The organism is Brotomerdimonas butyrica (assembly GCF_025567305.1).
In the GTDB taxonomy this organism is placed as follows: domain Bacteria; phylum Bacillota; class Clostridia; order Peptostreptococcales; family Anaerovoracaceae; genus Lentihominibacter; species Lentihominibacter butyricus.
The window spans coordinates 57672-115342 of record NZ_JAOQJP010000006.1; the positions used below are offsets into that span (position 1 = coordinate 57672).

The following is a 57671-nucleotide window of genomic DNA, read 5'->3' on the forward strand; positions in this document are numbered from 1 at the left end:
CCGATGCTGCCAGTCCTATAATTATGCTATTGGAAAGTCCCTTGATACTTCTCCAGAACATGTCGCGCCCCATGAAATCCGTACCGAACGGATGCGCCAGCGAAGGCGCCAGGAACTTGTCTTCATAATGCACCCCGTAAAGAGCCGGATCCATCAGCAGTCCTGCGATCAGCACCGCCAGCAGATATACCGCCGCCAGAGTGATATATATGATCATTTTTTTCTTAGTATTCAGTTTCGGCTGCCGGAGTCTCGGCGCTGCCGCTGTCATCTGCATATTATTCTGCACACTATGCATGGTAGCCTCCCTCCTTCAGTCTCGGATCCACTATCCCGTAAAGAATATTTGCTATAAAATTACCTGCAAACACGAATATCGCACTGAATACTGCAAGTGCTATCAGAAGCGGCACATCGGCATTGAGTGCCGCAGCCGTGACTGCACTGCCGATCCCGGGGTATGAAAACACTGTCTCTGCCAGAGCTATACCTCCGAAAAGCTCGCTAAACGATGCAAACTGCAGCGTTATCGCAGGCATCGCGATATTCCTCAGCGCATGTCTCATGATCAGCTCTTTCATCGACTCCCCCCGTGCCTTTGCAAAGAGGATATAGTCACTGTGCATGATCTCTATGAGCTTCTGTCTCGTGTAAAGCGTTATCTTGCTGGTTCCCAGGATGCTCAGGGTCACAGCCGGCAGTATCATGTGATAGATCCTGTCCCATATCGTCACGTCTGCCGCCAGCTTGTCGACCGGCGCCGCCTGCCCGATCGGAAACCAGCCCAGTATTATCGAAAACACAGTCAGCATCAGCAGTCCGAACCAGAACACCGGTGCAGACTGCAGTATCAGACAAAATGCTTTGACACACCGGTCGAATACACTGCTCTTTTTCACTGCTGCCAGGATCCCGGCTGCAAACCCGATGATTCCTGACAGCGCCCATGCCATCAGTATCAAAGCAAGTGAATATTTGAATCTGTCCGCGATCACCTTCGATACCGGCATGTTGTATGTTATAGATGTGCCTAGATCACCGTGAAGCGCATGATCAGCCCATGTCAGGAATCTTTCGACAGGAGGATCATTGAGCCCCCAGTATTCGGCTACTTCCTGCTTCGCTTCTTCTGACAGCGTAGATTCCGCGCCTACATACGCCTTGAGAGGATCTATCGGCGAGAATGCTATAAGCATGAATGCCAGGATACTGACAGCTATCATAAGTGTCAGCATCCTGGCTGTTGTAGAACAGATATATTTTATCCGGTTCATTTTTTTTCCTTTCTCCATCAGCTGATATACTGCTGCAAGGCTGCCTCATTCATGATGATACAGCCCTGCCTTTACCGCAGTATAGCAGTAATTTATCTCTTCAGTGTCCAGTCATTCATATTGTTTATGATCGGTGCTCCATGTCCATGCGGATGTGGTATCTGTGTGTCGACCGAAATATCAAGATCGTCGCTCACGAAATAACTATGTTCTATATTTACGATGTAAAGGTATGCATAGTCATCAGCAGCTGCACTCTGAACTTCTTTCCAGGCTGCTGTTGCATCAGCTTTGTTATTTGCGTTCAGCGCAGTATTTATCAGCTTATCTACTTCACTGTCTGAATATCTTACAGTATTTGATGTTCCGTTTCCTGTGAAAGCATCTGTATAGAACAGGTTTTTAAGAACTATAGGGTCAAACTGTCCCCAGCCCCATACGACTCCGCATGATGCCGCTGAAGTTGTAAGCTCGTCCCATGTCTGCTGATCTACGTCTATCTTTATGCCAAGCGCTTCCGCTTCTTCTGCTACCGCTGTTGCCAGCTGATATCTTGTGGTATCTCCACTCGGCGCCAGCACTGTAAATTCGCATTTCTTTCCATTTTTTTCGTATATGCCGTCTTTGCCTTTGCTCCATCCTGCAGCTTCCATGATCTGCGCAGCCTTTTCCGTCTGTCCGTCTTCATATGATGGAGGGTTTCCCCACTCGAGGTTCGTCGTAAAACCTTCCGCAGGTTTTCCTATACCGTTCAGTGCGTTGTCTATTATCTTCTGTCGGTCGATGCCTATGGAAAGTGCCTCTCTTACGGCTTTGTCTGCAGTGACGTCATTGCCGGCTTTTATCTTCTGTCCGTCTTTCGTCGTATATTCAGTTTCTGATGTGACCGGCAGACTTATCTGTCTTACATCCATCGTCTCCAGATTCTCTATATGCATGCCTTTTACATCTTCATCGGCATAGCTCGGATTTACCATAACTACATCGAGCTCGCCGGATTTTGCATTTGCGATCGCTGTGTCTTCTTCCATGTTGAGCATCGTTACTCTCGGTATCGATGGTACTCCGCCGTAATAATCGTCGTTCGCATCGACTATTATCTTCTGTGCGGTATCGTACTGCACGATTTTCCACGGTCCTGTACCTACCGGCTCTGTATCGAATGTCTCGCTGTCATAGCTGTCTGACGGTACTATCCCCAGGCATACAGTCTGATCGAGGAATGATGAATACGGCTCACTAAGCGTGAATACTACCGTGTGATCGTCCGCGGCCTCTACTGAAGCCATCCTGCTGAGATCTACATTTTCATTATTGCCCTGGTTTTTCTTTACTTCATTATATGTAAATACCACGTCCTCTGCTGTAAAATCAGATCCATCGTGGAAAGTCACGCCTTCACGGAGCTTGAAAGTATATGTGAGTGCATCATCGCTCACTTCCCATTCAGTCGCCAGATCTCCGGTGTATGTTGATTCCGGCGTAACCTTCGTAAGGGCATTGTTTGTGAACGGATATCCATATGACATCGCTCCCTTTACAGGGTCAAGACTGCTGTCGAATATCGTTCCTCCGATGTATACTGAGATACCGTCATCCGATGATCCTGAAGAACTGCCGCATCCCGCGAATATCTCGAGTGCGCCGACAGTCATCACTGCTGCAGCCAGCAAGCATGCTGCTCTTTTCAATAACCTTTTTTTCATAATCATACTTCTCCTTCTTCCTTCATCTGAGAACATCCCGCGGCACTGTATATCCGCATATTTACCGCGAAAAAAATCCAGGTCGGTATATGCGGCTGTTTCTTTTAGCTCGTATGCCTTCCTGGACAAATATTCTCTGATATTTAGTTTGTAGTCTATGACATTCTGATTTTGATTTTCATTCAGTCAGTCAGCCAAATGCCAATAGATAATATCATATGACATTTACTGTACTCGTATTATTGCCTTTTCGTAAACTTTTAGATCTGATATTTTCTGTAATGTCTGATCCTGCACCCTTCTGAGTACTTATGATACTTCATGTATCGTTTTGATTCTATCATCTGCACCGCATCACTGTCAATCTGTTTTGATTTACTATCATGCTATGTTTAACTTACTTTTACGAGTATCGGGATCATTTTAGATCTTTTTTTCATATGCTTTTCTCATTATCATGCGTTTTCAGGATTTTTGCCTACATGTGCTCTTTCTGCGCCACGATGATCGCTTCTTCAGCGCTGTCGAATATGTATTCCTCGCCGATCAGATCGATCAGTCCGCCCTTTCGCATTTCCTCGAGGACCTTAGGCTGCACACTCGTCAGATATACTTCGGTACCGTGTCCCTCGAGCTCCTTTACAAGATCGATCATTCCCTGTATACCTGAAAGGTCTATGACCGGAACTCCTCTCATCGACAGGATCAGCCCCTCTGTCACTCCCTCCTGCTCCTGCAGCTTTTTCGTGAGCTTGTCGACTACCGCAAAGAATATCGCACCTGTAAGGTATGCGACTCTGACCTTGCCTGATATCCTCGGCAGATGGATGCCCGCTTCCTCAAGTCTCTCCGAATCTATCTCGCTGATGTTGATTTCTATATCCGTAAGCTTTATCAGGATCAGTATCACTGAAACTGCAACGCCTATTACGATCGCCTGCGTGAGGTCGAGCACTACTGTAGCGGCCATCGTAACGAGGAACTTGATCATTCCTGATTTGAACTTGTGGCTGAATATGAACTTTATGTTAGTCCAGTCGTTCATCCTCCATGCGGTCACGATCAGAACTCCGGCCAGTGCTGAAAGCGGGATAACTGACATGACCGGCGCCAGCACGAACATGGAAAGCAGCAGTATTCCGGCATGTATAACGCCTGTGAGTCTCGTCTCGCATCCTGCCTTTATCGCAACGCTCGTTCTTGCTATCGCAGCCGTCGCAGGCACGCCTCCAAAGAACGGTATCACTATATTGCCTATTCCCTGTGCGATCAGTTCTCTGTCAGCATTGAGCTCTTCCTTCTTCATTTTTCCTGCAGATGCACCGCAGAGCAGACTCTCTATCATACCCAGCGCAGCTATCGAAAGCGCGGGAACGAACAGATCCCAGAACTTTGCAAAATCTATCCCTGAGATCGACAGTCTCTCATCCAGGAACAGTGACTTGGGTATGTCCCCTACCATCGCCACATCCAGCTTGAGAAAATAATTTGCTATCAGTACGATTATGAGCGCCGCCAGCGATGACGGCATTTTGTCATTGAGTTTTTTCGGCCAGATCACCATTATGATGATCACTGCCAGTCCGATGCACATAGTCGGTATATCGGGATGAAAACCCTGTGTGAAATAAGATATGAATTTCGTGATCGCCAGACTTCCGTGCGACGTCACGCCGAAGAAATTATCGAGCTGTCCAAGTGCGATGATGATCGCGATGCCCGATGTGAACCCGGTTATTACCGATGACGGTATGTAATATATCATCCTTCCGAGCTTCAGTATCCCGGCTAATATAAGTATGATCCCGGCAAAAAAACATGCTGTCAGTATTCCCTGCATCCCGTATTTCGCTGCGAGCGTTACCAGTATCGCGGTCATTGCCCCTGTCGGTCCGGATATCTGAAACGACGCTCCCGAAAAGATGCTGATGATGATGCCTCCTATGATGGCCGTTACCAGACCTGCGGCTGCGGTCGCCCCCGAGCTGACACCAAACGCCAGTGCAAGCGGCAGTGCAACGGCTGCAACGGTGATGCCTGCCATCAGGTCCTTCGAAAATCGTTTGCCGTTATAGCCCTTAAACTCATTTCTGATATCGGTCACATAGTCTTTTAATAAATTCATGATTCCTCCATTTGTATTTTGTAACACTCTCTATATCCATTATATGACATATATATTATTATTCAAGGGTCTAAAGTATTACTAGTTTGCTGAGTTTAGCATTCTAACTATTCTTATCAGGAAAGTATCATGTATCTATTTGGGCTGTTCTATGACTTGTTTTAAGCTGTTTTAGGTTATTTTAAGTTTTCTTCATGCAAAGATCTGCAGTTCTGCGGATCTCGAAGACCGTCAGTCTGCCGCCGCAGCGGCATCTGTAGGCTTTCGGTTTCTTTACGACAGCGCTGCAGCGCTGTCTGGGATATTCCCTGCCGCATTTCCTGCATCTGATGATGTATTTTATTGCGCCGGTTGAAGAGCTGCCCTGCCTGCCGACAAATCCCCACACATCAACAGTATCCGACCGATCAGCGCTCCCCGACCCGCCGGCAGTTCCTTCGCTTCCGGAATATTCTCCGCTTCTGCCCTCATCAGCGATCCCCATTTCCTCATTAGATGAAGTGCGCTTTATATTATATCCATATGCTGAATTCATCATAGCGGCATATTCTTTCCACATATTGCCATGATTATAACAGCCTTTGCAGGTATGGAGTATCTCATGAGCCAGAACTCCCCTTATTTTCTCAGGATCACAGCCCAGTATGAACTCACTTACCTCTATATGATATACTCCATTCTTCAGCCTGCAGCATCCGTATCTCTTTTTCGGACGAGAGTTTATCTCAACCTGTTCACATATATCAGCAGGCACAGGAATATTTATATCCTGTGCCTGCTTTATCACTTCTTTAAGATTTCTATTTAATTCTGTCTGATCCATATCGTTTATGATTTTATTCCGATCTGATCTGCTGCCATTCGCATACCGATAACTGCATCCGCACTCATATCTGCTATGTTTCATACGTTCCATATCTTTCATATTTTACATATGTTTCACATGAAACAATCTCTTCTAACTGAGTGTCTTCAACAGTTCTATCAGTCTTTCAAGATCTTCTCTGCTGTAAAATTCTATCTCTATTTTGCCTTTTTTGCCCTTCTGATTGAGGTTTACTTTTGTTCCCAGAACTTCTTTCAGGTCTTCCTCAACACGAATGACATCTGCATTCTTTGACTTTACACGCGGCTTTGGTTTCGCAGAATCCTTGTTCTGCTTTGCCAGCTTCTCTATCTCTCTGACGGAAAGTCCCTGCTTTACTGCAATATCTGCGAGCGCTATCTGATGCGCTTCATCCGCTATAGCAGCAAGTGCTCTCGCATGCCCCGACGAAAGATCACCGTTTATCACATACTGCTTCACCTTGTCTGCTATCTTCAGAAGCCTCAGGCTGTTCGCTATATACGGCCTGCTCTTGCCAAGGCTCTTTGACACCTGCTCCTGAGTGAGACCATAAGTCTCCATCATCTGGCTTATACCCTCTGCCTCTTCTATCGGATTGAGATCCTCACGCTGCATGTTTTCGATGATAGCCAGAAGCATGTTTTCCTCATCAGTAAGCTCTCTGATGATGCACGGCAGCTCCTTTATGCCTATCAGTCTGGCAGCTCTCCATCTTCTCTCACCTGCCACTATCTCATAGCCTTTGCTTACCTTTCTCAGTACGACAGGCTGTATGAGACCGTGCTCTTCTATCGAAGATGCCAGTTCCTGCAGCTTCTCTTCATCAAATATCTTTCTCGGCTGGGTTGAATTCGGTTTGATATCATTTATATCTATATACGCTATACCGCCTGATGATACTTCTTTGTCTTCGACCTTTGCTTCTGCTTCCTCTGCCTTAACCTGATTCTCTTCTTCCTTTTTATCTGTTTTAGCTCTCAAGGTCACTTCTGCATCGCCGAAAAGTGCATCAAGGCCCTTTCCCAGACCTCGCTGTTTTTTCGGTGCCGCCATCTATTCTTCCTCCTCGCCGCTCAAAAATTCGTCTGCAAATTCCATATATGCTATCGCACCTGATGATTTAGGATCATACTGTATTACAGGCATACCATAGCTCGGCGCTTCTGCCAGCCTTACGTTTCTAGGTATCACTGTAGTATATACCTTTTCTCTGAAGTATTTCTTGACCTCTTCAACCACCTGCACCGAAAGATTCGTACGTCCGTCAAACATGCTCAGGATAACTCCCTGGATCTCGAGCTCAGGATTCATATTCCTCTTTACGATATCGATAGTGCTCATCAGCTGACTGACTCCTTCGAGTGCATAGAATTCGCACTGGATCGGTATCAGCACTGAATCGACTGCTGTAAGCGAATTTATCGTCAGTATTCCGAGCGAAGGCGGACAGTCTATAAATATGTAATCATATTTAGGCTTCAATATATCTATTGCCCTTTTCAGTCTCTTTTCGCGACCTGCCAGCTCTATAAGCTCGACTTCAGCGCCCGCCAGCTGCACACTTGCAGGCATTATGTCGAGATTTTCGATCCCTGTCGGCAGTATAGCCTCCTCAGGATGGTATTTATCTTCGATAAGAATCTCATGGGTAGTGATTTCAAGGTCTTTTTTTGAAATTCCCACTCCACTTGTCGTATTTCCCTGCGGATCTATGTCCAGTATGAGAACACGTTTTCCCTTTATAGCCAGGCATGCTGCCAGATTTATATTGGTAGTAGTCTTTCCGACTCCTCCTTTTTGATTAAATATAGCTATAGCTTTACCCAATTTATTCCTCCTTGATACATTCTGTATATCTGCTTTACATATTATATAACATAGATTTTGTTTTTACTATAACTTTTGAATTTCTTCACACAAAAAAAATGTTTCACGTGAAACATCTTTTGTTTAGAAAAATCTGCACGCTGCACTTATCGATACAGCGACAGATTTTCCAAAGTTGCGTAAATATTATTGATCAATATTTACAATATAACATAAAGGAGGTATTATCCGACCATTCCCTGTATTTCTTTTGGTATCATTATCGTTATCCGCAGGTCGTTTCCCATGTCTTCCTGCACGAATGTCGCGCCCTTTTCATTAAGCTCCATATCATTGAATGCCCTTTTCAGCGTATTGATGTAAAGCTTGTAGCTGATGTGACATATCTTGTTTCGCTCGCGCTCCTGGCTTTCCTGCTGCGCTATGTAATCATCTACCAGTTTTTCAGTCTGTTTGACATTGAACCCGTGCTTCAGCACCTTTCCTATCACCACTCTCCTCATCTGATCATCTTCGATCTTGAGCAAAGCTCGGGCGTGCCGTTCCGTCAGCTTGTTTTCAACGAGTATATCCTGTATATCCTTCGGCAGCGACAGCAGCCGTATCTTATTAGATATAGTAGACTGGTTTTTGCCGAGTTTTTCGGAAAGCGCAAGCTGGCTCATCCCATATTTTTCCATGATATTCCTGTACGCTTTCGCTTCTTCTATGTATCCCAGATTTTCACGCTGTATGTTCTCGACAAGTGCTATGAGGCTGACCTCTTCATCGCTTGCATCCTTTATAACAGCCGGTACTCTGTCAAGTCCGGCCATCATTGCCGCTCTCAGCCTTCGTTCCCCTGCTATCAGCAGATAATCTCCGTTGACTTCTCTCTTTAATATCAAAGGCTGCAGAACTCCGAATTCCTTTATCGAATCCCTCAGTTCTATCAGCTGTTCTTCAGCAAAATTCTTTCGAGGCTGCTCCGAATTCGCTTTTATGAGTTCAACCGGTACTTCCATCGTCTTTTTTATAAACATATCTCTGCCCCCCTCCTGTAACTATGGTAACAGCTTGTCCGGGCAGGTAAAAGCGTTTTCGTAAAACAAAAAGAGCCGATATATGCTATTTGATCGGCTCTTTTGACGGAGTACCCGCTTTTCGCGGAAATTTCGACATCGTATTTTTTTCTTTTGAAATAACTATTATCCTGTGATCAAAATCAAGCCCGTCTGCAGACGGCGACTCTATGCGATCGACTCGGCCGCCCAGCAGCCTGACTGCATTCTCTGCTTCTGCCAGCTCTCTGTCACAGTCAGGGCCCTTGTATGCCATGAAGCATCCCCCGACCTTTACGAAAGGAAGACAGTATTCCGACAGAGTACTCATGTTGGCCACTGCCCTGGAAACACACAGATCGAACGATTCACGCATATCTTTCCTCCTCGCAAGCTCCTCTGCCCTTCCGTGAACAGCCCTGACATTCGCTATCCCGAGCTTTGCACAAAGATCATTTATTATCCTGATGCGCTTGTTCAGCGAATCGATGAGCACGAACTCCTTCTCCGGAAAAACGATCGCCAGCGGCACACCCGGAAATCCGCCGCCGGTCCCCACATCTATGACAGACTGCGCACTCCGAAACTCATGGTAACCCGCACACAAAAGCGAATCTGCATAATGCTTCCTGATAAATTCCGTCCTGTCAGTTATAGCCGTCAGGTTTATATGCTGATTCAGCTCCAGTATCCCGTCCATATATCCCTCGAGCCTCTGCACGCGCTGTGCGATCCCGGTCTCGTCAATACCGGTGATCAGTGTGTCGAATATGTCTCTGATTTCATTAATGCTCATTTTTACCGTTTTTCCTTCTCATCTTTTCCATGTAAATAAGCAGCACATTTATATCTGCTGGCGACACTCCGGATATCCTGGATGCCTGCCCCACCGACAGCGGCCTGAAGTCGTTCAGCTTCTGGCGCGCTTCGATCCTCAGTCCGTCTATCTGATCATAGTCTATATCCGCAGGCAGCTTCTTGTTTTCAAGTCGCTTGAACTTCTCGATACGCTGCTGCTGCTTCTGGATGTAACCCTCATACTTTATCTGCACTTCCATCATGTTTTTCTGGTGACTGGAAAGCACAGGCCTTTCGTCATCTATCACAGCAGTTTCATCATACTTTATCTCAGGTCTTCGCAAAAGCTCAAACAGCGACACGGCACTCTTCAGCGGAGTGCTTCCCTTGCTCTCGAGAAAATCGTTCGCATCCTCCGGCTTGACTGTCTTTTTTCTGAGTCGCTCAGTCTCCTGCTCGACGATTTCTTTTTTATGTAAAAACTTATCATATCTGTCTTTTTTTACTAATCCAACCCCGTATCCGCGGTCTGTCAAACGCAAATCTGCGTTGTCTTGCCTCAGAACCAGCCTATATTCCGCTCTGCTGGTCATAATTCTGTAAGGTTCATTAGTACCTTTAGTCACGAGATCGTCGATGAGAACGCCAATATAAGCCTCGCTTCTGTCGAGCACGAACGGATTTTTTTCCTTTATTTTACAAGCAGCGTTGATTCCCGCCATCAGCCCCTGTGCAGCAGCCTCCTCATAGCCGGAGCTTCCGTTGAACTGTCCTGCACAGAACAGATTTTCGATATGCTTATTCTCAAGCGAGACCTTCAGATCGAGCGGATCTATGCAGTCATACTCGATAGCATACGCAGGTCTGACGATTTCCAGATTCTCAAGTCCCGGTATCGTTTTGTAAAACTGCAGCTGTACATCTTCCGGAAGACTCGATGACATTCCCTGGATATACATTTCTTCAGTATACAGACCTTCAGGCTCGATGAAAAGCTGGTGCCTTTCCTTGTCAGAAAATCTGTTTACCTTGTCTTCTATCGAAGGGCAGTATCTTGGACCGACTCCCTCTATCTGTCCGCCGAACAGCGCCGACCTGTGAAAATTGGCTCTGATCACATCGTGCGTCTGCTGATTCGTGTACGTGAGCCAGCAGTTGACCTGATCCTTCTGCAGATCGTCATTCATGAATGAAAACGGCACTATCTTCTCATCGCCGTACTGCGGCGTCATCTTGTCGAAGTCCAGACTCTTTGCAAGAGCTCTGGCAGGCGTGCCCGTCTTGAATCTTCTCATCGGCAGCCCATATTCTCTGAGCCTTGCAGCCAGCTCCATCGATGGTGCCAGACCATTAGGCCCGCTGTTATATGCACTGTCTCCTATGAATATCTTTCCGGCAAGGAAAGTTCCCGTAGCGAGGATGACAGCTTTCGCCCTGTAGCACGAACCTGTTTTCAGCACGACTCCGCACGCCTTTCCATCCTCGACGATCAGATCGATGACCTCACCCTGCTTGAGATGAAGGTTTTCTTCCTTCTCTATAGTCTTCTTCATCTCGATATGATACTCGTTCTTATCTGCCTGAGCCCTCAGCGAATGCACCGCCGGACCCTTTGCAGTATTGAGCATCCTGCTCTGTATGAAAGTCTTATCGATATTTATTCCCATCTCGCCGCCGAGCGCGTCGATCTCCCTCACCAGGTGACCCTTGCCCGTGCCGCCTATCGACGGATTGCACGCCATCATAGCAACAGCCTCCAGGTTTATGGAAAGCATCAGCGTTTTCTGCCCCATCCTGGCAGCAGCAAGCCCGGCTTCACAGCCTGCATGGCCTGCGCCGACAACGATCACATCATAAGTTCCCATCAAAAATTTTTCCATTATCTAATATATGCCTCCATATTTTTATAATAAAACCTGCACTACTTTCCAAGACAGAACCTGGCAAAAACTTCATTGATTATATCGTCCGATACGGTTTCGCCTGTTATTTCACCGAGCAGATCATATGCATTCCTGACATCCACTTCTATAAAGTCGAGTGCTTCTCTCGCAAGCGTCATCTCCATGGCGTCGCGAAGAGAATCTCTGCTCTGCTTCAGCAGCTCTATATGTCTCACGTTGTTTACCATAGTGCTGTCATGCTGCGACAGCTCTCCGCCGTAAACGAGTTCTTCTATATGATTCTCTATTTCCTCTATACCTTCATTGTTTATGAGCGATGTCTCTATTATCACCGGATCATTGACAAGCTCTCTGACGTCATCGTTCGTGAAGCCTCTCTCTAGATCGTTTTTATTTATCAAAACTACTGAATCCCTGCCGTCAAGATATGAAGCGATCTCTCTGTCTTCATCAGAAATAGCGCTGCTGCCGTCCATTATGAATATTATAAAGTCAGCTTCATTGAATGCCGCCTTCGAACGCTCGATACCCAGTCTCTCCACTTCATCCGACGTCTCTCTGATACCTGCGGTGTCTACAAGGTATACTGGTATGTTCCTGATGCTTATCGCTTCTTCGATAGTGTCTCTTGTAGTTCCGGGTATCTCTGTAACTATCGCACGTGTTTCTCTGAGAAGAGAATTCATCAGAGAGGACTTGCCAACGTTCGGTTTTCCTACGATAGCTACTCTTATTCCCTCTCTTATCATGCGTCCGGTATCGGCTGTAGACAGCAGTTTTTCAATCATTTCGCCTATAAGCAATATATTTTCTTCTATCTTGTCATAGGTCAGCTCTTCGATATCCTCATCCGGATAATCTATGTTGACAGTTATATCGACCAGCAGATCCAGCAGCTTCTGACGTATCTCAGTAACTCTGAGTGAAAGCGCTCCCTCAAGCTGCGACATAGCTACATCGAAACTCCTGTCGGTTTTTGCTTTTATGATATCGATGACGGCTTCGGCCTGTGAAAGATCCAGGCGTCCGTTCAAAAAAGCGCGCTTTGTGAATTCCCCGGGCTCCGCGAGGCGTGCACCTTTGCGAAGAACAAGCGCAAGCGTTTTCCTGAGCGAGACCATGCTCCCGTGGCAGTTTATCTCTACAACGTCCTCCGCTGTATATGTCTTCGGACCCTTCATGTAAACAGCGAGAACCTCATCGATGATCTGCTCGTTTTCTCTGTCTACTATCCGTCCGTAAGTCATACGGCGGTTGACGATCTGAGAAGTCTCGCCTGCAAATTCAAAAACTTCTTCGAGGATGCTCAGCGCCTTTTCACCGCTTATCCTTATTATGCCTATTCCGCCTTCTCCGTACGCAGTCGCTACTGCAGCAATAGTATCTTCCATCATTTTCTCCGTAAAATCACAAGAGTCCGCAAAAAAATTGCGGACTCTCTTTTAGTTATTTTTTAAGCTCTATTACAACTCTTCTGTATGGCTCTTCACCTTCGCTCCTTGTGCTGACGTCAGGATTCTGCTGTAAAGTAGCATGAATTATCTTTCTTTCATAAGGATTCATAGGTTCCAGTCTGACATATTTTTTTGTCTTTACTACTTTTGCTGCCAGTCTGTTTGCTAACTGTTCAAGAGTCTTCTGCCTTTTTGCTCTGTAATTTTCAGCATCTATAACGACCTTGATATATTTATCTCTGTCCTTGTTAATAACAAGACTCGTGAGATACTGTATAGAATCAAGTGTCTGACCTCTCTTGCCTATGATAGTGCCTGAATCCTTACCATCCATTTCGATATAGACAACATCGTCTCCTGCCTTGACGCTGAATCCCAGATTGAGCCCCATCTTCTCGGTTATATCCTTGAGAAAATCAAGTGCTTCATGTTCTTCAACATCCTGGAGCTTGCTCTTGTCTACTACCTCTATATTCAAGCTGCTTTCAGCGAGATCTCTCTTGTGTTCTCCTGATTTCTTTTCGTTTCTGTTTTTATTTTTTCTGTTTCTTTTATTGTTATCCTTAGTATGAGGCTTGTCTTTAAACTTTTCTTTAGGTTTCTGTTCCGCAGCACTTTCAGAAACAGATTTCGCAGCGTTTATCGCTGCTTCATCATATATATCATCCGCTGCTTCCTTTTCCTCTGTTTTTTTCTTCTCAACTCTTACTTTTGCAAGCTTTGAGCCGATACCGAAAAAGCCCTTTGAAGGCTGTTCCAAAACCGTAACCTCAACTTCGTCTCTGGAGCACTTAAGATCCATAAGGGCGAGCTTGACCGCTTCTTCAACGTCCACACCCCATTTTTCCGAATAATCCATATTAAAAATATCCTCCAAATAAAAGCCGGTCCCGCCGATCGTATTCAACGGCAGACTTTTTCAAACTCCGGAAATATTTTTTTCCGGGTGATACGATATTCATACTTTAAAGTATCGATATCTATTTTTTCTTTTTTACTTCCGATTGCTTTTTTAATTTCTTTCTCAGCGAAGCCATATGGATATTGAAGAATATCTGAATGATCTGGCTCACTGCCCAGTAAAGAGCTAAACCGGACGGGAATGATCTTGCCATCCATAAAATCATTATAGGGAAAATATACTTCATCATCTTCATCATGCCGTTCATCTGATTTGCAGCTCCGGTTGCGCCGGTATCTGTAAGCGCCTGGTTCATGGTGAATGAAATGAATGTTGCTACACCCGCGATTATAGGAAGTATCCATGGATCCGGCTGACTGAGGTCTTCGATCCACAGAAACGATTCATGAAAAGCGAAAATCATGCTGCTTACGTCTCCTATATATCTCATAGGATTTCTGAGCAGTGCAAAGAGACCCATGATGATCGGCATCTGGATAAGCATAGGAAGACATCCGCCCATAGGGTTGAATTTTTCTTCCTTATACAATTCCGCCATCTTCATGTTCAGAGTTTCTTTGTCATTAGCATATTTTCTCTGTAACGCCTGTAATTTAGGCTGCACCTCTGCCATCATAACAGTAGACTTCGTCTGCTTTATGTACAAAGGATACAGACATAATTTAACGATTACAGTAAACAGAATAATCGTAATACCGTAGTAACCGATAAGATTATACAATAATCCCAGCAACCACCCTAAAGGCTTTGCTATTACTCCCAATATTGTATACATTAATTATTTCCTCCTATTTTAAAGGATCATAACCGCCGGGATTAAAAGGATGACATCTCAGCAGCCTTTTGATCCCCAGGAACGAGCCCTTAAAAAATCCGTACTTTTCCAATGCCTGTATAAAATAAGTCGAACAAGTAGGATAGAATCTGCATGTTGGCGGAAAAAGAGGAGATATGAATTTCTGATATCCTTTTATGATCAAAATCAATACCTTCTTCATCTTTTTGCCTCTTGTTTCTTATATAACTTTGCTCTAGATAAAGCATTGATCATAGATTTCCCGACCTCGCCGGCCTTGCGGCCGCTGATGGTTTTTCGTGCGATAAATATAAGATCATGACCGGATCTTATATCATCTCTGAGAAATCTGTAATTTTCCTTCATGAGTCTTCTTGCTCTGTTTCTTTCAACGCTGTTCCCTACTTTTTTGCTTGCTAAAAATGCTGTTCTGTTATAGCCGAGACTGTTTTTCTTATAAAAAAGCACAACATATCTCTCGCCTACAGATCTGCCCTTTTTATATATGGAAGTAAAATCATCTTTTCTTCTCAGTATATCCCTTTTTAGCATAACATTACCAGGTTTTACCTAATATGACATTTATCATGTCATAACAAAAAGACCACGCTTGCGGTCTCTATGCTGATAAAACTTTTCTTCCTCTTTGTCTTCTTCTCTTTAAAACATTTCTACCGTTCTTTGTTCTCATTCTTTTTCTGAAGCCGTGTTCTTTTTTTCTCTGCCTTTTCTTAGGCTGATATGTCATTTTCATTTGTTGTATCCTCCCTTTGGAACTGTGATTTATGATGCATAGATCTAAATTTCAACCTATGCGATATGCTTTACTATTATACTCCGCGTCATCTGCTCTGTCAATTGATTTTAAAAGGAAGATAGCCCGCTCAAAAGCCTGAACTGCCAAAAAACGTGCCGGTTTTACATGGCTGTCCAATATGTAGTTACCCCTGTGTAAACTTTGCACAACTTTATCCACAGGTAGTGGATAACTTTCGCGATCTTTATTTTTTCAACAAATTTTATCAACCTATTGCTTGTGGATAACTTTTTTTGATATTATATATCCATCGCTTATGGAGAGGATCTACTTATGAAAAAAAAACCTGATGAAAAAACTTGGAGAGATATACTTGCAGAAATAAACAGCAATGTTACCGATGTAAGTTACAGGACATGGTTCAAGCCCCTTGTACCTCTCGAAATAGATGAAGACGCTAAGGTTTTTCACGTGGCAGCATCAGAAAGCTTTGTTGTCGAAGTGCTCAACAACCGCTATATTTCAATATTTGAGCAGGCTGTCGAGAGCGTGATGAACGAGAGATACAGGGTAGTTATAAAAGAAAAATCTGAAGAAGAGATCGAAAGCATCGTGAACGGCACGGCGGGAAGCAAGCCGCAGCCGCCAAAAAATCAGGCTGCAGAAGAAGAATTCAGAGAAGAATATTTCTTAAACCCCAGATACAAATTCGATAATTTCGTAGTCGGATCGAACAACAACTATGCGCATGCTATAGCCCTTTCGGTCGCAGAATCACCGGCATCGGCGTACAACCCCCTTTTCCTCTACGGAGGCTCAGGGCTTGGAAAGACTCACCTCATGCACGCCATAGGACACTACATACTCGAAAACAATCCGTCATCAAAGGTGCTTTACGTATCGTCTGAAATGTTTACTTCAGAGCTCGTAAAAGCTATCCAGGATAAAAAGAACTACAACAGCAAAATGAGGTTCTTCAAAAACAAATACAGGAACGTCGACGTGCTGCTGATAGACGATATACAGTTCATCGAGGGCAAGGAAAGCACTCAGGTGGAGTTTTTCCATACATTCAATGCCCTTTATGAATGTGACAAGCAGATAGTCATATCGAGTGACCGCCACCCGAGCAAGCTCACCGACCTCGACGAAAGACTGCGTTCGCGATTCCAGTGGAACGTCATCGCTGACATACAGCCGCCTGACTTCGAAACAAGAGTAGCTATACTCAGGAACAAGGCTCAGCTTGAAAACATAGATCTCAATGACGACGATATACTTGAAGTCATCGACCTGATAGCTGAAAAAGTCAAGTACAACATAAGAGAGCTCGAGAGCGCTCTCACCAGGATAATCAGCTATTCCAAGATATTCAGCGAACCGATAACCGTAAAATTTGCAAAGAAAAACCTCAGCGACATATTTTCGAACAGCGATCTCGATATATCGTGCGAATCGATAAAGAAATCAGTCTGCAAGAAATACAATATAAAGGTCGCAGATATAGAATCAGCCAAGAGAAAGCGTGAATTCTCACATCCCAGACAGGTAGCAATGTACCTCTGCAGGGAACTCACGGACTCCTCGCTGCCTAAGATAGGAAACTGTTTCGGCGGCCGCGATCACACTACAGTGCTTCACGCATATGAAAAGATTTCAGAGCAGCTGAAAACGGACAGCCTTCTTAATGAAGAGATACGCCGCATAAAAGACGACCTGTGATCTTGCATATGACTTATCAACATGCGATGTTGACAAAAAAAACAAGTTATCCACAGTTTTTAAAGAACAAAAAAACAAGCGTTCGCAAGGACTTCAAAAGTTATCAACAATATCAACAGGCCCTACTACTACAACTACTATAAATATATATAATAAATAATAAATGATTTTTTGAATCGGAGGATATTTATGAAATTCACCTGCAACCAGCAAACATTGGCAAAAGCCCTGAACACAGTTTCAAAAGCTGTATCAAACAGAACTACTCTTCCAATACTTAAAGGAATACTCATACAGGCAGATCAGGAAGGCACTCTGACGCTGACAGCTTCTGATCTCGAGATAAGCATACAGAAAACAGTGTCAGCTTCAGTGCAGGAAGCAGGATCATCTGTTGTCATATCGAAACTGTTCGGAGATATCATAAGAAAGCTGCCCAACGAGGAGATATTTATCGAATCAGACAGCGACAACCTGATATCGATAAAGACAAGCACATCTGAATTTTCTGTAGTGAGCTTCCCTGTGGAAGAATTTCCTAAGATAGGAGAAAAAGAAGAAATAAAGGAAAGTCTGACATTCAGCAGAGATATCTTCAGGGATATGGTGAGAAAAACATCATTTGCAGCATCTGTGGATGAATCAAAAGGCATACTTGTCGGCATACTTACCGAGATAGGTACAGAAAAGGTCAGCATGGTCGCTCTTGACGGATTCAGACTCGCTCTCGCAAACGAAGCGATGACAAGTGAACGTGAAAATAAATTTATCATATCAGCTAAGATCATGAATGAGATAAGCAAGATCATCACAGAAGATGAGAGCGATGACGATATCAGCATACTGCTGGGTGAGAAAAAAGCGACATTCATCATAGGAAGCACAGAGATCGTGCTGCGTCTGATGGAAGGCGAATTCATAAAATATAACGACATAATTCCTAAGGACAACACGATAACAGTCATTACAGGGAAGTCGATGCTGCTCGAGAGTATCGAGAGAGCATCGCTGCTGGCAAAGGAAGGCAAGAATAATCTTATAAAGATGACGATAAACAACAATCTTCTCACGATCACATCGAGATCAGAGGAAGGAAATGTAAAGGAAGAGATCATCATGGAAAAGACAGGCGATGATCTTGAGATCGGGTTCAACTCAAAATTCGTGATAGATGTCCTGAAGGCCATAGATGACGAGGAGATATCGATGAACTTCAAGACGGGAACATCACCATGCGTCGTAAGACCTGTACAGGGAGATGCCTACGAATACCTGATACTGCCGGTAAGAATACCTAAGATGTAGTATGTTTGTAAAGAGGATAGAGCTGAAAGACTTCAGAAACTACAAGGATCTGGACGTTTCATTCAATAAAAACGTAAATATTTTCATCGGCAACAATGCGCAGGGGAAGACGAACCTGCTGGAGAGCATCTATCTCAATTCGATGGCGAGATCGTTCAAGACCTCGAAGGACAAGGAGCTTATCAGATTCGGGAGCGATTTCTGCAGGATGCGGACGACTGCATTTTTTGACGATGACGAACATACCACGGAGATAGTCATAACTAAAGACGGCAAGAAAGGCATAAAGCTCGACGGCGTCAGGATAAAAAAGACATCTGAGCTGCTTGAGCGTATCTTCATAATAATATTTTCTCCGGAAGATATGAAGATCGTAAAGGATGAACCTGAAAAAAGAAGGAAATTTATAGACAGGGAGCTTTGCCAGATAAAACCCGGATACTACAGCGATCTGAGCAATTACAAGAGAGTGCTCAGACAGCGCAATGTGTATCTCAAGGAAAGTGCGATCGACATATCGATACTGGATATCTGGGATCACGAGCTCGCAAGGTACGGCGCGAAAGTGATATCGAGGCGTGATGAATTCATACTCAAAATAAACGACATAAGTAAGGAAATACACGGCAGCATATCAGGCGGTAAAGAGACATTGAATGTGAAATACGAGGCAAATGTAGAAAAGTCAGCGGATCCGGCGGACACCGAGAGTGTTTTTTATGAGAAACTGCTGAAGACGCGTGATGATGATATCAGGAACAGGACGACAGGTATAGGACCTCACAAGGACGATCTGAAAATATCTGCAGACGGTGTAGATCTGAGAAAATTCGGATCGCAGGGACAGCAGCGTACTGCGGCGCTTTCACTGAAGCTTTCGGAAATAAAGCTCATAGAAGATGAGATGGGAGAAAAACCGATACTGCTGCTCGATGATGTACTGTCCGAACTCGATAACGACAGGCAGACATATCTGATAAATTCACTCGGCGGCAATCAGCTTTTCATAACGACTACTGATATATCGGGAAAGGTGGCAAAGTCGCTTCCGGAGGGAAAGATATTCAAAATAAATTCAGGTGAAGTAGAAATAGAAATATAGAAGCTATAAAAGTCTGGTTATAAATGGAAAATTCAAAAGTACCACTCCACTGTAATCAGGCTTTTATATATTGAAAAACGCTGATTTGAGCGTTTTTTTAAGGTTGTGTGAAGATTTAGGTCTAAAATGCTTTTAAAATTGTCAAAGATAAAGAATCATGATATAATGGAATAAGTATTTTTATTGTAAAAAAGGAGATCAGGGAATGGCGAAAGACGAAAATATCCAGCAGTATGGCGCTGAGCAGATACAAGTTCTTGAAGGCCTTGAAGCTGTAAGAAAAAGGCCCGGTATGTATATAGGAAGTACGGGGCCGCGAGGACTCCATCATCTCGTATACGAAATAGTGGACAACAGTATCGACGAAGCTCTTGCCGGATTCTGCAGCACTATAAATGTCACCATACACAAGGACAATTCCATTACCGTTGAAGACGACGGACGAGGTATGCCTGTAGACAATCATCCTAAGCTCGGTATACCGGCCGTGGAAGTCATCCATACGGTGCTCCATGCTGGTGGAAAATTCGGAGGCGGAGGATACAAGGTTTCCGGAGGACTTCACGGTGTAGGTGCATCCGTTGTGAATGCTCTTTCCACAAAGATGGAAGTAGAGATAAAGAGAAACGGCAAGATCTACAAGCAGACATATGCAAAGGGCAAGACGACAAGTCCGCTCACAGAGATAGGCAATGCAAGGAAAACAGGATCGAAGACCACTTTCTGGCCGGACCCTGAGATTTTTGATGAGACGGAATATGATTTCGAGGTGCTCGAAAGAAGGCTCAGAGAGATGGCCTTCCTCAACAAGGGTATCAAGATAACGCTCAAGGATGAGAGAGCAGGCAAGGAAAAGAATGAAGAATTCCATTATGAGGGCGGACTCAAGGAATTCGTAAAGCACCTCAATATGAACAAGGAGCCTCTGCATCCTGATGTCATCTATTTTGAAGTGGCTGACAAGGAGAGAGAAGTGGAAGTTGCTATGCAGTACACTGACAGATACAATGAGATGCTTCTTTCATATGCAAATAATATCAACACTACAGAGGGCGGATTCCACATGGTGGGGTTCAAGACTGCCTTGACCAGAATAATAAACGACTATGCCAAGAGGACGAAGATACTCAAGGAAAACGATGATTCGCTGTCAGGCGAAGACGTCAGAGAAGGTCTCACTGCTATCGTTTCTGTAAAGCTCACAGAGCCGCAGTTCGAAGGACAGACCAAGACAAAGCTCGGCAACAGCGAGATGCGCGGATTCGTTGAAACTGCTACGGCAGAGAACGTGATGGCTTTCCTCGAGGAAAACCCTACACAGGCAAAGATCATAATAGACAAGTGTCTGAGAGCTTCAAGAGCCAGAGAGGCTGCAAGAAAAGCCAGAGAGCTGACGAGAAGAAAGAGCGTTCTCGACGGTATCTCGATGCCGGGAAAACTCGCGGACTGTTCGGAGAAAAATCCTGCGCTTTCAGAGATATTCCTTGTCGAGGGCGATTCCGCAGGCGGAAGCGCTAAGCAGGGAAGAGACAGGCTCAGACAGGCGGTGCTGCCGCTCAGAGGTAAGATCCTCAATGTCGAAAAGGCAAGACTCGATAAGATACTGAACTCAGATGAGATAAAGAACATGATCACAGCATTCGGATGCAATATCGGACCTGATTTTGATGAATCGAAGCTGAGATATCACAAGATAATCATCATGACAGATGCCGACGTTGACGGCGCGCATATCAGGACGCTCCTGCTGACGTTCTTCTACAGATACATGACGCCTCTTATCGAAAAGGGCTATGTTTATGCTGCACAGCCGCCGCTTTTCCAGGTAAAGAAGGGCAAGGAAGTGTACTACACCTATTCGGAAAGAGAGCAGGAAAAGCTGATGAAGGAGCTCGCGGACAAGCCGGGCAAGGCCGACATACAGCGTTATAAAGGTCTCGGAGAGATGGACTTCCATCAGCTCTGGGAAACTACCATGGATTACAACAACAGGACTCTGATCCAGATAACTGTTGAGGATGCCACTGCTGCGGATGAGATATTCACTACGCTCATGGGCGATAAAGTGCAGCCTAGAAGACATTTCATAGAACAGAATGCGGCACTCGCGACACTGGATATTTAGAGGGGAGGAGTTTTTAAGTAAATGGCGAATTTATTAGAAGATCAGAAAATGATCCAGCACGAGATACATGACGAGATGAAAAACTCCTATATAGATTACGCGATGAGCGTTATCGTAGGACGTGCTCTTCCTGACGTTCGTGACGGACTGAAGCCTGTTCACAGGAGAATACTATACGGAATGAGCGGTCTGGGCATAACACCTGACAAGCCGTTCAAGAAATCGGCGCGTATCGTCGGTGAAGTAATGGGTAAATATCACCCTCACGGTGACAGTTCGATATACGATGCGATGGTAAGGCTCGCTCAGGACTTCTCGACAAGATACCTTCTGGTAGACGGACACGGAAACTTCGGTTCAGTCGACGGAGACGGCGCTGCGGCAATGCGTTATACAGAAGCAAGGATGTCTCCGTTCTCGCTGGAAATGATCCGCGATATAGACAAAGACACTGTAGACTTCATGCCAAACTTCGATGAGGAGGAAAAGGAGCCGGTAGTACTGCCTTCAAGATTCCCGAACCTTCTCGTAAACGGAAGCAACGGTATCGCCGTAGGTATGGCTACATCCATACCGCCTCACAATCTCGGCGAAGTCATCGATGCTACCGTGAAGATGATAGATGATGAAGACTGTACTGTAGACGATCTCGTGGAGATCATAAAGGGACCTGACTTCCCTACGGGAGCTCAGATACTCGGAAAAAAAGGCGCAAGAGAGGCTTACAGGACAGGACAGGGCAAGGTCACGGTAAGAGCTGTTGCTAACATAGAAGAGACAGACAGAGGACGCTCGCAGATAATAATCAGCGAGATACCTTTCCAGGTGAACAAGGCAAGACTTCTTGAGAAGATAGGTGAGCTTGTAAAGGACAAGAGGATCGACGGCATCTCGGCTATAAGAGACGAGTCGAACAGAAACGGTATGCGTATAGTCATCGAGCTGAAGAAGGATGCAAACCCTAGGATCACGCTCAACAGACTTTACAAGCATACACAGCTGCAGGACAACTACAGCATGATAATGATAGCGCTCGTTGACGGACAGCCCAGACTTCTGAACCTTTACGATATCATCAGTGAATATCTGAAGCACCAGAAGGAAGTAGTGACGAGAAGGACACGCTTCGATCTCAACAAGGCTGAAGCCAGAGCCCACATACTGGAAGGTCTGCGTATCGCTCTCGACAACATAGACGAGATAATAAAGATCATCAGATCCAGCTACAATGATGCCAGACAGAAGCTGATGGACCGCTTCGGTCTTTCAGAAATACAGGCACAGGCGATACTCGACATGAGACTTGCCAGACTGCAGGGACTGGAACGAGAGAAGATCGAAAATGAATATGAAGAACTCCGCAAGAAGATCGAATACTACAACATGCTCCTGGCAGATGAAAAGATGCTGATGGGAGTTGTAAAGGAAGAGCTTCTCGAAATCAAGGAAAAGTACGGCGACGAGAGAAGGACTAAGATAGTCGCTGATATGAGCGATATGGACGACGAGGATCTTATAGAGGAGAAACAGGTTGCGATCACTCTGACTCACCTGGGATACCTCAAGAGGATACCGGCTGACACATACAAGACTCAGAAGAGAGGCGGCAAGGGCATCACAGGACTCACTACGAGAGAAAACGACTTCGTAAGCGACCTGATAATGACATCGACGCACGACAACCTGATGTTCTTTACAAATACAGGAAAGGTGCATAGAATAAAGGCATACGAGATACCTGAAGCTACGAGAACAGCCAAGGGAACACCTGCGATAAACTTCCTCAATCTGATGCAGAGAGAAAGGATCACCGCAGTGATACCGTTCAGAGACTTCCGCGACGACAAGTATCTGATGGCAGTTACAAAGAACGGTACGATAAAGAAGACAGCTATCTCGCAGTTCGATACCAACAGAAAGACCGGTCTTATAGCCATAAATCTGAAGGACGGCGACGAACTTGTTGCTATCAAGCAGACGAGCGGAAGCGACAACGTGATCATAATCACAAAGAACGGCAAGTGCATATGCTTCTCAGAGGATGATGTGCGTCCTATGGGAAGAATCGCAGGCGGCGTGAGAGCTATCAAGCTTGAGGATGATGACGAAGTCGTATCGATGGAACTCGTACAGCCTCACGAAGAGCTTCTCGTGGTGACGAGCAACGGATTCGGCAAGAGGACGCCTGTAAAGGATTACAAGATCCAGGCAAGAGGCGGCAAGGGGCTGCTGACATACGACAAGAGCAAGTTCAAGAAGACAGGAAGACTGATAGGCGCCATGGTCGTTGACGAAGATGACGAGATACTTCTCATCAATTCAGAAGGAACTATCATAAGGATAAAGGCTAACGAAGTATCGAAGCTCGGCAGAGCTACACAGGGCGTCAAGATAATGCGTACCGACGACGAGTCGAACATCATATCGATGGCAAAGGTGATCCGTGAGGAGGAGCATGAGCGTGATATGGAGCTCGCACTCAAAAAGAAAGCCGAAAAGAAAAGTAATGACGATGAGCCAGAACAGACTAAAATGAAACTGTAAAATAGATTTAAATTTTAAGGAGAGATTATGAAACGTGTTTTTTCCGGCGTACAGCCTACAGGAAATATCCATCTGGGAAATTATCTCGGAGCGCTGAAGCAGTTCGTAGAGCTTCAGGATGACAATGAGTGCATCTACTGCATAGTTGACCTGCATTCGATAACGGTTCCGCAGGATCCTAAGGAACTGAGAAAGCATATACTCGACGTGGCGGCTCTGTACCTTTCAATAGGTGTGGATCCGAAAAAATCGACTGTTTTCGTTCAGTCGGATGTAAGCGGACATTCAGAGCTTTCATGGATACTTACATGCAGCTCATACACAGGTGAGCTTTCGAGAATGACACAGTTCAAGGATAAGAGCAGAGGCAAGGAATCAGCACCTGCAGGACTTTTCACATATCCTATCCTTATGGCGGCAGACATACTGCTCTATGACACTGATATCGTTCCTGTCGGCAACGATCAGAAACAGCACATAGAGATATGCAGAGATATAGCTATAAGAGTAAATAACAGATTCAAGGATACATTCGTGATACCTGACGGAAGATTCCTGAAGGAAGGCGCACGTATCATGGCTCTCGACGATCCGACAAAGAAGATGAGCAAAAGCGCTGAGAACATCCACAGCAGGATCTCACTTCTCGACGAAGACAGCAAGATCAAAAAATCGATCATGCGTGCGACTACAGACTCAGACGGCGAGATCAGATTCGATCCTGAGAACAAGCCTGGAGTGAGCAACCTGCTCAATATCTACAGTGCGCTTTCAGGAAAGAGCATAGATGATATCGTTGCAGACTTTGCAGGATGCGGATACGGTGACTTCAAGAAAGAGCTGGTCGAGATCACAAAGGAGGCGCTCGTGCCTATCAAGCAGAATTTCAATGAGATCAGAGAAACAGAAGAACTCAAGCAGATACTGCGTGACGGTGCAGACAGAGCTAACACTATCGCAGAGAAGACGATGAAGAGAGTCAAGGCTAATTTCGGACTCGGATTCTAAGTATTACAGAGCTGCATAGGAGCAGACTCATTCTCTGAAGAATTTTATATGAGCTATATCCATAGGCTCAAGACTGGTTATATGCTGATAATTTTTCATACCGGGAACGATCCTGAAAGACGTTTCCGGTATTGTCATATTTTCTATGCATCGATAGTCTTCCTGATCTATATCAGGCATGAAATCGAGCTGCTGCCAGTAGGAAATACATGAATGTCTTGCAGAGAGTATTTTCTGAGTAAGCTTGTGCTTTTTTGAAACATTATTGAAATCAAATATCATATCAGAATGCAGCACAGGACTGTTATTGTACACTATTATGCTGTAATTTTCACTGCTGTGTGTCACTATATAGCCGGGACCGCAGTACGCAATATCTTCAAAGAGCTCAAACCAGAACATGTACAGGTAGTAAAGCGGTTTTTTCATACCATTCACAGTAAAAAGTCCGTTTTTATTTTCTTCTGTATCTATGATCTGAAAATTTTCAAGTGAAAGATCCTTTTTTCCGACTACTGTATCAAGCAGATCGATGCAGTGTTCATGAGGTGCGTATTTATTATATAAATTTGCCGGTGTTATATTTTTATTTACAGCTTCACGGAGCTCAGGAACATTCGTAAAGAGGCGTTCTGATATTTCATTTATGAATGATCCGGAATGAATACATTTGCTGCTGTTTCTGTCATTCAGCTTCAGTGACAGATTAATAGATATGTGAGTTTTTTTAGTATCGGGAATGTTGGATATCTCTATTTTTGACAGTTCTTTTTCTATAAGCGGCATTGCATCATTCAGCGAAAGATGAGTGCAATCAGGATCTTTTTCAAGTATTGTTTCGCTTTTGAATTCATTACGGTATTTTTTAGGATGCATACCGAACCATTTTATGAAAGCGTCTATGTAATAATTATAATTTGAAAATCCTGTGTCAAGTGCTATTTTTGATATAGCTTTATCAGTTGCCAGTATTTCATATTCAGACATCTCCACTCTTGCCATATTGATGAAATCACGGAAGCTTTTCCCGACAAAACGCTGAAAAAGGTGAGAAAGATAATATGTATTGATATTCTCTTCAGCAGCTATTGCAGCAAGACTTATTTTGCTGCTGTAATTTTCATAGATATAGCATATAATACGGCTTATTCTGTCTGTCTGAAAAGAATCATGCGAAATACGGTATTCATTTAGATTGTCTTCTCCTATTCTGAAGTTGCGAAAATCTTTGTAAAGTGTTTTAAATATTTCTGCAGCACAGTCATTTATATTATTATAGTTATTTTGATTTTTTTCATCACGCATCAGTTTTACAGCAAGAGAAAATATCTGTTTTCTGAGCGTTGCCTGGTGCGTGTAAAATATATCTGCGTTTATTGAACGCACAGAAAAGATCTGTGAGCCAAGGTTTGGGAATTTTTCTGAAAAATGATCAAGGTCAAAACTGAGAACGAGCATCTTACATTGTCCGTTAAGGCTCTGGAAACCATGTATATCGTAAGAGTGGATAAAGTGTATATGATTTTCTTTAAGATGATAGTATGCATATGCAAATTTCATTCTGGCTTCTCCGGAAAGGACGTAGCATATCTGGATGTCATTTGTATGCATATGCCATGGGTAATTTCCGAATTCTATTATATCTGCACGTACAGGCATGTTATCTGTATAATCTATGTTCTTTTTCATATAATTCACCATACTTTTGTTATAAACGGTATCAAAAATATAAAAAACTTTCTTTCTTGCTATCTATTGATATTATAACATCAGCAAATAAAAATAAAAATATCAAAATATTTAAATTTTCTAAAAAATATCAACAAGAAAAAGATAGTAAACAGGGGCCTATAAAAATATACTAGATAAACCGGAAAAGTTTATGAAAGGAAGGTGTCTGTTATGGATACTCGTAAAGATGGTGTAACGGCTTTAAAAAAACATAATGTCGGTATCATAAGCCTGACGGCTATAATGTACTGTGCATGTGCGGCAGGTGCTTTCGGCGTTGAAGAAATGGTGTCAGCCAGTGGTCCGGGCATGACTATACTCATGCTTCTGGTGTTCCCTCTCATATGGTCAGTACCGTTTTGCCTTGCTGTTGCAGAACTTGGTGCTGTGATGCCTGAGGAAGGCGGCGCATATGTATGGGTAAAAAAATCACTTGGTGAATTCTGGGGATTCATAAGTGCATTTCTGCTCGCGATTTCATTTTATGTGGCAAATGCAGTATATATAGTACTTTCGATAGGATATCTTTCATATTTTGTTGAGCTTACTGTTTTCCAGGCTTTCTGTCTGAAAATAATACTGGTTGCGGTTTTTACGATCATAAATCTGTTTGGGATACAGGAAGTAGGAAAACTGAGTACATTCCTTACGATAGTAGTTATAGCTGCATTCACACTTGTTACTATAGTGGGATTTGCTAACTGGAACCAGAATCCTGTAGAGCCTTTTATGCCTCAGGATTCGGGCATAGTGGAAAGTATAGGCGGATGTGCTGCTATATGCATATGGATGTATTTCGGGTATATAAGTCTTCCTAATATAGCCGGAGAAGTCGAAAATCCGCAGCTCATACCTAAAGCAGTCATAATCTCTCTGCCTCTGGTCACTATAACATACGTCCTTCCTACTATAGCAGGACTGGCATCAGTTGGACAATGGGAAAGCTGGACTACAGACGGCAGCAGCGGAGTAGGGTTTTCAACGGTGCTGACTGATTATATAGGGCCTTTTATGGGACTGGTATTCTGCCTTGTTGCGATAGCTTCACAGCTTGCTATTTTTAACAGCCAGCTTGCGACAGGGTCGAGGGGCTTCTTTGTTCTCGCAGATGACAACCTCTGTCCGAAATTCCTGCGAAAAGTTTCAAAGAAAAAAGGTGTGCCGTATGTAAGTGTGCTGCTTTATACGGCAGTGACTCTGGTACTTATGGAATTTGAATTTACGGCACTTGTGCTCCTGGAAGTAACGTTCGGACTGGTTACATATATACTGGTATGTATCGCGCTCGTAAAGATGAGAAAGCTGTATCCTGTGGAGAAGCGTGCCGGAATGTTCGTGATACCCGGAGGGAAAGCAGGGCTTTACTATTGTGCACTGCTGCCCATAATAGTTTGCGCTGTAGTGCTGCTCATCAACGGCACAGATTATTTTACAGGCGGGATACTGATGATACCTGCAGCTGCAGTGTTTTACATAATATTCAAATGGATATACGGAGGGCTGTACAAGACTGATCCGGATATGTATCCGGTAAACAGAAAAACAAGGCTTGCAAAAGGCGATACCGGCAGGCTTGGAGCGTTCTGCCTGATAGTCGGTATTTATTCGCTTATAAGTGTTCCGTTTCTTAACTGGTATGAAGGAGACTGGGGGCATGAATATTATCTTGAAACATACGGAAGCGGTATGCTGAGTGATTTTGAAGGCATGCTGAACATACTTCTGTGGTACGGGGCAGCAATGGCAGTTTTAGGAATAGTGCTGCTGATATTATGGAGAAAGTTCGATCCTTCTGATAAAATCAAAGAGCTGTATGTGAAGTAAAAAATCAGATCGCATATTCAAATTCTGATGTTTATTTTTCTGAAAGCCTGTCAATATAGACAGAAAGCATTTCTTTCGTTTTTTCTTTCAGGTCATAGCTTCCATCGTGAAGGGCCCAGTCAAAGATCACGCCGCGAGCTATCAGAAAAAGGTCATTTGCAGTATCTCCGGGACTCTTGCTGACAGAGCAGAGTCCTTCTTTTTGTGCATCACTTATGGCATTTTTCAGGATCGTATGCATCGCACGATCTTCCGAAATGAACAGGGTATTTTCAGGGATATACATTTTCTGTGTCAGCTGCACTCCGTTTTTCTCTGCCATTTCAGCGTAATCCCGGAAAAAAGCATGTATTTTTTCATCAAAAGGCAGCTCGCTGATCTGCACTGCGAGTTCATTTTCATAACGGGCGTCTGCCGAGCGGTAAAGATCCATGAACAGATCCAGTTTTGATTTATAGTAATGATAAAAAGTTCCCACGGATATACCGGCAGCTTTTGCTATCTGGCTGACATTGATACCGTCGAGACCGTGCTTCTGTATCAGCTTGATGCCTACTTTGTATATTTTGTTTTTGGTAGCCTGTGCCTGTTTATCGCGGCTGGTCATTTGCTTTTTCATAAAAGTATTCCTTTCTTCAGATATTTTAACTGAGATAAATTTATATTGCAATGAACAATTTCATATGATAGAATCAATTCATCGAATAGGTTCAACTAATTGATCTGGTGATACGAGGAGGTGTCGTATGAGTTTTAAATATGAAAAGTTATATACGCCTGTGATGATCGGCAAGTGCAGGATAAAAAACCGTTTTGCCATGGCGCCGATGGGACCTTTAGGCCTTGCGGATGCGGAAGGCGGTTTTAATCAGCGCGGTATAGACTACTATACGGAACGTGCCAGGGGCGGAACAGGTCTTATAATAACAGGAGTGTCATTTGTTGATAATGAGATAGAAGAACACGGCATGCCTAACTGTCCATGTCCTACTTACAATCCTGTACAGTTTGTGAGAACAGGCAGGGAAATGACTGAGCGTATCCACGCATACGGTGCAAAGGTATTCCTCCAGATGTCAGGAGGTTTCGGAAGGGTGACTATCCCGACGAATCTGGGAGAATTCCCGCCGGTAGCACCGTCGCCGATACCGCACCGATGGCTTGACAAGACATGCAGAGAACTCACGAAAGAGGAGATACGAACAATAGTAGAACAGTTTGGGAAAGGTGCATTCAATGCAAAGCGTGCAGGTTTTGACGGGGTGCAGATACACGCAGTGCATGAAGGATATCTCATAGATCAGTTTGCCATATCACTTTTCAATCACAGAACAGACGAATATGGCGGAAGCCTCGAAAACAGACTGCGATTTGCACGTGAAATAGTACAGGAAATAAAAAGAACATGCGGTGAGGATTTTCCTGTTACACTGAGATACAGCCCGAAAAGCTTTATAAAAGATTTTCGTGAAGGTGCTCTGCCGGGCGAGGAATTCGTGGAAAAGGGCAGAGATATAGAAGAAGGGATAGAGGCGGCAAAGCTTCTTGTTGAATATGGATATGACGCTCTTGATACCGATGTAGGTTCTTATGACTCATGGTGGTGGAGTCATCCGCCTATGTACCAGAAAAAAGGGCTTTACAGACCTTTTGCCGAACTGATGAAAAAAACAGTCGATGTTCCTGTGATATGTGCAGGAAGAATGGATGATCCGGATATGGCTCTGGAAGCTCTTGAAAACGGTGAAACTGATATGATAAGTCTTGGCAGACCGCTCCTGGCAGATCCTGATTATGTGAACAAGCTCAGAAGCGGCAGGGTATCGGAGATCAGGCCGTGCATTTCATGTCATGAAGGCTGTATGGGGCGTATCCAGGAATATTCTATGCTGAACTGTGCTGTCAACCCGCAGGCATGCAGAGAACGTGCAAATGCACTGAATCCTGTCAGGATACCTAAAAAAGTCATGATAATAGGCGGCGGCGTTGCAGGATGTGAAGCTGCAAGAGTGCTGGCGCTTCGCGGTCATATGCCGTCACTTTACGAAAAGGGAAGCAGGCTGGGCGGAAATCTGCTGCCTGGAGGTGCACCGGATTTCAAGGAAGATGATATCGCTCTGGCGGACTGGTTCACTACGATGCTGGAAAAGCTCAGAGTTCCTGTATATCTCAATACTGAGGCAAGCGCAGATGATATCAGAAAATCGGGAGCAGATGCTGTGATCCTGGCTACAGGTTCTGTTCCTAAAGTATTCTCGCTTGGCGCGGATGAACATGTATATACAGCAGCGCAGGTGCTTATGAAAGAAAAAGATGCCGGAGATACGGCAGTTGTAATAGGCGGAGGGCTTGTAGGCTGTGAGACTGCATTATGGCTGGCACAGCAGGGAAAAAATGTAAAGATCGTTGAAGCTCTGGACAGCATACTGGCAGTGAACGGACCACTGTGCCATGCCAACAGTGAGATGCTTGAAAAGCTGATACCTTTTAACGGTATAGAGGTGATAACATCAGCAAAGGCTTCCGGATATGACGGCAGAGTGCTTACTGTGAGCACGGCAGAAGGAGAGAAGAAACTTGAATGTGATTCAGTGATATTATCAGTGGGATACAGCGAAAACAACAGCCTGTATCACGAGATCGAGTTTGATATCCCTGAGCTGTATGTTCTCGGAGATGCGAAAAAGGTATCGAACATAATGTATGGTATATGGGATGCATTTGAAGTGGCAAATCATATATGATTTGTGATTTTATAAAAAACAGGACAGTCCTCATAAAATCGAGGCTGTCCTGTTTTTTTATTATTCAGGAAATATCGTTTTCGATATTTCCTGAATATCAACAAAAGTTTCATATGAAAATATGTGGCGAAGCCGCTTTTGTTAAAATTTACGCACGTTTATACATGAATGAAATGTTATTTTGTATATTCATTGCTGTATATCTCGGTGCCTGCCGCATCCTTATATATGACTTTTACAGTCACGCCTGTTATGCCCGAACCTTCTTCAAGGTCTGAAGCTACACCTGTGAATGTCGATTCCATGCTGTTCATTGCGCTTTCCATCTCAGGCTTCATAGCTGCGATAGTGTCTTCATCGAAAGTCTGATCGTATGTGTAAGTGAATGTTACCACATTTCCCTTGACGTCTACGTTCATTCCGTCGCTTGACAGTGAGTCGATAGTTTCCTGAGCCTCAGAGTCGCTGTTGATGTACTCCTCGAGAGTTTCAGGGCTGCTGCCGCATCCTGCGAATAACATAGCCATTGCCATGATCAGTGAGAGGATGATTCCTGAAGTGATGATTTTTTTAGTTGCTTTCATTTTTGCCTCCTTTAATGAGATGATAAATTATTTTATATGAACAGCCTTTCAGCTGTCATTGACCATCAGCCATCAGATTTCAGCTGATTCCTGAAGCTTCTGCAGTTCCTTTACGCCGTCGACTATGATCTTCTCGACGCGGTCGTTGAGCTCCTTTTCTTCTTCTCTGCTCAGACCTTTCGTTTCAATAGGCTCATGAACGATTATGTCGATCCTTGCACCTTTGAGATAGCCTTCTTCCTCGAACATCTTGTAGCTGCCGTTCAGCGAGATCGGCACGATAGGGACTCCCGGCTTCGTAGCCAGCTTGAGAGAGCCTTTATGGAATCTGCCGGGTACAGGTCCCTTGCTCCTTGTTCCCTCAGGAAAGATCACGAGCGAAAATCCCTGCCTGATATATTCGATGCCTTCGCTTATCGCCTTGAGCGAAGCACGCGGATCATCACGCTTTATAAAGACGCTGCGTATCTTTCTTATCCATTTGCCGTAAAACGGTATTTTAGCGAGATCCTCTTTTGCGACGAATGCGAACTGGAAATTCCTGAACGCTGCGCAGTATGCGAATATATCAGCATATCCCTGGTGGTTTCCGACGAGTACAACAGGCCCGTGCTCCGGAAGATTTTCGATGTTGTGCACATTGACTGTGCTCCCGAACATTTCCATGACTTTAGGACCCCAGTATGAAGTCGATTTGAGTATATATTCTCTTTCTTTCTCAAAGTCGCCGGCTTCGCGCGCAGCATCGATCTCCCTTTTATTGGGCTTGAGATATTTGAGACAGTGCAGGAGCTTGTAGGCTCCCGGTATATTTGCAAAAATTTTCATTTGGACCCCCTGTATATTATATATTTGAGCCGCCGGGCACACATGTAACTATAATACCATAACGAGAGGTATTATGGTACAATGAACATGAAATCATACAAAAATCGGATAACAAATTGATTTGATATAAAAAACAGGGAGATGTGAGAAATGAACAGTGATATCGGTAAAAACGGATTTGTGATAAGAGCGTGCGTATTCACCGTGAGCATCGCGGTGTTTTTCATGATGCTATTTCTTGTGCAGTCGGGAAAAGCCGCGGCGTTCGACGATGCTGTCAGATTCTTTTTTTATGACATGAGAAGCGGTGCATTGACGTCTGCAGCAAAAGTGATGACTTATCTGGGAAACTGGCAGTCTGTAACGGCGCTGTGCATCATACTGCTGATAATAAAGCCGACGAGGATCAGATACGGGATCCCTGTTTCGGCAGGTGCGATCTCTGTAACGGTGATCAACAAGATAATAAAAAATCTGGTCCAGCGAGACAGGCCGGATCAGATTTATCATCTCATAAAGCAGGGCGGATATTCATTCCCGAGCGGTCATTCGATAACGAGCATGTTTGTGTTCGGCATTCTGATATATCTCGTCAGGGTGAATGTGCAGGACCGCACAGCGGCGAACATCCTGACCGTGGTACTTGCGATACCTATGGTGTGCATAGGCCTGAGCCGCATTTATCTCGGTGTCCATTATCCTACTGACGTGCTGGCGGGCTGGGCGCTGGGGATCGCTGTCATGATGGTCGTTATTGAGATCGCAGACAGGCTCCGCAGGCGCTCTCATGAGCCGTCTCCGCAGGAGAGGTCATGATCATATATCCGGCTGCAGTGTATAGTGCATGATATGCTGCCGGATCGGTCACATCCCGATCGAATCGTAAAGCGCACGCTGTCTCGTGTAAAGATCTTCGAACGCTTTTTTTCGGGATCCTTCACTGCCGAAATGCATGAAGGCATGTGCGGGATCCTTTGTTTTTTTTGCATTTTCCCACAGCTCGTCGACTGACATGTTTGCTCCGGCGATCACGAGCCGGTGTTTCAGTATGATATCTCTCGACATTTCGTCGTTGAGCACGCCGTCTCCGCAGTATACGACCAGATCGTCCTCCGGGAGCTTTGACAGGATCTCATATTCCTTGTTCCTGTACTCGTGCTCGCCCATCAGCATGCAGATGCGCAGGATCGAGCGGCCGTCTGCCCTTTCTATCTCCTCATCCAGCGACAAAAGTGCACAGCCTTCGCGCTCTGCAGTCTTTTCCGCGATCTCCCGTATGGGAGCCCCGAAATACCCCGTTACAAAAATAATATTCTTACTCATAGTTATCACCTTTCAGATCAATGCCGCCGCAGGCCTCATGAGAGTATGCCGCCGGACGGCTGAAGCTTTGCATAAATGCCTGATGTACTCCGCACATTATACCACACGCGCGGCCTTTGAATAATAAATTTGTAAAATCTGCAGTATTTGGTATAATTGATAAAAACGAAACAGAGCAACATCACATAAAGAAAGAGAAGAAAGCTATGAAAAATAACGAAAAACCAACACTGATAATAATGGCGGCCGGCATGGGGTCGCGATACGGCGGGCTGAAACAGGTCGATAAAATAACGGATTCAGGAGAGATCATCCTCGATTTTTCGCTCTATGACGCGATGATGGCGGGTTTTGAGCGCGCGGTGTTCGTGATAAAGGAGGAGCACAGGGAGCTTTTCAGAGAGGTGGTCGACGAGCGCGCCGGAAGGTTCATGGAGATAGAGTACGCGTACCAGAAACTTGATGATGTACCGGACGGCGTGAAGATCCCGGAGGGCAGAGAAAAGCCGTGGGGCACGGGGCATGCGGTGCTTTCGTGCAGGGATCTCGTAAAGGGCCCTTTCGCGGTGATAAATGCTGACGATTATTACGGCCCGAGCGGTTTCACGGCTATCTATGATTATCTGACTGAGCATCAGGACGGAGAAAAATACTCGTACTGCATGGTCGGATATCAGCTGGCGAATACTGTTACGGAGAACGGTCACGTGTCGAGGGGAGTCTGCGACATAGATGAGAACGGGTACCTCGAGAAGGTTACTGAGCGAACGAAGATCATGAAAAGGGATCAGGGTATCGCGTATACCGAGGACGACGGCGAGACATGGGTGAGCCTGCCTGAAGATACTGTGGTCTCGATGAACTTCTGGGGATTTTCGAGGAGCATGATGGATGAGCTCGGCAAGGGATTCCCTGAGTTTTTTGAAAATGTCGTGGCAGAGAACCCGCTCAAAGGTGAATATTATCTTCCTGCGGCTGCCGACAGGCTCGTGCATGATGGAAAGGCGCAGGTCAAGGTGCTGAATTCCGCTGACAGGTGGTACGGGGTGACCTACAAGGAGGACAAAGAGGACGTAAAAAATGCCCTCGAGTCTATGAAAGACAAGGGCATGTATCCTGACAAGCTTTGGAAATAGGTGGTATAACTGTAATGCAATATCAGCTCGCGGGCATTTGCAGGTTGCCGAGCACGGTCTTCATCAGGTCGTCGGTCATGATGATGTTCCAGCCGTAGTATCCGTCGTCGATCATCGGGATGTACACCACAGTTTCAAGTACAGTACCGCTGTCTGCGGCTGCTTCGACCTGCTGCACGTATATCTCAAGGCACTTCGCGTTCAGGTAGTCCTTGTCCGCGATCTCGTCTGACTGCAGATTATCCGTGATGTATTCATATGATGCGGCTTCATATCCGGACAGCACATTGCTGAAATCGCCGCTCGTGATGCTGACCTTTGCGACTGCGACATCATCTTTTGTCTTGATCTTTTCTATCTTGTACGAGAAGTTCCTGAACAGCGCCTCGTTCATCCTCTCGACTACGGCATCATCACCCTGGACGTTAGTGATGAAGTTGACATAGCTGTCATCCATGTATTTTTCCATAACACTGCTGTCGCGGTTTTTCAGACCGTCCATAAAATCGCTGACCGCATCGTGTGGAGTCGTCGATATCAGGTTCACGACACCGGACTGCATCAGCAGAGAAATGAGCAGTGTTATTACGGTTTTGAGTATATGCTGCATATTTTCACACCTCTGGCTTCACTGTCTGTCTAAGCATGATAGCTGTTGTTTTTTCCTGACATATTAACTATAATATATTAGAATCCTTTGATTTTCAAGTATACGAGGTATTTATGGACGATAGAGAAAAAACAGTTTATGTGATAAACAGGAAATACGGCCGTCATTTTGCAAAGATCGCCGTGCTGACCGTTTTTATACTTGCGCTGTGCGCGGGGCTTTTTTTCGCCGGCATATATGCGACAGCTGAGGATATCCGGAGCGATGCTGCAAAGGCCAGCAAGCTGCTGACAGAAGAAGGAGCCGCGTCTGCCAGGGATGTGGATCTTGCAGATGCGCTGAGAACGTCGACGGTCGATCGTGTGATAAATGACAGGCAGATACCGGCCTATACGACTGCACAGGTAATGGCGATGGATGTCAGCAGACCGAGCGGAGTCACAGTGGCCGATCTGAAGCTCGTGACGACAGGCGGTCTTGTCGGCCTTGAAGAAGCATTTTATCAGGCCGAGCAGGACTACGGTATCAACTGTCTGTTCGTGATGGCGATCGCAGCGCATGAGAGCGCCAACGGCACCATGTGCTTCGCGACAAATAATATGTTCGGATACGGGACAAGCGGTTTTTCTTCAAAAGCCGAGGGCATCGACGTGGTTTCCGGGGCTCTGGCGAACAGCTATCTGTCACCGGGCGGCAGCCTTTATTCGGGAAAGACTATATCTGATGTAAATAAAAAATATGCGGCCAGCACTGCGTGGGATGACAAGGTCGCAAGTAACATGGTCAGCTACTATGCGACGATAAGCAAAAGCCGCAGCGCGGCGCTGGATAGGCTGAAATAGGCTGAAATAGCAAGAAAAGCTGAGATTTCTCAGCTTTTTTGCTTGCAATAACCTGCAGATAATGTATAATATAAAGGCATGTGATTTCGTGTGCGATTTTGCATGCAGTCCTTGCAGCAGGAAAAGCCTGCTGCCATTTAGTCCATAAGGAGGTGAAAAGAATGATCAATTATGAAGTTATGTTCGTTATTGACCCTGCGATCGAAGATGATAAGAAAGAAGCAACTATCGAAGCTGTTAAAGGTATCATCGCTGCTGAAGGTGAAGTAGGCAACGCAGATGTATGGGGTATGAAAAAACTCGCATATCCTATCCAGAAGAAGACTGAAGGATATTATGTTGTTATCGAATTCAAGGCACAGCCGACTCTGCCGGCAGAGCTCGACAGAAGACTCAAGATCTCAGACAACGTAATCAGACACATCATAATAAACAAAGATGAAAAATAGGAAGAGGGGTGCAGTATGAATAGTGTAGTACTGATTGGAAGATTAACCAGAGACCCTGAAATCAGGTATATACCGGAAAGCCAGATGGCTGTAGCAACATTTACTGTAGCAATAGACAGGCCGGTAAGATCCGGACAGGAAAAGAAAACTGATTTTCCGCGAGTAACAGTATTCGGCCGTCAGGCTGAGAACTGCGAAAGATTTCTGGCAAAAGGCAGACTTGTCGGCGTCCAGGGAAGGATACAGACAGGCAGTTATACCAATAAAGACGGCATTACAGTCTATACGACAGACGTAGTGGCCGACAGAGTAGAATTTTTGGAATGGGGCGACAGAAACGAAAGATCAGGCGGCGGCAGCAGATATCAGAGCTCGCAGCCATCTAATCAGGGCTCTGCCGACAAAGACATGGGCGTACCTGAAGGATTTCAGGCACTCCAGGATGATGATATCCCGTTCTAAAAGAAAGGAGATAATATCATGGATAATAAAAGACGTGGCGGCATGAGAAGAAAAAAAGTATGCCAGTTCTGCGCTGATAAAGCTGAAACTATAGATTACAAAGACGTTGAAAAGCTCAAGAAGTATGTGACAGAAAGAGGAAAGATCCTTCCTAAGAGAATCACAGGAACTTGCGCTGTTCACCAGAGAGAGGTAACAAGAGCTATCAAGAGAGCAAGAATCGTTGCTCTGCTGCCTTACACAGCTGAATAATCAGTGACGGGACAAGTCATAAATATTAAAAACAAAAACCGGGCATCACACCCGGTTTTTTGTATAAGAAAATACATGTGTTTATGGTATAATAATTTGTTAAGTAATAGATATCACTATCAGGGTAAGGGACAGGAGGTATGATGAAGCAAAGGAATCTAACACGCATAACGGTTTTTTTGTGCATGCTGCTTCTGATATTTGCGACTGCATCGGGCGCATATGCGGAAACTTATTATTTTGAATGCAGAGACGGCGGTATCAGCATTTACAAAGAATCAGGCTGGGACAGCTGGCAGATCGCAGAGGTCGATAAAACGGAAAGCTCAGGCAAGCCTTTTGAACATATCATGACGGCTGCAGAAAATGGCATTAGTGATCCGCTGATGTTCGATATATATTTTTCTGCAGACGCAGTGACGGACGGCGATTACGTTTATTTTTACAGCGATGAAAACGATGCGCGGGATTATTATGATAAATACGGGAAAAATGCTCTTGTGCAGCTTTACACGGAACAGATCGCATCGGCAGATCCCGGTGCTCAGATAACGTACGGCACGCCGGTATTCACAGAATATCAGTGGAACAGCTTCCTGAAGACAGATATCGTGATGACAGCCGATCTTGACGGAGACGGACAGCAGGAAAGCAGGACCGATACGGTGTTTCTCACTGCCTCGATGACGTCAAACACCAACTTTGTGATAAATGAGGTGCTGGTATTCCATAACGGATACGGATTGCAGCTCACACAGGATCAGCAGGACACAGCTGCTGAGATCGTCGATGAATTCTCCGAATACGGATACGGTGACGATATGACAGGTGACCATTCCGATGATGCGGTGTATTATGCGGACGGCATAAGCGATGGAGCGATAGGAGCAATGGCGATCTTCACTGTGGCGATAGTTCTGATAATAGCAGCTGCCGTCGTGGCGGTGATACTCAGGCGCAGAAAAATGAACGGCGGATCGGCCGGCACGCAGTTCAGGATGCCGGGGAGTTCCGGCACGTCAGGCATGCATGCGGCGCAGAGCAGTGCAAAACGCAGGGATCGTAAACTGCGCGATCTGCACGATGCGCACAGAGATCACATTGATCGCAGCGGCAGGGCCGCCGGTGCCGCAGGGGAACGCCGGGCACGTCAGAGCAGCAGCGCGGGAGCTGTGATGCAGCAGGCTGTATCAAGTGACGAACAGCGTTACCTCGACAGTCTGAAGACGCTTTACAAGTCAGGGCTGCTGACCAGAGCGGAAATGAATGAGATGATAGAACGTCATCAGGTGCAGAACATGAGGAGAAGAGGAGGAAGGCCATGACGATATTCGGGATAACATTCAGTGAAGCTGTGATGTGGCTGATGATCGCCGGGATAATGGCGATACTCGAAGCGATCACGATGGGACTCACGTGCATATGGTTCGTGGGCGGCGCGGTGTGCGCAGCGATCGCAGCAGCAGTCGGAGCTCCTGTGATCGTTCAGGTCATAATATTTCTTGTAGTTTCCGCGATACTCGTCGCATGCACCAGGCCGCTGGCGAAGAAAAAGCTCAATGACAGAGTGCAGAAGACGAATATCGAGTCAGTCGTCGGCCAGACAGGCATAGTCGAGGAAGACCTCCCTTCTTATGGAAAAGGGCAGGTGCGCGTCGACGGCAAGGTGTGGACGGCAGTCTCGGAGGGAAGGCCGATCGATAAAGGCAGACTGGTAACGATAAAAAGCATCAGAGGAGTCACGCTGACAGTCGAGGAAGTCAAGGAAACGGCGCAGAACAGATAAAAGAGACAGCAGAGCCGGCTCAGCCGGTTTGAGTATAAAAGGAGAAAAAAGGAGGATTAAGATGTATCACACAGGAATTTCAGCGGGGGCGATAATAGTGGTGCTGATACTGATCGCACTGATCATCGCGCTTGTTGTCACAAACATCAGGATAGTGCCGCAGGCAAACGCATACGTACTGGAAAGGCTCGGGGCATACTACACCACATGGCAGGTGGGTCTGCACTTTAAAATACCTTTGATCGACAAGGTGGCAAGAAAAGTGTCGCTCAAGGAACACGTCATAGATTTCCCGCCGCAGCCGGTGATAACGAAGGACAACGTAACGATAGAGATCGACACCGTAGTGTATTTCCAGATCACAGACCCTAAGCTTTACGCATACGGCGTAGAGAACCCTATGGCTGCGATAGAGAATCTGACGGCGACAACGCTCAGAAACATCATAGGCGAGCTCGAGCTCGACGGAACTCTGACGAGCAGAGAACACATCAACAGCAAAATAAGGATAGTGCTCGACGAGGCAACGGATGCATGGGGCATCAAGATCAACAGAGTCGAAGTGAAGAATATCAACCCGCCGGCAGACATACAGATGGCTATGGAGAAGCAGATGCGTGCGGAGCGTGAACGAAGAGAAGCGATCCTGCGTGCGGAAGGTGAGAAAAAATCGGCAGTTCTCATAGCTGAAGGTAACAAGGAAGCGGTGATCCTCGGAGCAGAGGCTGCAAAGCAGGCAGCTATAAAGGCTGCAGAGGGTGAAGCGGAGGCCATACTCATGGTGCAGCGTGCTACTGCTGACGGTATCAGACTGCTGAGCGAGGCAGGCGCGACTAAGGAAGTGCTGACGCTCAAGAGTCTCGAGGCGTTTGAAAAGGCGGCAGACGGCAAAGCCACGAAGATCATAATCCCTGCGGAGATACAGGGGATGGCGGGGCTCGCCAGTGCGCTCACAGGCATAGTAGAAGGTACAGGTACACCGGAAAAGGCGAAGACCGGAAATCGCGCGATACCTGCGGGAGCTGCTGCTCAGAACACCGCAGACTATAGCACACAGCCGGCTGCAGGGACAGCTGCGCCTTTGCATACACAGCTGTGATGATGCGGCTGTAAAGCCGGTGAACAACCGGCAAAGTTATACACAAACAACAAAAAAAAGACAAAATGTCGCAGTTGTGATATAATAACCATTACTTATAAATAATTTTAGGAGAAACAGAATGTACCTATTGCTGATTTACTTTCTTATATTAGTCGTGCCGATAGCAGTAATGCCGGGGTATATCAGAACAGGCAGAATGTCACCGTACAGGACGGTCATGCAGGCAACGCTGATCGTAACAGTTATGACAGTGATCGTGTTCATGGTCGCATCGATGACAGGCGAGGGCATATTTGCTCAGCTGCAGGAGCTTATCGACGACATGGCTAAGGAACTGGCAAATAATCCTATGGTCGAGGATTCGCTGAATCTCGCATCAGTCAGCAAGGCTGACAGGATCGAATTCATCAGCGGGCTTTACAAAAGCGCATTCGCAGTGATGCCTGCAACTATCATGGCGATGAGTGCAGTAGTATCATATATAGAATATATCATAATCTCAAAGATCATGAGCAGACGTGTCGCGACGGTCAGGAGAATGCCTAAATTCAGGGAATTCACGTGGCCGGGCAGCGCTCTGATGGGGATAATGGGAATGTATCTGCTGTCGTGGCTGCTGACAAAGACAGGCGTGTTCGTAGACAGCATGGTTTACATGAATATAGATTTCCTGTTCAACTTCATGTTTTCACTGCAGGGAGTTTCAGTCGTCTTTATGTTCTGCCACATGAAACGCATACCTAAAGTCATAGGCGTCATAGCGGCAGTGATACTGTGGATGACATATTTCGGCAGGATGGCGCTGCTGCTGATCGGAATGATAGATCTTGTATTCGGAATAAAGAAAAGGATACAGGGCAGGAGCAGTTAAGCGGCGCGGATCAGTAATGAAAATCAATTTCAGGAGAGGAATATGTACGTAGGAAGAATAGAAAAACTGCTGGCATATTACACACTGGTGCCGATGTGCATAATCAATTCCATCGGAAAAGTCACCAGGGCAAATAAAAGGATCGCAGATGTGTTCAAGTATGACGGGATCATAGATGGAGACATTTTCGCGCTTACGGGGATAAAGCTCCCGGAGATCGTCATAGCGGCAAAGGAAGGCACTGCGCTTTATCTGAAGAGAAACGACAAAGCGTTCAGGATACTGTGCGGATTCATCGGAGAAGGAGAGAACGCCTCTGTGATGATGTCGTTCATAGACATAACTTCCTTCGAGAACCTCAAGGATCTTTACAATGAAGAAAAACCGTGCATAGCACTGATAAACGTCGATAATCTGGAAGAACTCACGCCGAGCGGCAAAGAGGAGAACGAGCTGGAGATCTCCACGGAGATAGATAAGCTCATCAGAAACTGGAGCGCAGGCATGGGGGCAGCCGTTTCACGCTACAAGGATCACATGTATGAAATGCTGCTGACACAGAAAAATTACAAACAGCTGGTAGTCAAAAAGTTCTCGATACTGGATGATGTGCGTGCTGTGGAGACCAACATGGATTTCCCGGTAACGCTGAGTATCGGCATCGGCATCGGCGGCAAGACGATCGCCGAGAGCGAGGACTATGCACAGGATGCTCTGAATCTGGCGCTCGGGCGCGGCGGAGATCAGGTCGTGGTAAGGAATGTAAAGAATTTTGAATACTACGGCGGCAAGTCGCAGAGCGTCGAGAAGGGCTACAAAGGCAAATCCAGGATAATAGCGCATGCGCTCAAGCTCCTGATGACACAGTCAAACAGGATATTCATAATGGGACACAGCAATCCGGACATGGACAGCTTCGGAGCGGCGCTGGGGATATACAGAGTAGCAAAGTCTATAGGCAAGGAAGCCTATATAATACTCAACTCATACAACAACACGCTGGAAGATATCGTTCAGGATGCGAAATCGTTGGAGCAGTACGAGTTCCTGACTTCGGAAAAGGCGCTCGCGCTGGCTGACGGCAGTTCGCTCGGTGTCGTTGTAGACACGCATCGCCCGATACTGGTCGAGTCGCTGGAGCTGCTCGAAAAGATAAACAGGACTGTCGTGATAGACCACCACAGGCGTACGGAAGGCGATCTGCCGAACGTGCTCCTCTCGTACATGGAATCATATGCATCATCGGCATCCGAGCTGGTTTCGGAGATCGTGCAGTACGCGTGCGAAAAGAAAGCGCTCACAAAGCTGGAGGCCGACGCACTGCTCGCGGGCATAATGGTTGATACGAACAGGTTCGCTGTAAAGGCTGGGGTCCGCACATTCGAAGCGGCATCATGGCTCAGGCGTGCAGGGGCGGATCTGGAAAATGTCAGGAGATATTTCCAGGCAGACGTGGAGAGCTTCAGGCTCAGAGCCATGTGCATCGCAAATGCGCAGTTTTTCGATAACGGTGTGGCGATGGCGGTGTGCCCGGGCGAGAATCCGGACGCGCAGATAGTCAATTCGCAGGTCGCTGACGAGCTGCTGACGATAAAAGGTATCAAGGCAAGCTTTGTTGCGGGCAGGAACATGAAGGGCCAGACCGTAGTGAGTGCAAGGTCGCTCGGCGATATGAACGTCCAGCTCATCATGGAAGAGTTCGGCGGAGGCGGCCACTTCAATACAGCAGGAGCCCAGTCGGATCTCACCCCTGAGCAGCTGCTGATAAAAATAAGAGAAACATTAGAGAAGACATTTCGTGAGAACTTCACAATAGGAGGCTAAAATAATGATAGTTATACTGACAAAGGATGTTAAAGGAACAGGCAAGGCGGGCGAAGTCGTAAAGGTAAGCGACGGATATGCGAGAAACATGCTCCTTCCAAAGGGTCTTGCAAAAGAAGCTACAGAAGGAAATATAAGAAATCTCGAGAAGCAGAAGGCTATCGCTGCAGAGAAGCATGCTGAGCAGAAGGCTGCAGCCGAGGAACAGGCCAAGGTACTGGAGTCAAAGACTCTCGTGATAAAGTCAAAGGGCGGAGAAACAGGCAAGCTGTTCGGTTCGATAACATCAAAGGATATAGCTGACGCACTGCTCAAGCAGGAAAACATAAAAGTAGACAAGAAGAAGATAGAAATGGACGGTCCTATAAAGCAGGCAGGTGACACAGAAGTCACTATCAAGCTTTTCTCTGAAGTTACTGCTACTCTCAAAGTATCGGTTACAGTTTAACCGACAGGAGACAGAGTAATGGAAGGAAGGATACCTCCGCACAGTATAGAGGCGGAAAAGTCTGTTTTAGGTGCAGCCCTGCTTTCAAAGGATGCACTTTTTGACGTTGTGGAAGTGGTAAAGCCCGAGGACTTTTACGATGCGAACCACAAGGAGATATTCAAGGCAATGCTCGATCTTCACAGGAAAAACTCACCTGTGGACGCGCTGACCGTATCCGAAGAGCTGAAGAAAAAGAACAGCCTCAACATGGTCGGCGGCAGAGCATATATCGCATCGTTGTCATCAGGCACGCCTACGATAACGAATGCCGTGGAGTACGGCAAGATCGTTGCAGAGAAAGCGTCGATAAGAAGAATGATAGATATGGCCGACGACATAATGGCCAAGGGCTACGATGAATCCATGGAAGCCGGACAGATGCTCGACTATGCAGAGAGCGGCATCTTTGAGATTTCGCAGTCAAGACAGAAAGGTCAGTACACCCACATAAAGGATGTGCTCCTTGAAAACATAGAGATAATCGACAAGGCCTCGCAGATGGACGGGGGACTGACAGGCGTGACGACCGGGTTCAAATATCTGGACCAGATGACGTCAGGTCTGCAGAAATCCGATCTGATAATACTGGCAGCGAGACCGGCCATGGGAAAGACGGCGTTCGCGCTTTCACTGGCATTGAACGCTGCGGTAAAGGGCAAGGCCTCGGTCATGGTATTCAGTATGGAAATGGCCAAGGAACAGCTCGGACAGCGACTTCTTTCCATGGAGTCGAAGGTGCCGATGCAGAGCCTCAAGACAGGAAAGCTTGAAAGAAGAGACTGGGATGATATCAACATCGCGCTCGACATACTGTCAAAGGCGAACATACATATAGACGACACTGCAGGCATCAACATCATGGAGATGAAGAGCAAATGCAGGCGACTCAAGGCAGAAGAAGGACTCGATCTCATAGTCATAGACTATCTGCAGCTGATGAATCCGGAAGGAAAAGCCGATTCCAGGACGCAGGAGATCTCGGTGATATCGAGAAACCTGAAGCTGCTCGCAAAAGAGCTCAACTGCCCGGTACTGGTGCTGTCGCAGCTTTCCAGAGCGCCGGAAACGAGAACTGACCACAGACCGATGCTGTCGGACCTGAGAGAATCAGGTTCGATAGAGCAGGACGCAGATATAGTTATATTCCTGTACAGAGACGAATACTACAATGAGGATTCCGAGGCTCACGGCGAGTGCGAAGTCATAGTGGCCAAGCAGCGAAGCGGCCCGACCGGCACCGTCAAGATAACATGGCTCGACAAGCTGACGAAGTTCGTAGACAGCATGGGAAGCAGCGGTCCCGGATTCTGATACGGAGGATAGATGGGTTTCAGGAAAGAGAAGACAAGCGATTATTTTCTGCTGGATACCAGCGTTGAAAATATCTTTATAAATGAATACATGGCATCCGCGCCGGGTGATTTTGTAAAGGTCTACATGTTCGCGTACATGTATGCGGGACTGGGGATCGATCTTTCCAGTGAAGATATAGCAAAGCATCTGGCGATGGATATCGAAGATGTTCTGAAGGCATGGACGTACTGGGATCGTATGGGCGTGGTCAGGAAACTGAGAAACGACAAGGAAAACAGACTGGTATACGATATAGAGTTTGTTAGCCTGAAGGAGCAGCTTTACGGAGAAAAGACGAAGAAAAAGACTTATGCGGATGAAAGCCGTATGCAGTCGTTCATGTCCGACAAGGACATACAGAGTATGTTTTCTCAGATAGAGAAAGTAACAGCAAGGACCGTAGGCGGCACGGAGATGATGGAGGTGCTTTCACTGATAAACGACTTCAATGCAGCGCCTGAAGTGATCGTCTACGCGTACTCTTACTGTCTGAACAAAAATAAAAAGAACTTCAAGTACATTTCGGCTGTGATAAAAAAATGGACAGACGAAGGGCTGCATGATGTGATAGCTGTTGAAAAATACCTCAGCGAAAACGACAAGAAGCATCACCTTTACAAACGCGTCTTCCAGGCCCTGGGCTTTTCAAGAAATGCCACAGAGGAGGAGATGCGCATAATGGATACGTGGTTCGAGACCATGGGATTCACACTGGAAAAGGTCCTTACAGCATGCAGCAAGACGTCGGGGATCTCCAGCCCGAATATAAATTATGTCAACAAGATACTGGTGAACTGGTACGAGGAACAGCAGAACAGAGAGGCAAAGGGCAGCAGCGGAGAGCTTACGACCGGTGAGATAATGAAATACTACAGCGTCCTGCGCCTCAAGGAGGAGCAGGACGCCGAAGAGCGGCGCGCACAGGTTTATAAGAAAGTGCCGCGTATAAAGGAGATCGAGGACGAGCTCAACAGGAGCAACAGCGAGATCTCCAAGATGATAATTTCCGACAGGGTCGACAAGGAAAAGGCAATGGAGGAAATAAGAAACAGACTTGATTCACTGAATATGGAAAGAGCGTTCCTTCTCACCGACAACGGTTTTGAGATGGACTATATGGATATAAAATACAGGTGTCCGCAGTGCAAGGATACCGGAATGCTTGAAACAGGAGAAAGATGTCAATGTTTCCGAGAGATAACAAGGGAAAAGATAAACTTAATAAACCAGTAGATACCGGGCGGGAAAACGAGCCCGCGACGGTGCCGAGGGAGACGATGAGCAGAGAAGATCTCTTTGCGCAGGATAAAGATGCAAAGAAGATCTTTGATGAGATCCGAAGCCTTCGGGAAAGTGTCGAGACACTCAAGAAAGACGATATGGATGTGCTGTCAGGAGCGGGTAAAAACAGCGCGACACAGACGGGCAGCGGAGTGAACCTCGAGTATACGCAGGAGATCAAGGCGGCAGAGCAGGCGATCATCAAGCAGGCGATCAGAGATGCCGAGGCAAAGAAGCTCGAGGAAGAGCGTGCAAGACGCAGAGACCTTGAAAACCAGCAGGCCAAAAAAGAAGCTATGGATGCGCAGCGCCGTGCGGAGATGGTCAGAGAAGAGGCTGAGCGCAAGAGGATGCAGGCAGAGGAGGCCCGCCGCAGAGCCAACGCCATTTCGAGAAAGCAGGCTCTCGACGCTATGGAGGCAGAGCTGCAGAAAAAGAACAGACAGCTGGAGGAATATGAAGCCTGGACGAGATCGGGCAGATCAGATACGGCCAGGACAGCTTCATCGAACCCCGACGGAAAGCCAGCTGCAGCCTTTGCATCATCAGCTGAAAATACGGTGACACCGTCAGTATCGTCACAGGCACAGTCGACTGGATCATATACATCGGCGGAAGCCACACCTGAAGAAAAGTGTGCTTTTTTCGGAGAGGCGGAAGCTTCACAGGGATCGAAGCCTGAGCCTGAAAAAGACCCGATGAAGGGTCTGGAAGAAGCCAGACGTGAGCTTTTAGAAGCTCAGAAAAAGCAGGGCGATGCCCTCGGAGCGATCTCACAGATCACGGAAATGCATACCGAGAAGCTCGCAGAGGAACAGCAGAAAAAACTCAGCCAGCAGCAGATACTGCTCAAGGCAGAGCAGGAAAAACTGCAGGAGCTGCTCGATGAACACAAGAACGAGCGTCTCGCCAGAGAAGAGCGTGACAGGAGAGCCAGAGAGATAAAGGTGCAGAAAGCCAGAGTCGAAAAGCTCATCAAGGAAGAACGCGCGAAGGCAGCCAGAGAAGAAAAGATCGCCAGAGCGAAGAAAAAGCATGAAGAAAAGATCCATAGAGCTGAGGCTAAAGAACGCCTGAAGCGTGCGAAGCGCGAGGCGGCAGAGAGAGCGAGACTTGAGAAAGAACGCCTCAAGGAAAAGAGCATCGCGGATGCAGAGCTCGGCGGCGGCGTTGTAAACGTCAAAGGACTTCAGATAAATACTAAGATAAAGGACACGCTTTCCGTTTCATTCAGAGACCTGCTGGGTTTTGCAGGAAGAAAGGAAAGAAAAGAGGCTTCTGAGGAGAAGACTCAGGAAATGCGTGAGGAACGTGAGCGAAGAAGAGAAGAGGCGCGTGAAGCGGTCGAGATCTCGATGAAGCAGCGATATGCTGACTATGAGAAGAGTCCGTTCGGAAAGAAGATGAGGGCGTTCAAGAATTTCTGCGACGCTCACAAGAAGCCGCTGCTCGTGATGTTCTCAGTCTTCATCATGTTGATAGTCGGAGTGGCGGGCGTGTTCAACTACTGCACTGCGTATGAATACTCGTACAACGGCAGAACGCTCGGGCTCGTGAAGGAAAAGGACGATGTGCTGAGGATCACGGATCTGGTGCAGGGTGCGCTGACCAAAGACAAGAATGTAGACGTCGTGATAGACCCGGCGTCCGATATAACGTTCAAACGTGTGTCCGCGCTGGGCGATGTCGAGATCGACAGCTCCGAAGAGGTGCTCAAGCGTCTTTCGTACATGGGTAACCTCAATGTAAAGGCATACGGTATATACATCAACGGTGAAAAGGTCGGATCCGTTGAAAACAAGAAGACTGCGGCGAACGTGCTGCAGGATATAAAGGACAGATATACGAGCAAGCGCGAAGGCGCCAAGATCGAAGAAGCTGTCTTTATCGAAAATGTGGAAGCAAAACAGACCAATACCGAGCTGGAAGACGTGCTTTCGGAAAAGGAAATGGTCGAGAGACTCTGCACGAGCGGAGAAAAGGAAACGATGCACAAGGTCGTTGCCGGAGATACGCTTGCAGATATAGCGAAGAGATATTCCGTTGATGAAGATGATATACTTGCGGACAATCCGGGCGTCGACAAGAAGAAGCTCGAAGTCGGCAGCACTCTGCTGATAAAGCAGAATGCTCCGGTGCTCACAGTTCAGATCACTGAGCTGGTGACATATGAGAAAGAGATCGAGTACGAGGTGGATGAGCAGGAAGACGCTGACATGTACGAAGGCGATACGAAGACGAAGCAGGCCGGTGAAAACGGAGTTTCGGAGATCACTTCAAGGATAGTGCTGATCAACGGCGAAGAAAAAGAGGAGGATCCTCTTGTAACGACGGTCAAGAAGGAGCCTGTGACAGAGATAATAACCGTAGGTACCAAGGAGAGACCGCCTACAGTCGGATCAGGCAAATACATATGGCCGCTTTCCGGCGGATACACGATGACTTCGAACTTCGGAGGAAGATGGGGAACTACACATGAGGGTATCGATCTCGGAGTTCCGGTGGGGACTACTGTAATGGCTGCCGACGGAGGTACTGTAACATATGCAGGCTACAGCGGAGCATACGGATATCTTGTTACCATAGATCATCAGAATGGAATGGAGACGAGATACGCTCACAACAGCGAACTTCTCGTAAGTGTAGGCGACAAGGTCTACCAGGGACAGAGCATAGCCAAGTCAGGAAATACCGGACGAAGCACGGGACCGCATGTCCATTTTGAGATCAGAGTCGACGGAGTAGCGAAGGATCCGCTGAACTATCTGCCGTGATAAAGCAGTGGTTTAGAGACAGCCGGATCAGAAGGAGGCAGTCATGCCGAGATTGAGTGAAGAGCAGATGGCTCAGCTTGAAAAAAATCCATTTGTGATAAAAGTGACCTCAGAGAAGATATTTTATTCGGAGGAATTCAAACGTCATTTTGTGGCCGAATACGATTCCGGAAAAAAGCCGACGGAGATTTTCAGAGAGGCCGGCTTCGATCCAAGGATGCTCGGCGCCAAAAGGATAGAGCGTGCGAGCGCAAGATGGAAAAAGACTTTCGAGAATATGGAGTTTTCCAGGAAGCGGAGGGTCGCGCCCAGATCGAGGTAGCTGGCGGCAGATCGTGTAAAGATAAAGATACTGCTCCGCCGCAGCAGGCGGGTGTCAGGCGGATCTCTGAAAACAGCAGAACATAAAGAAAAGCGCTGCAGCAGTGCGCATCGAGTCATAGAATGACGATACGCCTGCAGCAGCGCTGTTATTTTTTTGTGCGTTACGTGTAAGCAGCTGGTTTTAGGCCGGCAGGCAGTTTGCCGCTTGGCAATTTGAGAGCGCCACTCAGCATGTGAACTGCCGCTTTGCACTTAAAAAGCCTTCAGACAGAACCTCCGGCGTGCCGGAAATCCGCGGTTTTACACCTCTGAAACCTTGACCTGATGACGATCCTTGATCCTGCGCGCCAGGTAGACCGCCGGCGTATCGGCAAGGCTTGTCACGATGAAAATGACATAGCTTGAGATGCATATGTGAATGAGCGTAGTGATATCATACATCCCCCAGAAAGCGCCGAAGCTGTAAAGCACGGTATTCAGCGCCTGCGAGATCATCGTCGATCCGTTGTTTCGCAGCCACAGGAACGCCCTGGCATCGCCGCAGCGTTTTTCCGTGAACGCCCACCATTTGTGGTAAGCCCAGACGTCGAAGCGCTGGCATACAGCGTATACCACCAGGCTGACGATCATGAGACGCGGTGTATTCGAAAAGATCACTTCAAAGCTCCCGCGCGCCCAGTCACTTTCGGCAGGCGTATAAAGCAGCCATGACTGTGATATCAGTATGAAGCTCAGAGACGTTGCGATTCCTATGTTCACGGCCTTTTGAGCAGCTGCTTTGCCATGATTTTCGCTGAGTATGTCGGTGATGAGGAAAGTCGCAGCGAACAGTATATTGCCGAGAGTCTGCTCCATGCCGTACGCATCGACCATGAGAAGCACATCGATGTTTGCCGTGATCGTTGCGATGACCGTCGCGCAGTAAAGTCCGGTGATACCGAAGATGCGGTACATGACGAGTACGCCCCCGAATATGAAAACAAGCGATAAAGCCAGTAAGATTTCGTTTTGCATTATTTACCTCCGTTTGTGTTCTGAAAATGTTGCCAGCTCTTAATGTGGTGATGCGGTGATCCGCTGATCTGTGCGAGCATTGTTGCCGATCTGCGACTGGCGGATCAGCCCTTGCGCCCGACACCGAAGTCGGTGTTTTCAAGCAGGATATCGACGCGCGGATCTCCCTCGTAGATCGGCAACAGCCGGCGCATGAATGTCTCGAGCACCTCACCGTCCGGTTTCACAGAAGTGCTGTTTTCCGTCATGAGATTTATGCAAACACGTTCGAAAAGCGCCAGTCCGGTCTCGACATCGTTTTTCATGGAAATCTCAGTCTGTCCGGTAAGTCCGAACAGCAGGCACACTTCGTCAGCGTACTCTGCGATCTCAGCAGGCGACACGTGTTCCATTCCTTTCATCAGCACATCGTCGCGGAAATCAGCATCGAAAGTTTCGACCCCGATCTTCACCTTGATCCGTATACCGGCCGCGGCGAATCGTTCTCTGATCGCGGGGAGCGTATGCCGGTCGCGCCAGTGGCATTCGATATGGACCTGCGCGATCTTCATGGCACCGCATGTCCTGATGATCTCGCTGACAGTATCATCATCGAGATCGCAGAAGCTGCCGGAATTGATGACTTCGAGCACACCATATCGGCCTGTGACGTGACTCAGCGCCTCCCGGCTGATTTCAAAGTTTGCCTTTTCATCGCGCGAGAAGTCCAGATGATAGTCGCAAAACCTGCAGCGCCGCCACTTGCAGCCGCTTCCTCGCAGGAGCACTATCTCTCTGGAATTTTTATTGTTTATCGTGTCATATCTCTGCATTTCCATGTAAAGTCGTCCTTTCTGCGGCGCGGTCCAGCTATGAGGCAATTCCGACGCGGATTCGATGCAGCAGCCTTGCGCCAGCTATTCGCTCACCTGCTGCCTATAGCCTTGCGGCATGGCAGCCTGAAATTTTGCATTAAAAAAGGTGCTCGTTCGAAGCACCATCCAAAAACACAGCAAGAAGCGCATTCTTGCCGGAGATCCATAGTTTTGTTTAAAGACAGGATGGTTTCGAACTGTCTGATCCAGTTGTTCGGTTATTTAGTATACTCCGTTTGATGCACATGTGCAAGCATAATTTGTATCACGTGCCGGCCAAATAACAATTCACTGTTTTTTTTACACGTAACTTCTGATATAATATAAAGTTAGAAAAGTATGTTTTCGCATAAAAAGCCGCAGGCGCCGGGAAATGATACCGCAGCCTGCCGAATCCATAAAATGCAGGAGTTAAATATGTTTGATAAATTAGATTTTATAACAGAAAAATACGATGAACTGGCTCAGAAGGTTTCTGACCCTGAAGTGATCAACAATCAGCCGGTGTGGCAGAAGCACGTCAAGGAAATGGGCGAGATGGAGCCTATCGTAAAGAAATACAAGGAATACAAAAAGGCGAAGGCTGATCTGGCCGATGCCAAAGAGATCCTTGAAGAGGGCGATGAGGAGATGCGCGAACTCGCGAAGATGGAGATCTCCGAGCTCGAAGAGCTGATCGGGCAGCAGGAGGATGAGCTCAAGGTGCTTCTTCTCCCGAAAGACCCTAACGATGAAAAGAACGTTATCCTTGAGATCAGAGCAGGAACAGGCGGCGAGGAAGCCGCGCTGTTCGGTGCGGATCTTTTGAGGATGTATACGAGATATGCGGAGCGTAACCGCTGGAAGACAGAGCTGATCGAGCTCAACGATACGGGACTTGGCGGCATCAAGGAGGCAGTCCTTCTCATAAAGGGAAAGGGCGCGTATTCAAGACTCAAGTACGAGAGCGGAGCGCACAGAGTGCAGCGAGTGCCTGAGACTGAGTCGAGCGGCAGGATCCATACCTCGGCGGCAACAGTTGCAGTGCTGCCTGAAGTAGACGACGTCGAAGTCGATCTCAATCCGAACGATGTGCGTGTCGATGTTTACAGAGCTTCCGGAAACGGCGGACAGTGCGTAAATACGACGGACTCGGCAGTAAGACTTACACATGAACCGACGGGACTCGTGGTGACGTGTCAGGATGAAAAGTCGCAGATCAAGAATAAGGAAAAAGCGTTCAAGGTCCTCAAGGCAAGACTTTACGACCTGAAGATGCAGGAGCAGAACAAGGAAATCGCAGACCAGCGAAAGAGCATGGTAGGTTCCGGAGACCGAAGTGAGCGAATCAGGACATACAACTTCCCGCAGGGAAGAGTTTCAGACCACAGGATAGGCGTGACACTCTACAAGCTCGACAACTTCCTCGACGGAGATCTCGACGAAATAATAGACGGCCTCATCACAAGCGACCAGGCCGAAAAAATGAAGAATTTCTAGACGGCGGAGAGACCTGCGGATTTTCCCCGGCTTTAGCCGGTGCGGAAAATGCGACAGCAGCGAGCGAAGCGAGATGGAGCGACGAAGGAGCGTTATCCCGACGAGCGGAGCGAGTCGTTGGAAGGTCCCCCGTCAGGATTGCCCGAAGCGGAGCGAGGAATGCAATCTACGGCGGAGAGACCTGCGGATTTTCCCCGGCTTCAGCCGGTGCGGAAAATGCGACAGCAGCGAGCGAAGCGAGATGGAGCGACGAAGGAGCGTTATCCCGACGAGCGGAGCGAGTCGTTGGAAGGTCCCCCGTCAGGATTGCCCGAAGCGGAGCGAGGCGTGCAATCTACGGCGAAAGGAAGCAGCAATGAAAACAAAAATACTGACTACAGATGAAAAAGATATAAGGATCGCGGCTGAGATAATCAGCAGCGGCGGGCTCGTCGCATTCCCGACAGAGACAGTGTATGGCCTCGGAGCCAATGCACTCGATGCCGACGCCGTGGCGAGAGTATACGAGGCAAAGGGCAGGCCGAGCGACAATCCGATGATCGTCCACATATCGAGAGCCAGCGACATCGGCCAGCTGACGCCGATGCTCAGCGCTGACATCGTGGCACTGATCGACAATTTCTGGCCGGGACCGCTCACGATGGTCCTCAAAAAGAAAGAAGGCGTGCCGGACAGGACGACAGGCGGACTCGACACAGTCGCAGTCAGGATGCCCGACAGTAAAGCAGCGCTCGATCTGATAAACCTTTCAGGATGCCCGATCGCGGCACCGAGCGCGAACCTCTCAGGCAGCCCGAGCCCTACGAGAGCATGCGACGTGATCGCAGACATGGACGGCAGGATCGACGCGATAATCTCAGGAGCAGACTGCCGCGTAGGGATCGAATCCACAGTAGTCGACATGACGGGCGAAGTCCCGACGATACTCAGACCGGGGATAATCACCGCCGAAAATATAGAGGCGGCCATCGGAAAACCGGTAAAATACGATGAAGCACTTTTCAAAGGCGCAGAGCTGGGCCTCGGAACACTGGATCCGGCAGACGGCAGTGCGCAGGGAGATTATAAACCCAGATCACCGGGGATGAAATATAAACATTATGCACCGAAAGCCCAGATGACCGTCATCGAGGGCAGACGTGAGAAAGTAAAGGGCGAGATAGAACGCCTCAAGGCGCTCAATGAACGCCTCGGACTCAAAGTTGGGGTGATATTGTTCGAGGAACAGGCATTCATAGAGGCAGCGCATGATTTCTTTTCCAGACTGAGGGACCTGGACAACGAAGGCGTTGATCTTATCCTGGCAGGAGCACTGAGCGACAAGGACGGCGTGGGATTCGCGGTGATGAACAGAATGCTGAAATCAGCGGGTTATAATATTGCGAGAGTTTAGTGCCGCGCGAGCGGAGAAAGGTCAGAAGAGGTTGAAATTATGAAGATTGCTATTGCCAGCGACCATGGCGGATACGAACTGAAGGAAAACATCAAGAAGTACCTGGAGTCCAGAGACATCGAGACCGTAGATCTCGGAACATATTCGGAAGAATCCGTGGACTACCCTGCTTTCGGAAAGGCCTGCGGAGATGCCGTGGCATCGGGCAAGGTGGACAGGGGCATCGTATGCTGTGGTACAGGCATAGGGATATCCATTGCTGCAAACAAGGTAAAAGGCATAAGATGTGCGCTTTGTACAGATACTTATATGGCGGAAATGTCAAGAAGGCACAATGATTCGAACATACTCGCGCTTGGCGGCAGGACGACAGGCGTCGACAAGGCTCTGAGGATCACTAAAGCATGGATCGACACAGAATTCGAGGGCGGCAGACATCAGCGCAGAGTCAATATGCTCAACGATATGTAAAGCGGCAGCCCGCCGGGATGCGGGTAGATTGCAGGAGCCCGGGGTATTGCATTTGCATCCGAAACCCCGAAAAACGCAGGACTGAGACTTTACATGAAAAAATGCACACAGCACGTGTGCGGCAGCTTTACATAAAACAAAGAAGACAGAAATCGGGAATTATCAAGATATATGAAAACGAAAGGCAGGTAGAATATATGGGCAATGTATATGTATTCGATCATCCGTTAATTCAGCACAAGACAGCGCTACTGAGAAAAGAAGAGACAAGCGTCAAGGATTTCAGAGAGCTCGTCAGGGAGATCTCGACTCTCATGGGATACGAAGCGACGAGAAAGCTTCCGCTCGAAGAAGTGCAGATCAAGACTCCGATGCAGGAGACTACAGTGAAGATGCTCAAGGGCGAGGACATCGCGATCGTACCTATCCTGAGAGCAGGTCTCGGCATGGTAGACGGCATGCTGGCGCTCGTTCCCAATGCAAAGGTGGGACATGTGGGCCTTTACAGGGATCCTGAGTCTCATGAGCCCGTTGAATACTACTGCAAACTGCCTAACGATATAGAAAAGAGAGAGATCTTTGTTGTCGATCCGATGCTCGCTACAGGCGGCAGCGCATCTGCGGCTATCGATTTCATTAAGGCAAGAGGCGGCAAAAAGATAATCTTCATGTGCCTTATCGCAGCGCCTGAAGGTATCGAAGTGCTTCAGAAAGCGCATCCGGATGTAGACATCTTCATCGCTGCAAAGGATGAGCGCCTCAACGATCACGCATATATCCTGCCGGGTCTTGGAGATGCGGGCGACAGACTTTACGGTACAAAATAGTGAAGCGCAAAACGGATCCTGCCCTGTTCGTGAACCGACCTCGTGATGTCAGCCGTGTCGGCCGGGGGAGAAACGAACGATAGAGGCGAGATAAAACGAGTAAGTTGGAGGAAAAACAGAAAGATGAAATACGATTTTATACCTGACAGTGTAAGCGAACATGATAATGTTTACGACGTGCTCAAGGAGAGAGGCTTCATTGAGCAGTCGACGGACGAGGAAAAGGTCCGTGAACTTCTGCAGAACGAGAAAGTGAAGTTTTATATAGGCTTCGACCCGACTGCGGACTGCCTTCACGTAGGCCACTTCATGCAGGTCATCATCATGATGTACATGCAGAAATACGGACATACGCCGGTAGTACTGCTCGGCGGCGGTACAGGCTTTGTCGGCGATCCTTCCGGCAGAACTGACATGCGTCAGATGATGACGCCGGAAACGATCGAGAACAACTGCGCGGCTTTCAAAAAGCTGTTCGACAAGTTCCTCGATTTTGACGAGGACTGGAAATACGAAGGCAACAACGGCGTATTTTCACCGGGTCACGAAAACAAGACGCCTGAACCGGGCAAAGCGATCTCGGTAAACAACGCGAGATGGCTGCTGCCTCTGAATTATATAGAATTCATCAGAGAGATCGGTTCGTGCTTCAATGTCAACACGATGCTGAGGGCTGAATGCTTCAAGCAGAGAATGGATCGCGAGGGCGGTCTGACGATGTTCGAGCTCAACTACATGCTGATGCAGAGCTATGACTTCATGGTAATGGCAAGAGATTTCGATGTAAAGATCGAGTTCGGCGGCAACGACCAGTGGTCGAATATCATCGGCGGCGTCGATCTCACGAGGAAAAAGCTCGGCAAGGAGGTTTACGGTATGACTTTCTCCCTGCTGACGAACTCAGAGGGCAAGAAGATGGGCAAGACGCAGAAAGGTGCGCTCTGGCTCGATGCTGACAAGACTTCACCGTACGAATTCTACCAGTACTGGAGAAACGTCGGCGATGCCGATGTGGAAAAATGCCTCAGGATGCTGACATTCCTGCCGATGGATGAGGTAAAGAGACTTTCTTCGCTGCAGGACAAGGAGATCAACAAGGCTAAGGAAGTGCTGGCGTTCGAGGTCACCAAGCTCGTTCACGGTGAAGAGGAGGCGACAAAAGCGCAGGAAGCTGCAAGAGCGGCATTCGGCGGAAAAGCTGACCTGTCGACTATGCCGACGGTGCAGTTCGCAGCTGACAAGCTGGCCGGCGAAGGCATGGGTGTCGTGAACTTCATCAAGGAACTTGGACTCGTTCCGAGCAACAGAGAAGGATTCATGACGATCGAGCAGGGCGGTCTGAAGCTTGACGGTGAAAAGGTCACGGACAAGAAGACTATGATCACAGCGGATATTTTCACGGACGGCAAGGTGCTCGTTGAAAAAGGAAAGAAGAAGAAGATCGTGGTAGAGCTCGTGTAGTTGCAGCGGCGTTGCGGATTGCACTGAGTTGAATATGCTGAGTGCGCAGATCATGTGGATCGGTGCATTGGCAGGCTGGCGGTCAGGATGGGATCTGGGCGGATCGCAGTCTGGCGGCCGCGGTCGATAGGTGTAGTGGATACCAGGATATGATGGGGCCCGGCGCTTTGCGCCGGGCGTCTTTTATAATGGTGCTTTAGCAGGAACTTGTACAGGCTGGACGCAGCGAATACCAAGACCTGATCCCGGCAGGTGAGGTTTTGGTAAAAACGGCAGTTTTAGAGCCTGTCCGAGGAAGACAAATACCAAGAATCAATGATCGACAA

The 57671-nt window shown here is 46.9% G+C and carries 53 protein-coding genes (1 of these 53 only partly in view); 29 read left to right on the forward strand and 24 right to left on the reverse strand.

Features of this window, described 5'->3' with window-relative positions:
- The 16 genes from OCV59_RS05485 to rpmH all read right to left on the reverse strand — a co-directional run.
- Positions 1–298: the 5' portion of an ABC transporter permease gene (locus tag OCV59_RS05485; protein ID WP_394803002.1), read on the reverse strand. The gene continues 581 nt to the left of window position 1, outside the view; only the first 298 of its 879 coding nucleotides appear in the window; its start codon is at positions 296–298; its stop codon lies beyond the left edge, outside the window.
- Positions 291–1274: an ABC transporter permease gene (locus OCV59_RS05490; RefSeq protein WP_147593579.1), complete on the reverse strand. Its 984-nt coding sequence runs from the start codon at positions 1272–1274 to the stop codon at positions 291–293. Before OCV59_RS05490 ends, OCV59_RS05485 begins: the two co-directional genes overlap by 8 nt.
- A 92-nt stretch (positions 1275–1366) precedes the next feature.
- Complete coding sequence (locus OCV59_RS05495; protein ID WP_147593490.1) at positions 1367–2980, reverse strand: ABC transporter substrate-binding protein; 1614 nt, start codon at positions 2978–2980, stop codon at positions 1367–1369.
- Between the two features lie 478 nt (positions 2981–3458).
- Complete coding sequence (locus tag OCV59_RS05500; RefSeq protein ID WP_147593491.1) at positions 3459–5105, reverse strand: SulP family inorganic anion transporter; 1647 nt, start codon at positions 5103–5105, stop codon at positions 3459–3461.
- Between the two features lie 181 nt (positions 5106–5286).
- Positions 5287–6012, reverse strand: a complete 726-nt coding sequence (locus tag OCV59_RS05505) for a SprT-like domain-containing protein (protein WP_262584137.1) — start codon at positions 6010–6012, stop codon at positions 5287–5289.
- A 51-nt stretch (positions 6013–6063) separates the two neighbouring features.
- The gene (locus OCV59_RS05510) at positions 6064–7005 is read right to left on the reverse strand and encodes a ParB/RepB/Spo0J family partition protein (RefSeq protein WP_147593493.1); all 942 of its coding nucleotides are present in this window, start codon (positions 7003–7005) and stop codon (positions 6064–6066) included.
- Complete coding sequence (locus OCV59_RS05515) at positions 7006–7779, reverse strand: ParA family protein (protein WP_147593494.1); 774 nt, start codon at positions 7777–7779, stop codon at positions 7006–7008.
- Between the two features lie 224 nt (positions 7780–8003).
- On the reverse strand, positions 8004–8801 hold the full coding sequence (locus OCV59_RS05520) for a ParB/RepB/Spo0J family partition protein (protein ID WP_147593495.1): 798 nt from the start codon (positions 8799–8801) through the stop codon (positions 8004–8006).
- A gap of 85 nt (positions 8802–8886) precedes the next feature.
- A complete protein-coding gene (gene rsmG, locus OCV59_RS05525) occupies positions 8887–9615 on the reverse strand; it encodes a 16S rRNA (guanine(527)-N(7))-methyltransferase RsmG (RefSeq protein ID WP_147593496.1) in 729 nt (242 codons plus the stop codon).
- On the reverse strand, positions 9605–11497 hold the full coding sequence (gene mnmG, locus OCV59_RS05530) for a tRNA uridine-5-carboxymethylaminomethyl(34) synthesis enzyme MnmG (protein ID WP_147593497.1): 1893 nt from the start codon (positions 11495–11497) through the stop codon (positions 9605–9607). Before mnmG ends, rsmG begins: the two co-directional genes overlap by 11 nt.
- Positions 11498–11538: 41 nt before the next feature.
- Entirely contained in the window at positions 11539–12912 is a 1374-nt protein-coding gene (mnmE, locus tag OCV59_RS05535; RefSeq protein WP_147593498.1) for a tRNA uridine-5-carboxymethylaminomethyl(34) synthesis GTPase MnmE, read from the reverse strand.
- Between the two features lie 55 nt (positions 12913–12967).
- Positions 12968–13834: an RNA-binding cell elongation regulator Jag/EloR gene (jag, locus tag OCV59_RS05540; protein ID WP_147593499.1), complete on the reverse strand. Its 867-nt coding sequence runs from the start codon at positions 13832–13834 to the stop codon at positions 12968–12970.
- Between the two features lie 121 nt (positions 13835–13955).
- Positions 13956–14672, reverse strand: a complete 717-nt coding sequence (locus tag OCV59_RS05545; protein WP_262584139.1) for a YidC/Oxa1 family membrane protein insertase — start codon at positions 14670–14672, stop codon at positions 13956–13958.
- A 13-nt stretch (positions 14673–14685) separates the two neighbouring features.
- Positions 14686–14895, reverse strand: a complete 210-nt coding sequence (yidD, locus tag OCV59_RS05550; protein WP_147593500.1) for a membrane protein insertion efficiency factor YidD — start codon at positions 14893–14895, stop codon at positions 14686–14688.
- The gene (gene rnpA / locus OCV59_RS05555; protein ID WP_147593501.1) at positions 14892–15245 is read right to left on the reverse strand and encodes a ribonuclease P protein component; all 354 of its coding nucleotides are present in this window, start codon (positions 15243–15245) and stop codon (positions 14892–14894) included. The genes yidD and rnpA overlap by 4 nt, the downstream gene beginning before the upstream one ends.
- 67 nt (positions 15246–15312) lie before the next feature.
- A complete protein-coding gene (gene rpmH / locus OCV59_RS05560; RefSeq protein ID WP_147593502.1) occupies positions 15313–15447 on the reverse strand; it encodes a 50S ribosomal protein L34 in 135 nt (44 codons plus the stop codon).
- Positions 15448–15783: 336 nt separating this feature from the next.
- On the opposite strand from rpmH, the gene dnaA reads away from it, so the two are divergent.
- From dnaA to trpS, 6 genes are all read left to right on the forward strand, one after another.
- Entirely contained in the window at positions 15784–17172 is a 1389-nt protein-coding gene (dnaA, locus tag OCV59_RS05565; RefSeq protein ID WP_147593503.1) for a chromosomal replication initiator protein DnaA, read from the forward strand.
- A gap of 189 nt (positions 17173–17361) precedes the next feature.
- Entirely contained in the window at positions 17362–18477 is a 1116-nt protein-coding gene (gene dnaN / locus OCV59_RS05570) for a DNA polymerase III subunit beta (protein WP_147593504.1), read from the forward strand.
- A 1-nt stretch (position 18478) separates the two neighbouring features.
- Positions 18479–19579, forward strand: coding sequence for a DNA replication/repair protein RecF (gene recF, locus OCV59_RS05575; RefSeq protein ID WP_147593505.1), 1101 nt, complete (start codon positions 18479–18481; stop codon positions 19577–19579).
- A gap of 205 nt (positions 19580–19784) precedes the next feature.
- A complete protein-coding gene (gene gyrB, locus OCV59_RS05580) occupies positions 19785–21704 on the forward strand; it encodes a DNA topoisomerase (ATP-hydrolyzing) subunit B (RefSeq protein ID WP_147593506.1) in 1920 nt (639 codons plus the stop codon).
- A 21-nt stretch (positions 21705–21725) separates the two neighbouring features.
- A complete protein-coding gene (gyrA, locus tag OCV59_RS05585; RefSeq protein ID WP_147593507.1) occupies positions 21726–24248 on the forward strand; it encodes a DNA gyrase subunit A in 2523 nt (840 codons plus the stop codon).
- Positions 24249–24275: 27 nt separating this feature from the next.
- Positions 24276–25256 carry a tryptophan--tRNA ligase gene (trpS, locus tag OCV59_RS05590; RefSeq protein ID WP_147593508.1) on the forward strand — a complete coding sequence of 327 codons (981 nt, stop codon included), beginning with the start codon at positions 24276–24278 and terminating at the stop codon, positions 25254–25256.
- A gap of 27 nt (positions 25257–25283) precedes the next feature.
- Here trpS and OCV59_RS05595 read toward each other — a convergent pair whose 3' ends face one another.
- Positions 25284–26945: an AraC family transcriptional regulator gene (locus tag OCV59_RS05595; protein WP_262584140.1), complete on the reverse strand. Its 1662-nt coding sequence runs from the start codon at positions 26943–26945 to the stop codon at positions 25284–25286.
- 213 nt (positions 26946–27158) lie between these two features.
- On the opposite strand from OCV59_RS05595, the gene OCV59_RS05600 reads away from it, so the two are divergent.
- The gene (locus OCV59_RS05600; protein WP_147593510.1) at positions 27159–28811 is read left to right on the forward strand and encodes an APC family permease; all 1653 of its coding nucleotides are present in this window, start codon (positions 27159–27161) and stop codon (positions 28809–28811) included.
- A 31-nt stretch (positions 28812–28842) separates the two neighbouring features.
- Here the strand turns inward: OCV59_RS05600 and OCV59_RS05605 are convergent, their stop codons facing one another.
- A complete protein-coding gene (locus OCV59_RS05605; protein WP_147593511.1) occupies positions 28843–29430 on the reverse strand; it encodes a TetR/AcrR family transcriptional regulator in 588 nt (195 codons plus the stop codon).
- Between the two features lie 127 nt (positions 29431–29557).
- On the opposite strand from OCV59_RS05605, the gene OCV59_RS05610 reads away from it, so the two are divergent.
- On the forward strand, positions 29558–31555 hold the full coding sequence (locus tag OCV59_RS05610; protein ID WP_147593512.1) for an oxidoreductase: 1998 nt from the start codon (positions 29558–29560) through the stop codon (positions 31553–31555).
- 176 nt (positions 31556–31731) lie between these two features.
- Here OCV59_RS05610 and OCV59_RS05615 read toward each other — a convergent pair whose 3' ends face one another.
- Entirely contained in the window at positions 31732–32139 is a 408-nt protein-coding gene (locus OCV59_RS05615; protein ID WP_147593513.1) for a DUF4854 domain-containing protein, read from the reverse strand.
- A gap of 72 nt (positions 32140–32211) precedes the next feature.
- Entirely contained in the window at positions 32212–32967 is a 756-nt protein-coding gene (locus OCV59_RS05620; protein ID WP_147593514.1) for a lysophospholipid acyltransferase family protein, read from the reverse strand.
- 150 nt (positions 32968–33117) lie between these two features.
- Here OCV59_RS05620 and OCV59_RS05625 point away from each other — a divergent pair, with 150 nt between their 5' ends.
- Entirely contained in the window at positions 33118–33783 is a 666-nt protein-coding gene (locus tag OCV59_RS05625; RefSeq protein WP_147593515.1) for a phosphatase PAP2 family protein, read from the forward strand.
- Between the two features lie 48 nt (positions 33784–33831).
- Here OCV59_RS05625 and OCV59_RS05630 read toward each other — a convergent pair whose 3' ends face one another.
- The gene (locus tag OCV59_RS05630) at positions 33832–34290 is read right to left on the reverse strand and encodes a shikimate kinase (protein WP_147593516.1); all 459 of its coding nucleotides are present in this window, start codon (positions 34288–34290) and stop codon (positions 33832–33834) included.
- A gap of 206 nt (positions 34291–34496) precedes the next feature.
- Here OCV59_RS05630 and OCV59_RS05635 point away from each other — a divergent pair, with 206 nt between their 5' ends.
- Positions 34497–35426 (forward strand): nucleotidyltransferase family protein, encoded by a 930-nt coding sequence (locus OCV59_RS05635; RefSeq protein ID WP_147593517.1) that lies wholly within the window; start codon positions 34497–34499, stop codon positions 35424–35426.
- A gap of 22 nt (positions 35427–35448) precedes the next feature.
- Here OCV59_RS05635 and OCV59_RS05640 read toward each other — a convergent pair whose 3' ends face one another.
- The gene (locus OCV59_RS05640) at positions 35449–36036 is read right to left on the reverse strand and encodes a hypothetical protein (RefSeq protein WP_147593518.1); all 588 of its coding nucleotides are present in this window, start codon (positions 36034–36036) and stop codon (positions 35449–35451) included.
- A gap of 113 nt (positions 36037–36149) precedes the next feature.
- Between OCV59_RS05640 and OCV59_RS05645 the strand changes: the two genes are divergently transcribed.
- The 14 genes from OCV59_RS05645 to OCV59_RS05715 all read left to right on the forward strand — a co-directional run bounded on the left by OCV59_RS05645 (position 36150) and on the right by OCV59_RS05715 (position 49844).
- On the forward strand, positions 36150–36878 hold the full coding sequence (locus OCV59_RS05645; protein ID WP_147593519.1) for a glucosaminidase domain-containing protein: 729 nt from the start codon (positions 36150–36152) through the stop codon (positions 36876–36878).
- 161 nt (positions 36879–37039) lie between these two features.
- On the forward strand, positions 37040–37327 hold the full coding sequence (gene rpsF, locus OCV59_RS05650; protein ID WP_147593520.1) for a 30S ribosomal protein S6: 288 nt from the start codon (positions 37040–37042) through the stop codon (positions 37325–37327).
- Between the two features lie 15 nt (positions 37328–37342).
- The gene (locus tag OCV59_RS05655) at positions 37343–37789 is read left to right on the forward strand and encodes a single-stranded DNA-binding protein (protein WP_147593521.1); all 447 of its coding nucleotides are present in this window, start codon (positions 37343–37345) and stop codon (positions 37787–37789) included.
- An 18-nt stretch (positions 37790–37807) separates the two neighbouring features.
- Entirely contained in the window at positions 37808–38041 is a 234-nt protein-coding gene (gene rpsR / locus OCV59_RS05660) for a 30S ribosomal protein S18 (protein ID WP_147593522.1), read from the forward strand.
- A 140-nt stretch (positions 38042–38181) separates the two neighbouring features.
- Positions 38182–39366, forward strand: a complete 1185-nt coding sequence (locus OCV59_RS05665; RefSeq protein ID WP_147593523.1) for a hypothetical protein — start codon at positions 38182–38184, stop codon at positions 39364–39366.
- Positions 39363–39827, forward strand: a complete 465-nt coding sequence (locus OCV59_RS05670; RefSeq protein WP_147593524.1) for an NfeD family protein — start codon at positions 39363–39365, stop codon at positions 39825–39827. Before OCV59_RS05665 ends, OCV59_RS05670 begins: the two co-directional genes overlap by 4 nt.
- Before the next feature lie 61 nt (positions 39828–39888).
- Entirely contained in the window at positions 39889–40926 is a 1038-nt protein-coding gene (locus OCV59_RS05675; RefSeq protein ID WP_147593525.1) for an SPFH domain-containing protein, read from the forward strand.
- 121 nt (positions 40927–41047) lie between these two features.
- A complete protein-coding gene (locus tag OCV59_RS05680) occupies positions 41048–41800 on the forward strand; it encodes a DUF2232 domain-containing protein (protein ID WP_147593526.1) in 753 nt (250 codons plus the stop codon).
- A 42-nt stretch (positions 41801–41842) separates the two neighbouring features.
- A complete protein-coding gene (locus tag OCV59_RS05685; protein WP_147593527.1) occupies positions 41843–43624 on the forward strand; it encodes a DHH family phosphoesterase in 1782 nt (593 codons plus the stop codon).
- A 4-nt stretch (positions 43625–43628) separates the two neighbouring features.
- A complete protein-coding gene (rplI, locus tag OCV59_RS05690; protein ID WP_147593528.1) occupies positions 43629–44072 on the forward strand; it encodes a 50S ribosomal protein L9 in 444 nt (147 codons plus the stop codon).
- An 18-nt stretch (positions 44073–44090) separates the two neighbouring features.
- Positions 44091–45425: a replicative DNA helicase gene (gene dnaB / locus OCV59_RS05695; protein ID WP_147593529.1), complete on the forward strand. Its 1335-nt coding sequence runs from the start codon at positions 44091–44093 to the stop codon at positions 45423–45425.
- A gap of 12 nt (positions 45426–45437) precedes the next feature.
- Complete coding sequence (locus tag OCV59_RS05700) at positions 45438–46700, forward strand: DnaD domain protein (protein WP_147593530.1); 1263 nt, start codon at positions 45438–45440, stop codon at positions 46698–46700.
- Positions 46652–49522 (forward strand): LysM peptidoglycan-binding domain-containing M23 family metallopeptidase, encoded by a 2871-nt coding sequence (locus OCV59_RS11995; protein WP_317239921.1) that lies wholly within the window; start codon positions 46652–46654, stop codon positions 49520–49522. Before OCV59_RS05700 ends, OCV59_RS11995 begins: the two co-directional genes overlap by 49 nt.
- Before the next feature lie 43 nt (positions 49523–49565).
- Positions 49566–49844, forward strand: coding sequence for an HTH domain-containing protein (locus OCV59_RS05715; RefSeq protein ID WP_147593532.1), 279 nt, complete (start codon positions 49566–49568; stop codon positions 49842–49844).
- A 302-nt stretch (positions 49845–50146) separates the two neighbouring features.
- Here the strand turns inward: OCV59_RS05715 and OCV59_RS05720 are convergent, their stop codons facing one another.
- On the reverse strand, positions 50147–50860 hold the full coding sequence (locus OCV59_RS05720) for a queuosine precursor transporter (protein WP_147593533.1): 714 nt from the start codon (positions 50858–50860) through the stop codon (positions 50147–50149).
- A gap of 104 nt (positions 50861–50964) precedes the next feature.
- A complete protein-coding gene (locus OCV59_RS05725; protein ID WP_147593534.1) occupies positions 50965–51678 on the reverse strand; it encodes a radical SAM protein in 714 nt (237 codons plus the stop codon).
- Positions 51679–52131: 453 nt separating this feature from the next.
- On the opposite strand from OCV59_RS05725, the gene prfA reads away from it, so the two are divergent.
- From prfA to tyrS, 5 genes are all read left to right on the forward strand, one after another.
- The gene (gene prfA / locus OCV59_RS05730) at positions 52132–53193 is read left to right on the forward strand and encodes a peptide chain release factor 1 (protein ID WP_147593535.1); all 1062 of its coding nucleotides are present in this window, start codon (positions 52132–52134) and stop codon (positions 53191–53193) included.
- Between the two features lie 355 nt (positions 53194–53548).
- On the forward strand, positions 53549–54586 hold the full coding sequence (locus tag OCV59_RS05735) for an L-threonylcarbamoyladenylate synthase (protein WP_147593536.1): 1038 nt from the start codon (positions 53549–53551) through the stop codon (positions 54584–54586).
- A gap of 39 nt (positions 54587–54625) precedes the next feature.
- Complete coding sequence (gene rpiB / locus OCV59_RS05740) at positions 54626–55057, forward strand: ribose 5-phosphate isomerase B (protein ID WP_147593537.1); 432 nt, start codon at positions 54626–54628, stop codon at positions 55055–55057.
- A gap of 197 nt (positions 55058–55254) precedes the next feature.
- Entirely contained in the window at positions 55255–55884 is a 630-nt protein-coding gene (gene upp / locus OCV59_RS05745) for a uracil phosphoribosyltransferase (RefSeq protein WP_147593538.1), read from the forward strand.
- Positions 55885–56007: 123 nt separating this feature from the next.
- Entirely contained in the window at positions 56008–57345 is a 1338-nt protein-coding gene (gene tyrS, locus OCV59_RS05750; protein WP_147593539.1) for a tyrosine--tRNA ligase, read from the forward strand.
- Positions 57346–57671: the final 326 nt, after the last annotated feature.

Coding starts and splice junctions, on each gene's coding strand:
- OCV59_RS05490 (WP_147593579.1), bottom strand. CDS start 1,274: ATGAACCGGATAAAATATATCTGTTCTACAACAGCCAGGATGCTGACA.
- OCV59_RS05495 (WP_147593490.1), bottom strand. CDS start 2,980: ATGAAAAAAAGGTTATTGAAAAGAGCAGCATGCTTGCTGGCTGCAGCA.
- OCV59_RS05500 (WP_147593491.1), bottom strand. CDS start 5,105: ATGAATTTATTAAAAGACTATGTGACCGATATCAGAAATGAGTTTAAG.
- OCV59_RS05505 (WP_262584137.1), bottom strand. CDS start 6,012: ATGAAACATAGCAGATATGAGTGCGGATGCAGTTATCGGTATGCGAAT.
- OCV59_RS05510 (WP_147593493.1), bottom strand. CDS start 7,005: ATGGCGGCACCGAAAAAACAGCGAGGTCTGGGAAAGGGCCTTGATGCA.
- OCV59_RS05520 (WP_147593495.1), bottom strand. CDS start 8,801: ATGTTTATAAAAAAGACGATGGAAGTACCGGTTGAACTCATAAAAGCG.
- rsmG (WP_147593496.1), bottom strand. CDS start 9,615: ATGAGCATTAATGAAATCAGAGACATATTCGACACACTGATCACCGGT.
- mnmG (WP_147593497.1), bottom strand. CDS start 11,497: ATGGAAAAATTTTTGATGGGAACTTATGATGTGATCGTTGTCGGCGCA.
- mnmE (WP_147593498.1), bottom strand. CDS start 12,912: ATGGAAGATACTATTGCTGCAGTAGCGACTGCGTACGGAGAAGGCGGA.
- jag (WP_147593499.1), bottom strand. CDS start 13,834: ATGGATTATTCGGAAAAATGGGGTGTGGACGTTGAAGAAGCGGTCAAG.
- OCV59_RS05545 (WP_262584139.1), bottom strand. CDS start 14,672: ATGTATACAATATTGGGAGTAATAGCAAAGCCTTTAGGGTGGTTGCTG.
- yidD (WP_147593500.1), bottom strand. CDS start 14,895: ATGAAGAAGGTATTGATTTTGATCATAAAAGGATATCAGAAATTCATA.
- rnpA (WP_147593501.1), bottom strand. CDS start 15,245: ATGCTAAAAAGGGATATACTGAGAAGAAAAGATGATTTTACTTCCATA.
- rpmH (WP_147593502.1), bottom strand. CDS start 15,447: ATGAAAATGACATATCAGCCTAAGAAAAGGCAGAGAAAAAAAGAACAC.
- dnaA (WP_147593503.1), top strand. CDS start 15,784: ATGAAAAAAAAACCTGATGAAAAAACTTGGAGAGATATACTTGCAGAA.
- dnaN (WP_147593504.1), top strand. CDS start 17,362: ATGAAATTCACCTGCAACCAGCAAACATTGGCAAAAGCCCTGAACACA.
- recF (WP_147593505.1), top strand. CDS start 18,479: ATGTTTGTAAAGAGGATAGAGCTGAAAGACTTCAGAAACTACAAGGAT.
- gyrB (WP_147593506.1), top strand. CDS start 19,785: ATGGCGAAAGACGAAAATATCCAGCAGTATGGCGCTGAGCAGATACAA.
- gyrA (WP_147593507.1), top strand. CDS start 21,726: ATGGCGAATTTATTAGAAGATCAGAAAATGATCCAGCACGAGATACAT.
- trpS (WP_147593508.1), top strand. CDS start 24,276: ATGAAACGTGTTTTTTCCGGCGTACAGCCTACAGGAAATATCCATCTG.
- OCV59_RS05595 (WP_262584140.1), bottom strand. CDS start 26,945: ATGAAAAAGAACATAGATTATACAGATAACATGCCTGTACGTGCAGAT.
- OCV59_RS05600 (WP_147593510.1), top strand. CDS start 27,159: ATGGATACTCGTAAAGATGGTGTAACGGCTTTAAAAAAACATAATGTC.
- OCV59_RS05605 (WP_147593511.1), bottom strand. CDS start 29,430: ATGAAAAAGCAAATGACCAGCCGCGATAAACAGGCACAGGCTACCAAA.
- OCV59_RS05610 (WP_147593512.1), top strand. CDS start 29,558: ATGAGTTTTAAATATGAAAAGTTATATACGCCTGTGATGATCGGCAAG.
- OCV59_RS05615 (WP_147593513.1), bottom strand. CDS start 32,139: ATGAAAGCAACTAAAAAAATCATCACTTCAGGAATCATCCTCTCACTG.
- OCV59_RS05620 (WP_147593514.1), bottom strand. CDS start 32,967: ATGAAAATTTTTGCAAATATACCGGGAGCCTACAAGCTCCTGCACTGT.
- OCV59_RS05625 (WP_147593515.1), top strand. CDS start 33,118: ATGAACAGTGATATCGGTAAAAACGGATTTGTGATAAGAGCGTGCGTA.
- OCV59_RS05630 (WP_147593516.1), bottom strand. CDS start 34,290: ATGAGTAAGAATATTATTTTTGTAACGGGGTATTTCGGGGCTCCCATA.
- OCV59_RS05635 (WP_147593517.1), top strand. CDS start 34,497: ATGAAAAATAACGAAAAACCAACACTGATAATAATGGCGGCCGGCATG.
- OCV59_RS05640 (WP_147593518.1), bottom strand. CDS start 36,036: ATGCAGCATATACTCAAAACCGTAATAACACTGCTCATTTCTCTGCTG.
- OCV59_RS05645 (WP_147593519.1), top strand. CDS start 36,150: ATGGACGATAGAGAAAAAACAGTTTATGTGATAAACAGGAAATACGGC.
- rpsF (WP_147593520.1), top strand. CDS start 37,040: ATGATCAATTATGAAGTTATGTTCGTTATTGACCCTGCGATCGAAGAT.
- OCV59_RS05655 (WP_147593521.1), top strand. CDS start 37,343: ATGAATAGTGTAGTACTGATTGGAAGATTAACCAGAGACCCTGAAATC.
- rpsR (WP_147593522.1), top strand. CDS start 37,808: ATGGATAATAAAAGACGTGGCGGCATGAGAAGAAAAAAAGTATGCCAG.
- OCV59_RS05665 (WP_147593523.1), top strand. CDS start 38,182: ATGATGAAGCAAAGGAATCTAACACGCATAACGGTTTTTTTGTGCATG.
- OCV59_RS05670 (WP_147593524.1), top strand. CDS start 39,363: ATGACGATATTCGGGATAACATTCAGTGAAGCTGTGATGTGGCTGATG.
- OCV59_RS05675 (WP_147593525.1), top strand. CDS start 39,889: ATGTATCACACAGGAATTTCAGCGGGGGCGATAATAGTGGTGCTGATA.
- OCV59_RS05680 (WP_147593526.1), top strand. CDS start 41,048: ATGTACCTATTGCTGATTTACTTTCTTATATTAGTCGTGCCGATAGCA.
- OCV59_RS05685 (WP_147593527.1), top strand. CDS start 41,843: ATGTACGTAGGAAGAATAGAAAAACTGCTGGCATATTACACACTGGTG.
- rplI (WP_147593528.1), top strand. CDS start 43,629: ATGATAGTTATACTGACAAAGGATGTTAAAGGAACAGGCAAGGCGGGC.
- dnaB (WP_147593529.1), top strand. CDS start 44,091: ATGGAAGGAAGGATACCTCCGCACAGTATAGAGGCGGAAAAGTCTGTT.
- OCV59_RS05700 (WP_147593530.1), top strand. CDS start 45,438: ATGGGTTTCAGGAAAGAGAAGACAAGCGATTATTTTCTGCTGGATACC.
- OCV59_RS11995 (WP_317239921.1), top strand. CDS start 46,652: ATGTTTCCGAGAGATAACAAGGGAAAAGATAAACTTAATAAACCAGTA.
- OCV59_RS05715 (WP_147593532.1), top strand. CDS start 49,566: ATGCCGAGATTGAGTGAAGAGCAGATGGCTCAGCTTGAAAAAAATCCA.
- OCV59_RS05720 (WP_147593533.1), bottom strand. CDS start 50,860: ATGCAAAACGAAATCTTACTGGCTTTATCGCTTGTTTTCATATTCGGG.
- OCV59_RS05725 (WP_147593534.1), bottom strand. CDS start 51,678: ATGGAAATGCAGAGATATGACACGATAAACAATAAAAATTCCAGAGAG.
- prfA (WP_147593535.1), top strand. CDS start 52,132: ATGTTTGATAAATTAGATTTTATAACAGAAAAATACGATGAACTGGCT.
- OCV59_RS05735 (WP_147593536.1), top strand. CDS start 53,549: ATGAAAACAAAAATACTGACTACAGATGAAAAAGATATAAGGATCGCG.
- rpiB (WP_147593537.1), top strand. CDS start 54,626: ATGAAGATTGCTATTGCCAGCGACCATGGCGGATACGAACTGAAGGAA.
- upp (WP_147593538.1), top strand. CDS start 55,255: ATGGGCAATGTATATGTATTCGATCATCCGTTAATTCAGCACAAGACA.
- tyrS (WP_147593539.1), top strand. CDS start 56,008: ATGAAATACGATTTTATACCTGACAGTGTAAGCGAACATGATAATGTT.